General features: G+C 42.4%; 63 protein-coding genes, 1 rRNA gene and 1 pseudogene (1 of these 65 running past the window's edge). 20 read left to right on the top strand and 45 right to left on the bottom strand.

Features of this window, described 5'->3' with window-relative positions:
• From F885_RS02415 to F885_RS02570, 32 genes are all read right to left on the bottom strand, one after another.
• Positions 1-241 carry the 5' portion of a hotdog family protein gene (locus tag F885_RS02415; RefSeq protein ID WP_005322349.1) on the bottom strand. It extends 191 nt beyond the left edge of the window, so 241 of the gene's 432 nt are visible here — the first part of the coding sequence; it begins with the start codon at positions 239-241; its stop codon lies off the left edge, out of view.
• Positions 242-1435: a beta-ketoacyl-[acyl-carrier-protein] synthase family protein gene (locus F885_RS02420; RefSeq protein WP_005322347.1), complete on the bottom strand. Its 1194-nt coding sequence runs from the start codon at positions 1433-1435 to the stop codon at positions 242-244.
• Positions 1432-1986, bottom strand: a complete 555-nt coding sequence (locus F885_RS02425; protein WP_005322345.1) for a DUF3261 domain-containing protein — start codon at positions 1984-1986, stop codon at positions 1432-1434. Before F885_RS02425 ends, F885_RS02420 begins: the two co-directional genes overlap by 4 nt.
• Before the next feature lies 1 nt (position 1987).
• Complete coding sequence (locus F885_RS02430) at positions 1988-3283, bottom strand: NAD(P)/FAD-dependent oxidoreductase (RefSeq protein ID WP_005322344.1); 1296 nt, start codon at positions 3281-3283, stop codon at positions 1988-1990.
• Between the two features lie 25 nt (positions 3284-3308).
• Positions 3309-5621, bottom strand: a complete 2313-nt coding sequence (locus tag F885_RS02435) for an MMPL family transporter (RefSeq protein WP_005322342.1) — start codon at positions 5619-5621, stop codon at positions 3309-3311.
• Positions 5596-6228 (bottom strand): LolA family protein, encoded by a 633-nt coding sequence (locus F885_RS02440; RefSeq protein ID WP_032859854.1) that lies wholly within the window; start codon positions 6226-6228, stop codon positions 5596-5598. Before F885_RS02440 ends, F885_RS02435 begins: the two co-directional genes overlap by 26 nt.
• Before the next feature lie 37 nt (positions 6229-6265).
• Complete coding sequence (locus F885_RS02445; RefSeq protein ID WP_005322339.1) at positions 6266-6694, bottom strand: acyl-CoA thioesterase; 429 nt, start codon at positions 6692-6694, stop codon at positions 6266-6268.
• 9 nt (positions 6695-6703) lie between these two features.
• Positions 6704-8245: an HAL/PAL/TAL family ammonia-lyase gene (locus F885_RS02450; RefSeq protein WP_032859852.1), complete on the bottom strand. Its 1542-nt coding sequence runs from the start codon at positions 8243-8245 to the stop codon at positions 6704-6706.
• 25 nt (positions 8246-8270) lie between these two features.
• Positions 8271-9203 carry an LpxL/LpxP family acyltransferase gene (locus tag F885_RS02455; protein WP_005322331.1) on the bottom strand — a complete coding sequence of 311 codons (933 nt, stop codon included), beginning with the start codon at positions 9201-9203 and terminating at the stop codon, positions 8271-8273.
• Positions 9203-9943 carry a glycosyltransferase family 2 protein gene (locus F885_RS02460; RefSeq protein ID WP_005322330.1) on the bottom strand — a complete coding sequence of 247 codons (741 nt, stop codon included), beginning with the start codon at positions 9941-9943 and terminating at the stop codon, positions 9203-9205. The genes F885_RS02455 and F885_RS02460 overlap by 1 nt, the downstream gene beginning before the upstream one ends.
• 10 nt (positions 9944-9953) lie before the next feature.
• On the bottom strand, positions 9954-11627 hold the full coding sequence (locus F885_RS02465; RefSeq protein ID WP_005322329.1) for an ApeI family dehydratase: 1674 nt from the start codon (positions 11625-11627) through the stop codon (positions 9954-9956).
• 6 nt (positions 11628-11633) lie between these two features.
• Positions 11634-12185, bottom strand: a complete 552-nt coding sequence (locus tag F885_RS02470) for a COG4648 family protein (RefSeq protein ID WP_005322318.1) — start codon at positions 12183-12185, stop codon at positions 11634-11636.
• Positions 12182-12430 (bottom strand): acyl carrier protein, encoded by a 249-nt coding sequence (locus tag F885_RS02475; RefSeq protein WP_004802664.1) that lies wholly within the window; start codon positions 12428-12430, stop codon positions 12182-12184. The genes F885_RS02470 and F885_RS02475 overlap by 4 nt, the downstream gene beginning before the upstream one ends.
• Positions 12431-12441: 11 nt before the next feature.
• Positions 12442-12702, bottom strand: coding sequence for a phosphopantetheine-binding protein (locus F885_RS02480; RefSeq protein ID WP_005206340.1), 261 nt, complete (start codon positions 12700-12702; stop codon positions 12442-12444).
• Complete coding sequence (locus F885_RS02485; protein ID WP_085942831.1) at positions 12686-13507, bottom strand: lysophospholipid acyltransferase family protein; 822 nt, start codon at positions 13505-13507, stop codon at positions 12686-12688. Before F885_RS02485 ends, F885_RS02480 begins: the two co-directional genes overlap by 17 nt.
• Complete coding sequence (locus F885_RS02490; RefSeq protein ID WP_005322315.1) at positions 13492-14106, bottom strand: beta-ketoacyl synthase chain length factor; 615 nt, start codon at positions 14104-14106, stop codon at positions 13492-13494. The genes F885_RS02485 and F885_RS02490 overlap by 16 nt, the downstream gene beginning before the upstream one ends.
• Positions 14107-14356: 250 nt before the next feature.
• Positions 14357-15766 (bottom strand): ribosome biogenesis GTPase Der, encoded by a 1410-nt coding sequence (der, locus tag F885_RS02495; RefSeq protein ID WP_004802653.1) that lies wholly within the window; start codon positions 15764-15766, stop codon positions 14357-14359.
• A gap of 176 nt (positions 15767-15942) precedes the next feature.
• Positions 15943-17085, bottom strand: coding sequence for an outer membrane protein assembly factor BamB (gene bamB / locus F885_RS02500; protein WP_005322313.1), 1143 nt, complete (start codon positions 17083-17085; stop codon positions 15943-15945).
• The gene (locus tag F885_RS02505; RefSeq protein ID WP_004802650.1) at positions 17085-17783 is read right to left on the bottom strand and encodes a YfgM family protein; all 699 of its coding nucleotides are present in this window, start codon (positions 17781-17783) and stop codon (positions 17085-17087) included. Before F885_RS02505 ends, bamB begins: the two co-directional genes overlap by 1 nt.
• Before the next feature lie 29 nt (positions 17784-17812).
• Positions 17813-19105: a histidine--tRNA ligase gene (gene hisS, locus F885_RS02510; protein WP_004802648.1), complete on the bottom strand. Its 1293-nt coding sequence runs from the start codon at positions 19103-19105 to the stop codon at positions 17813-17815.
• Positions 19102-20217 carry a flavodoxin-dependent (E)-4-hydroxy-3-methylbut-2-enyl-diphosphate synthase gene (gene ispG, locus F885_RS02515; RefSeq protein ID WP_004802647.1) on the bottom strand — a complete coding sequence of 372 codons (1116 nt, stop codon included), beginning with the start codon at positions 20215-20217 and terminating at the stop codon, positions 19102-19104. Before ispG ends, hisS begins: the two co-directional genes overlap by 4 nt.
• A gap of 22 nt (positions 20218-20239) precedes the next feature.
• Positions 20240-21034, bottom strand: a complete 795-nt coding sequence (locus F885_RS02520) for a helix-turn-helix domain-containing protein (RefSeq protein ID WP_004802646.1) — start codon at positions 21032-21034, stop codon at positions 20240-20242.
• On the bottom strand, positions 21025-21831 hold the full coding sequence (gene pilW, locus F885_RS02525) for a type IV pilus biogenesis/stability protein PilW (protein WP_004652529.1): 807 nt from the start codon (positions 21829-21831) through the stop codon (positions 21025-21027). Before pilW ends, F885_RS02520 begins: the two co-directional genes overlap by 10 nt.
• A 17-nt stretch (positions 21832-21848) precedes the next feature.
• The gene (rlmN, locus tag F885_RS02530) at positions 21849-23084 is read right to left on the bottom strand and encodes a dual-specificity RNA methyltransferase RlmN (RefSeq protein ID WP_005206346.1); all 1236 of its coding nucleotides are present in this window, start codon (positions 23082-23084) and stop codon (positions 21849-21851) included.
• Between the two features lie 121 nt (positions 23085-23205).
• On the bottom strand, positions 23206-23637 hold the full coding sequence (gene ndk / locus F885_RS02535) for a nucleoside-diphosphate kinase (RefSeq protein ID WP_004652531.1): 432 nt from the start codon (positions 23635-23637) through the stop codon (positions 23206-23208).
• A 107-nt stretch (positions 23638-23744) separates the two neighbouring features.
• Positions 23745-23945, bottom strand: coding sequence for a Fe-S cluster assembly protein IscX (gene iscX, locus F885_RS02540; protein WP_004652532.1), 201 nt, complete (start codon positions 23943-23945; stop codon positions 23745-23747).
• 96 nt (positions 23946-24041) lie between these two features.
• Positions 24042-24593, bottom strand: coding sequence for a phosphatase PAP2 family protein (locus tag F885_RS02545; RefSeq protein ID WP_004802640.1), 552 nt, complete (start codon positions 24591-24593; stop codon positions 24042-24044).
• A 38-nt stretch (positions 24594-24631) separates the two neighbouring features.
• Positions 24632-25903 carry a glycosyltransferase family 4 protein gene (locus F885_RS02550; RefSeq protein ID WP_005322308.1) on the bottom strand — a complete coding sequence of 424 codons (1272 nt, stop codon included), beginning with the start codon at positions 25901-25903 and terminating at the stop codon, positions 24632-24634.
• Positions 25904-26059: 156 nt separating this feature from the next.
• Positions 26060-26899 (bottom strand): symmetrical bis(5'-nucleosyl)-tetraphosphatase, encoded by an 840-nt coding sequence (locus F885_RS02555; RefSeq protein ID WP_005322307.1) that lies wholly within the window; start codon positions 26897-26899, stop codon positions 26060-26062.
• The gene (rsmA, locus tag F885_RS02560) at positions 26899-27711 is read right to left on the bottom strand and encodes a 16S rRNA (adenine(1518)-N(6)/adenine(1519)-N(6))-dimethyltransferase RsmA (protein WP_004802636.1); all 813 of its coding nucleotides are present in this window, start codon (positions 27709-27711) and stop codon (positions 26899-26901) included. The genes F885_RS02555 and rsmA overlap by 1 nt, the downstream gene beginning before the upstream one ends.
• Before the next feature lie 31 nt (positions 27712-27742).
• Complete coding sequence (gene pdxA / locus F885_RS02565; RefSeq protein ID WP_005322305.1) at positions 27743-28711, bottom strand: 4-hydroxythreonine-4-phosphate dehydrogenase PdxA; 969 nt, start codon at positions 28709-28711, stop codon at positions 27743-27745.
• 77 nt (positions 28712-28788) lie between these two features.
• Positions 28789-29418 (bottom strand): hypothetical protein, encoded by a 630-nt coding sequence (locus F885_RS02570; protein WP_005322304.1) that lies wholly within the window; start codon positions 29416-29418, stop codon positions 28789-28791.
• A 267-nt stretch (positions 29419-29685) separates the two neighbouring features.
• On the opposite strand from F885_RS02570, the gene rplM reads away from it, so the two are divergent.
• A complete protein-coding gene (gene rplM, locus F885_RS02575; RefSeq protein WP_004802631.1) occupies positions 29686-30114 on the top strand; it encodes a 50S ribosomal protein L13 in 429 nt (142 codons plus the stop codon).
• A 12-nt stretch (positions 30115-30126) separates the two neighbouring features.
• Complete coding sequence (rpsI, locus tag F885_RS02580; RefSeq protein ID WP_004775642.1) at positions 30127-30513, top strand: 30S ribosomal protein S9; 387 nt, start codon at positions 30127-30129, stop codon at positions 30511-30513.
• Between the two features lie 64 nt (positions 30514-30577).
• On the opposite strand, the gene F885_RS02585 is transcribed toward rpsI, so the two are convergent.
• Positions 30578-30973, bottom strand: a complete 396-nt coding sequence (locus F885_RS02585; protein WP_004802628.1) for a putative periplasmic lipoprotein — start codon at positions 30971-30973, stop codon at positions 30578-30580.
• A 126-nt stretch (positions 30974-31099) separates the two neighbouring features.
• Here F885_RS02585 and F885_RS02590 point away from each other — a divergent pair, with 126 nt between their 5' ends.
• The 13 genes from F885_RS02590 to F885_RS02640 all read left to right on the top strand — a co-directional run bounded on the left by F885_RS02590 (position 31100) and on the right by F885_RS02640 (position 40779).
• Positions 31100-31759, top strand: a complete 660-nt coding sequence (locus F885_RS02590) for a glutathione S-transferase N-terminal domain-containing protein (protein WP_005322303.1) — start codon at positions 31100-31102, stop codon at positions 31757-31759.
• A gap of 14 nt (positions 31760-31773) precedes the next feature.
• Positions 31774-32199, top strand: a complete 426-nt coding sequence (locus tag F885_RS02595; RefSeq protein WP_005322302.1) for a ClpXP protease specificity-enhancing factor — start codon at positions 31774-31776, stop codon at positions 32197-32199.
• Between the two features lie 15 nt (positions 32200-32214).
• Positions 32215-32877 (top strand): hypothetical protein, encoded by a 663-nt coding sequence (locus F885_RS02600; protein WP_005322301.1) that lies wholly within the window; start codon positions 32215-32217, stop codon positions 32875-32877.
• Between the two features lie 387 nt (positions 32878-33264).
• The gene (locus tag F885_RS02605) at positions 33265-33624 is read left to right on the top strand and encodes a roadblock/LC7 domain-containing protein (protein ID WP_004802620.1); all 360 of its coding nucleotides are present in this window, start codon (positions 33265-33267) and stop codon (positions 33622-33624) included.
• Positions 33625-33778: 154 nt separating this feature from the next.
• Positions 33779-34747: a hypothetical protein gene (locus tag F885_RS02610; RefSeq protein WP_004802619.1), complete on the top strand. Its 969-nt coding sequence runs from the start codon at positions 33779-33781 to the stop codon at positions 34745-34747.
• An 8-nt stretch (positions 34748-34755) separates the two neighbouring features.
• A complete protein-coding gene (locus F885_RS02615; protein ID WP_004802616.1) occupies positions 34756-35298 on the top strand; it encodes a GTP-binding protein in 543 nt (180 codons plus the stop codon).
• Between the two features lie 22 nt (positions 35299-35320).
• Positions 35321-35740, top strand: coding sequence for a roadblock/LC7 domain-containing protein (locus F885_RS02620; RefSeq protein ID WP_004652554.1), 420 nt, complete (start codon positions 35321-35323; stop codon positions 35738-35740).
• 358 nt (positions 35741-36098) lie between these two features.
• Complete coding sequence (locus F885_RS02625; protein WP_005322299.1) at positions 36099-37442, top strand: sphingomyelin phosphodiesterase; 1344 nt, start codon at positions 36099-36101, stop codon at positions 37440-37442.
• Positions 37443-37454: 12 nt separating this feature from the next.
• Positions 37455-38384 (top strand): lipase secretion chaperone, encoded by a 930-nt coding sequence (locus F885_RS02630; protein WP_005322298.1) that lies wholly within the window; start codon positions 37455-37457, stop codon positions 38382-38384.
• A gap of 192 nt (positions 38385-38576) precedes the next feature.
• Positions 38577-38978, top strand: a complete 402-nt coding sequence (locus tag F885_RS21305; RefSeq protein ID WP_005322297.1) for a hypothetical protein — start codon at positions 38577-38579, stop codon at positions 38976-38978.
• A gap of 84 nt (positions 38979-39062) precedes the next feature.
• On the top strand, positions 39063-39356 hold the full coding sequence (locus F885_RS21300) for a helix-turn-helix domain-containing protein (protein ID WP_005322296.1): 294 nt from the start codon (positions 39063-39065) through the stop codon (positions 39354-39356).
• A gap of 74 nt (positions 39357-39430) precedes the next feature.
• Positions 39431-40279: a sterol desaturase family protein gene (locus F885_RS02635; protein WP_005322295.1), complete on the top strand. Its 849-nt coding sequence runs from the start codon at positions 39431-39433 to the stop codon at positions 40277-40279.
• Between the two features lie 26 nt (positions 40280-40305).
• Complete coding sequence (locus tag F885_RS02640) at positions 40306-40779, top strand: hypothetical protein (RefSeq protein WP_005322294.1); 474 nt, start codon at positions 40306-40308, stop codon at positions 40777-40779.
• Positions 40780-40810: 31 nt separating this feature from the next.
• On the opposite strand, the gene F885_RS02645 is transcribed toward F885_RS02640, so the two are convergent.
• The 5 genes from F885_RS02645 to F885_RS02665 form a co-directional block, all read right to left on the bottom strand.
• Complete coding sequence (locus tag F885_RS02645) at positions 40811-42769, bottom strand: acetyl/propionyl/methylcrotonyl-CoA carboxylase subunit alpha (RefSeq protein ID WP_005322293.1); 1959 nt, start codon at positions 42767-42769, stop codon at positions 40811-40813.
• 88 nt (positions 42770-42857) lie between these two features.
• Positions 42858-43688 (bottom strand): enoyl-CoA hydratase/isomerase family protein, encoded by an 831-nt coding sequence (locus tag F885_RS02650; protein ID WP_005322292.1) that lies wholly within the window; start codon positions 43686-43688, stop codon positions 42858-42860.
• A gap of 10 nt (positions 43689-43698) precedes the next feature.
• Positions 43699-44859 (bottom strand): acyl-CoA dehydrogenase family protein, encoded by a 1161-nt coding sequence (locus F885_RS02655; protein ID WP_005322291.1) that lies wholly within the window; start codon positions 44857-44859, stop codon positions 43699-43701.
• Between the two features lie 107 nt (positions 44860-44966).
• Complete coding sequence (locus tag F885_RS02660; RefSeq protein ID WP_005322290.1) at positions 44967-46580, bottom strand: acyl-CoA carboxylase subunit beta; 1614 nt, start codon at positions 46578-46580, stop codon at positions 44967-44969.
• Between the two features lie 2 nt (positions 46581-46582).
• Positions 46583-47458, bottom strand: coding sequence for an SDR family oxidoreductase (locus F885_RS02665; protein ID WP_005322289.1), 876 nt, complete (start codon positions 47456-47458; stop codon positions 46583-46585).
• A gap of 180 nt (positions 47459-47638) precedes the next feature.
• Between F885_RS02665 and F885_RS02670 the strand changes: the two genes are divergently transcribed.
• Positions 47639-49606, top strand: coding sequence for a DUF2075 domain-containing protein (locus F885_RS02670; RefSeq protein ID WP_005322288.1), 1968 nt, complete (start codon positions 47639-47641; stop codon positions 49604-49606).
• A gap of 66 nt (positions 49607-49672) precedes the next feature.
• On the opposite strand, the pseudogene F885_RS02675 reads toward F885_RS02670, so the two are convergent.
• Positions 49673-51474: pseudogene (locus F885_RS02675) on the bottom strand (acyclic terpene utilization AtuA family protein).
• Between the two features lie 195 nt (positions 51475-51669).
• Between F885_RS02675 and F885_RS02680 the strand changes: the two are divergent.
• From F885_RS02680 to F885_RS02695, 4 genes are all read left to right on the top strand, one after another.
• Positions 51670-52269: a TetR/AcrR family transcriptional regulator gene (locus F885_RS02680; protein WP_005322285.1), complete on the top strand. Its 600-nt coding sequence runs from the start codon at positions 51670-51672 to the stop codon at positions 52267-52269.
• The gene (locus F885_RS02685; RefSeq protein ID WP_005322284.1) at positions 52266-52775 is read left to right on the top strand and encodes a GNAT family N-acetyltransferase; all 510 of its coding nucleotides are present in this window, start codon (positions 52266-52268) and stop codon (positions 52773-52775) included. The genes F885_RS02680 and F885_RS02685 overlap by 4 nt, the downstream gene beginning before the upstream one ends.
• Before the next feature lie 119 nt (positions 52776-52894).
• Positions 52895-53512: a DUF6915 family protein gene (locus tag F885_RS02690; protein WP_005322283.1), complete on the top strand. Its 618-nt coding sequence runs from the start codon at positions 52895-52897 to the stop codon at positions 53510-53512.
• Between the two features lie 17 nt (positions 53513-53529).
• The gene (locus F885_RS02695; protein ID WP_005322282.1) at positions 53530-54267 is read left to right on the top strand and encodes a hypothetical protein; all 738 of its coding nucleotides are present in this window, start codon (positions 53530-53532) and stop codon (positions 54265-54267) included.
• Positions 54268-54327: 60 nt separating this feature from the next.
• Here the strand turns inward: F885_RS02695 and F885_RS02700 are convergent, their stop codons facing one another.
• The 6 genes from F885_RS02700 to rrf form a co-directional block, all read right to left on the bottom strand.
• On the bottom strand, positions 54328-55491 hold the full coding sequence (locus F885_RS02700; RefSeq protein ID WP_005322281.1) for an acyl-CoA dehydrogenase family protein: 1164 nt from the start codon (positions 55489-55491) through the stop codon (positions 54328-54330).
• Between the two features lie 134 nt (positions 55492-55625).
• Complete coding sequence (locus F885_RS02705; RefSeq protein WP_005322280.1) at positions 55626-56189, bottom strand: DUF4256 domain-containing protein; 564 nt, start codon at positions 56187-56189, stop codon at positions 55626-55628.
• Between the two features lie 22 nt (positions 56190-56211).
• Positions 56212-56559: a GFA family protein gene (locus F885_RS02710; protein WP_005322279.1), complete on the bottom strand. Its 348-nt coding sequence runs from the start codon at positions 56557-56559 to the stop codon at positions 56212-56214.
• 65 nt (positions 56560-56624) lie between these two features.
• Entirely contained in the window at positions 56625-57020 is a 396-nt protein-coding gene (locus F885_RS02715; RefSeq protein ID WP_005322278.1) for a hypothetical protein, read from the bottom strand.
• An 83-nt stretch (positions 57021-57103) separates the two neighbouring features.
• Positions 57104-57496 carry a putative signal transducing protein gene (locus F885_RS02720; protein WP_005322277.1) on the bottom strand — a complete coding sequence of 131 codons (393 nt, stop codon included), beginning with the start codon at positions 57494-57496 and terminating at the stop codon, positions 57104-57106.
• Positions 57497-57588: 92 nt separating this feature from the next.
• Positions 57589-57671: ribosomal RNA gene (gene rrf / locus F885_RS21455) — 5S ribosomal RNA — on the bottom strand; the annotation flags it as partial.

The raw sequence follows: 57671 nt of genomic DNA, 5'->3' as shown, positions 1-57671 counted from the left end.
ACAAAAACCCCACTTTTGGTGCTTGCTGTAATTGTTGCCCCATCCAACCTGAATAGGCACTAATGGTTTGCGCCATAATTTCAATACTTGTCCACGTCGGTAAACCCACTGCTTCACAGAACATTAATTCAGGACGAATGGTCAATTCGGCAATCGCATAACCGTCTTTGACTTCGAGCAAATGATCAATAAAGATCATAGGTTGTTGATGTGGAATATATTCAATCGCATCTAATTTCATTTAGTGCTGTACCCCAAATAACAAGCTGATATTGCTGCCACCAAAGGCAAAAGAATTACTCAATACATAGCGAATGTTCTCTGTCTGCCGAGCATCTGTGACATAGTTTTGATCCGCCAGCTCAGGATCAAGCTCAACCTGTTGATGCAAAGGCAAGCCGCTTTGATCTTTTAATAGTTGGGTACAGATAAAAGCTTCTATCGCACCCGCCGCTCCCAAACAATGTCCAGTTTTATGCTTGGTGCTACTTAAGGACACATTCAAGCCTTGAAAGACTTGTCGAACAGCTTTGATTTCCATCGCATCATTTTGCGGTGTGGCAGTTCCATGCAAATTGATATATCCCACCTCTTGCGCTGTTATCGCTGCACTGTCCAAGGCGCGCTGCATCGCGGTCGCTGCACCTAGACCTTCAGGATGCGGCGCAGAAATATGCCATGCATCCATCGATTCACCCACACCATATAACATGATCGGTGCGGAGGCTTTGGTCAGTAAAAATAAAGCCGCGGCTTCGCCAATATTAATACCATCACGATTGATACCGCAGGGTTGGCAAATATCTGCCGATAAACTTTCCAAACTGTTAAAACCATTTAAGGTCAGTTGGCATAAGGTATCCACCCCACCGACCAATACGGCATCAGCTAAGTCCGCCTGAATTAAACGTTGCCCTGCGGCAAAGGCTTTGGCGCTGGAAGAACAGGCTGTCGAAATGGTATAAGCAGCGCCCTGCCAGTCTAGATAATGTTGCAGAGCTTTTGCCAGACAACCCATTTCTTGCGGTTGATGCATAATTTCAATGGCAGCATTACCATCAAAATACTGTTTCAGTAACAGCTCACTGTCGGATATTCCCGAAGTCGAGGTACCCATTACAATACTTAAACGAGTTGGATCAATGCTGGCAATCTGCTGTTGAAGTTCTGTCTCAATTTTTTGCAGCGCAGTCAAAGCAAAGCGCAGATTCCGCGAGTCAAATCGACTTAGCGATTCAGGCACAGTCTCAATCAATGCCTCTGCATAGCGTCCAACCCAAACAGCGCGATCCGCTAAAAAACCTGCTTCCCGTGTCAGGGTATTGTCAGGAGTCGCTAAACCTTCACGGATGTGCTGAATATCCTGACCTAATGCGGATAACCCGACACTGAGGGGAATACCGACTGCTTGCAACTGAGATAAAGATTGACTCATGGCTGCACTCCTTGCTCAGATTGATCGCCATTCAAGGTATTTTCAATCGGGCTCAAGGTCATGCGATACGGTACCTGTAGATTATCAAGCTCAATGCTATTGTCTTGAGTTTGAATTGCTAGTACAGCCTTTTCAGCAATAAAAACTTGCTGTTGCGTTGCAGATTGTTGTACCTGAACAGACTGTTGTCCTAACTGAGCAAAATGAGGATAGGTCGCAAATAACAGATCTCGAACCACAAACTCAAAAGGCAGTAAACGCATCTGATCAATGCGTTGCTGTACTTTGACCTGCTGGCCATCAAACTGTAATTGGAACAAAGGCTGTCCGGTTAAACCCAAAGCAAGCAGACTGAGTTGCTGACCTTGCTGCTGTTGATACAGTAAGAAGCTAAAGCTTTTATTCTTCCACTGCACTTCAACTTGATCTTGTCGTTGATATTGCTGTGCTGGCCAATGACTGCTTTTTAGTCCCTGTGCATGGGGCGTCAGTTGACAGCCACTCAACAGCAACATGCTACAGCATAATATGTTGATCCAGATCCGTTGCATATTAAACCTCTAAGGCTTTCTCTTGCGCGACGCCTTCACGGCAGTACTCGGCCAAGGTGCTTAAACGGCGTTTGGCATTTTTATGAATCGGATTTTGATCATCCCATGCATAACCAGCCAGTAATGATGAAACCATCCGACGAATGTTGTCATTTTGATTACTTGCGAATACCACATCCTGAAACTCGCCTTCGTACCAAGACTCGACATAAGCACGAAACACTTTAATCCCTTTACGCAGCGGTAATTCGTACTCCTGCATCCAATCCACCTGTTCACCTTGCAACACTCGATCAACTAAAGGAATTGCCAGACTGGAAGATTTTAATGCAATGGTCACTCCCGATGAAAATACAGGGTCGAGAAACTCTCCTGCATTGCCGAGCAAGGCATAATTCCGACCAGCCAAATGTTTGACGTTTGCCGAATAACCAACCAAGGTACGTACAGGCGTATCAAATTTCGCCTGTGCTAAGACCTCAGATAACGCAGCATCATCAGCTAGAATCCGTTTCAATAACAAATCTGGTTCATTCTGAGCGGCATCTTCAACCTGATAATGATCAAAGAAATCCTGCTCTGCCACCACACCAAAGGAAGCACGACCATCGGCAAAAGGAATCAGCCAATACCAAGCACGACGGTCTTTTTCATGTACGGTAATTAAAATTTTGTCACGGTCAAAATCAGCACGATCACCAACCCCATCTTCAATATGGGTAAACAAGGCACGACGCACTGGGAAATTGGATGGGCTTTCTAAATCTAGAAACTTCGGTAAGATACGGCCAAAACCACTGGCATCCAATAAAAACTTGGCTTGAATCTGATAGTGCTGCTGTGCCTCATCTAGCACGGTTAAAACAGGGTGTTCCACCTCAACATTGATCGCAACAACTTCATGTCCAAAACGAATATCTGCACCATATTGCTGTGCTTGTTGAGCCAGTAAGTGATCGAAATCAGCTCTGCGAACTTGCCAAGTGGTACCAGGCCCCGCGCTAAATTTTTCAGTGAAATCATAATGGCTACGTTTTTCACCACACAAAAATGCCGCGCCATTTTTAAACTGGAATGCGCGGGATTGAACATGTTCCCGTACAGTTTCTAATAAGCCCGCTTCTTCTAGAAACACCATGCACTGCGGTAATAAAGACTCACCAATCGAAAAGCGTGGAAAATATTGTTTTTCAATCACCGTGACCGCATAGCCTTTTTGACGAAGCAAGGCTGCGGCTGAACTGCCAGAAGGTCCAGCACCAATAATTACCACATCGGCTGTTTGTATCATCTTCATTATTGCCCCTAAAAATTAGATTTTTTTAATGCTCTTCTAAATTCACAATATGGTGCTGATCAGCTGGTGTAAGCAAAGTCGCATAAACAAATGAAAAAATCACACCCAATAAAACGGTTAGACCAAAACAATGAATCGCATAAGTATGACTCAATGATAAGAGTCCAAAGCCCAATAAGGTCGACATCATACACAAAAACAGCGCCATACCAACCACCTGAGGATGGTCATGTCCATGCCGATAGAAAATCGCATAATCCACACCAATCCCGATAATCAGGAAGGTACCCATAATACTAAACAGGTTAATTTCCACACCTAGCCATGCCTGTACCGCAAAGGTACTGATAAGCGCTAAAGTCACAGGCAAAACCAGCGGCATAATCGAACGCTTGCCATAGACCAAGCCCAAACCCAGCGCCAGTCCCAATAAGGCGTAGATCAATAAATGCTGCGCTTGCTGACGATGCTGTGCAAACGCACTAGACAGCGTACTGACAGGTTGTTGGAAATCAATCTGTGCGGATTCCAATTGCTGTAATCGCTGCGCCTGTTTAACCCCACGAACCATGACCAGACGCTCGGTAGGACTGAGCTGTAAAAATGCTAAAGGATGTTGTTGAAATACCTTTTCTGTGAGTAAAGGTTGCTGCTGCAATTGTTGTTGCCATTGCAGTAGATCCGCAAAATTCAACCCCATGCTTTCCGCATACTTTTTCAGTGCGGTTGCAGGAATCTGCTGAAGTAGCTGCACATTTTGTTGCTGCTGGGCCAAAGGAGGAATCCATTGTCCCAAAGCTTGAAAACCGTCAATCTGCCCCTGAGTTTGCAATTGCTGCAATTGATCAATCAATTGTGCTTCCTGCTGCTCAAGCTCAGCACTGGAGTGTGCACGCACAACAAAATAATCACTGCTTTGCTGCTGGGCAAACAAGGAACGAATATATTGATCTTCCTGTTTCAGCTTGGCATCCATACTTTGCAAGTTTCGAATATCATCATTGGATTGCAGAGCAAATAGGCTGCCTCCTCCAATCAGCAAGATACTCAAAATAAAGCCATAGCGTAGTTTTTGATGTTGCTGAAACCATTGTCTGGCCATTCCAATCCAAGCTAAGCGTCGAATTGCAGCTTGTGCATTCAGCGGAGCTAAGCGCGGTAGGAGCAATACACTGGTGATCCAAGCAGCGACCAAACCGACAATTGAAAATACCGCAATTTGCCTAAAGGCAGGAAACGGCGTAAAGCTCAGAAAAATATAGGCCACAACCGTGGTCATTAAGCCCATAAATAAGCTTGGCAGCAACGGTCTAAGAATCCTAAATCCATCCAGTTTACGATGCTGCGATTGCATTGCCATAAAATAGAAAGAGAAATCGACACACACCCCAATCAGGCTGGCGCCAAAAACCAAGGTCATCAGATGGATTTCACCAAACACCAGATGTGTCACCGCAAATGCCAATAAGCTCCCCGTCGACACTGCGATAAATTCAGTAATGAGCGGTCGGAATGAACGGAAGCCAAACCAGACCAACAGGATTAAGCCCAAGGTCGAACCGAGGCCAATGGTTGAGATTTCCTGCTTGGCCGACTGGGTTCCATAATTAGAAAATAAAATGGTCCCCGTCCAATGCGATTGAACCTGCAATTTGTTCAGCTCAGGCTGCAACTGTTCAATCCAAGCGCTGACCTGTTCCTGATAATCAATGTTATAAGGACTCTGTTTTAATTGCAGAACCAATAAGCGTGAGGTCTTTTGCTCATCATGAATGGTTGCAAAACCATCTTCCAGCTCAACATTGCTTGAAAGCTGATTGGCTACACTCAACATATAGCGTGGAAACAGCAATAAAGGGTCTTGCTGTAGTGAGGTCGCGGTAATCGGCATCCCGACACTCATTAACTGCATCAGGCTTTGTTCGGTCAGTGCCTCATAATCCTGCTGTTGCAAAAACTGTCGGTCTTGTTGATTCAGCAAACCTGCCCGATGTTGATATAGCTGTTTGGAAAACTGTGCTAAATCCAACTGTGGTCGAAGCGGTTGCCACAGGTCACTGTGTAGTAACTTCTGTTGAAACAACTGAGTGGCTTGCGCTAAGGCCTGTTGATCCTGACTTTCTAAAACAACAAAGACTTTTTCATTGAGCTGATCACTCATATATTGCTGTGTTTTAGCAAGCTCAGGATTTTTTTGCGTTTCAGGCAGCAAAGCAAAAATATTGGTCTGGATATGGATCTCTTTTTTGACCCATGCCACTGCCAGCGCAAGTCCAACAATGGTTAAAAGAACTAACCAGATGGCAGTAAATTTATTTTGCCAATTGGAAAAGCGCATCTTCAGCAGCCGTCAGTTGATTCGGTTGAGTGGTTTGATTACGGAATAAAATCGTGGTGCTATTATTGGCCTGTTCTTGAATCACAATCTTATTCACATACTGTTGTCCTTGCGCATCAATTCTCAGGAACAACTTTTTAAATAGCGCTGATTTAGGTGTTAACGCGATATTCCATCCTGTCGGGCTGTAATTGGCGGATAACACATTAAAATTCTTCGCCAAGGCTTTATCATCCCCCGACATCAGTTGCAAAAACAAGGTCGCAACCGAACTATAAGGTGATTGGTCAATTTGGATCTGACTATAGGTTCGTTGTGTTTTCTGGATGAGTTTCTTTTGGGTTACGATCAAATCTGCTTGCACAGGTCGTTTAATTTGCCAAAGCACGCCATTAGATTTGGCAAAGGTCAGTGTGCCATTGGAAACAAAAGTCTTGTTTAAACTTGCCAACTTTTTTTGCTGTTCAAAATCGGCGCGGATGAGTTCACTTTTAGCAAGCTGATTAAAAATTGTCGAGACCTGATCCGCATGTGCCGATACGGAAACACTCAAGCTGAACAATACACTAGCAACACTGAGTAATAACCAGCAAGCACGCTGTTGCATCAATGCAACAAGGCGATTGAGATTCAGGAAACTAGAATTAACCATGCGGGTGCTCCTTAAACGCATCCCATGCATTTAAACAATCCAATAAAATTTGCGGTGACTGGAAACACATTTCTCGGGTCTCCATATTCACAGCCACTTGCGAGGTATAGCCTTTGGTTAAACGTCGTCCAGTGTTTGCATCAAGAATCAGATACTCAATTTTTAAACGGTTTTCCCATTCTTTTAAAATCGCACGAACTTTAATTTTCTGTTCAAACTCAATCCCCTGCACATAACGCACATGGCTTTCAATCACAGGCCACGCATAGCCCGATGCTCTCATCTGGTTATAGTTATAATTAAACTGTTCCAATAACTTACAACGCGCAATTTCGAAATACTTTAAATAATGCCCATGCCAGACCACATTCATGGTATCCACATCATGAAACGGGATTTCAATGATTATATCTGCCTGCATCTGTCGCTCCTAGACCTGTTGCTGGAATTGATTGAACAATTCAAAGTTGTCGAAACGATCAATAATCTGTTGTAGTTCAGTTTGTAAAGGACGATCTTCTTGCAGTAGTGCAAAACTTTGTAAGGTCCACTCGACAAAGGCCTTTAAAGGCGGGCTTAATTGAGATTCAACACCTTTCAAATGCACGGCCTGTACACTGGCACAGCACAAGGCCGCCAAAACCTGCTGAGTCAAGGTAATCACACGAGTTGCATCCCGTGCGGCAATGGTCCCCATACTGACTTTATCCTGATTATGACATTCAGTAGAACGAGAGAAAATAGACGCCGCTAAAGTATGCTTCAATGCTTCGGCAGTCCAAGCTGACACCCCGATTTGTACGGCTTTAAAACCATGATTCAGTGGTAAGCGGTCTGCACCAGAGCCTGTCAGATTACGCGGCAATCCATGATTCATTTTATGATCAACCAGTTGTGCAATTTGGCGATCCATCAGATCCGCAATATTGGCAATCATGATCTTTAAACTGTCCATGGCCTGTGCAATATGCCCACCATAGAAATGCCCGCCATGCAGCACCCGTAAATTCACAGGATCAATCAGCGGATTATCATTGCTGGAATTTAATTCATTTTCGATAAATTGACGCAACCATGTTTTTGAATCTTCAAACACACCAATAATATGCGGCGCACAGCGTAAAGAATAACGATCTTGTAAACGTGGACTTTGGTGTGCTGTCTGCACTTCACTGTTCAGCCATTCGCGTAATTGCTGGGCAATCTGTTGCTGACCCTGATGCGGTTTTTGGGCAAACAAGACTTCATCAAAATGACTTGGATTACCTTCTAGTGCCAGTACATTTAAAGCGGTAATCAAAGTACTTGCCAATGCCACCTGCTCTGCTTTTTTATAGTTTAAGCAGGCAATCGCCGTCATCACCGCGGTACCATTCATCAGTGCCAAGCCTTCTTTCGGGCGTAACACCAAAGCGTCCAAGCCTTGTTCAGCATAGACTTGTGCAATCGGCACAATCTTACCTTCCGCATAGACATCACGCTCCCCTACCAAAGCACCTGCAATATAGGACAGAGGCGTCAGATCACCACTTGCCCCGACAGAACCTTCCGATGGAATCACTGGAATAATGTTTTCATTCAGCATCCAGACCAGACGTTCCAGCAAGGCCAAAGACACCCCTGAATAACCACGTGCCAAAGAACAAAGACGAGTCACCACCACCGCACGGGCAGTGATCAAATCCAAATTTTCACCGAGACCGCAGCCATGAAAACGAGACAGATGCAAAGGCAGTTCATTGACCTGATGCATCGGAATTTCAACCAGACATGAATCCCCATAGCCTGTGGTAACACCGTAGATCACGCCTTCATCCAGCAACAGCTGATCTAGAAAATCTGCACCACGCTGAATCAATTCACGCCAAGCTGTTGCTGTCGGTAAAGCCACTTGACGCTGTTGTCGAGCAACCGCGACCACATCTTCAATACTGAGTGGCTGCTCGCCGACAATCAGAACCGGCTTGAGCATTGCTTCACTTTGACTTGCATTCACGTTATTTTGTCCAAAACTGATAAAAATTAAACCATTGATACGGTGCCCGTAAGCAATGTTGTTCTAATACGGCGACATAGGATTGGGTGATCTGTTGCATGCTGCTTAATCGGGTTTTTCGAGGTAAATCCACTTGCTCGGCAATCGCATGAATATGCACCTGAAACTTCTGCTGGGTGCGATAACAAAAGACCGCCAGCACAGGAACTTTCAGTAAATTGGCCAAAATCCATGCCCCTTGTGGTAATGCAGCCTCATGTCCCAAAAACTGGATGCTTTGCACTCGATCTGACTGCACAGGAATCCGATCCGCCGCCACGATCACCCACTCCCCCTGCTCCATCTTTTCCTGTAACAGCATCGCAGTTTCAATGCCGAGTTCATCTACGGCAATTAAATTGACATCAGCCTTATCATTAATTTTTTTTAAAAACTGATTAAATTGTGAGGCATGCTTTTGATACACCAGTACATTAATTTTTTGTGGGTGCTCTGACTTTAGCGCCCTCAGTAACTCAATATTGCCAAAGTGCGACACCACAATAATCGCACCTTTTTGGTAATGTTGCTGGAAGTGCTGATGCCCAAACAATTGCAGTTTTTGCTCGGGAATATGCCCTAACCAGCCCTCAATCTTATCCAGAATACACTCACCAAACTGCATGAAATGCGTATAGCTATTGGTCCAGTTCGGCATTGCTGCAAACGGCGACTGAGACCCTGCAAATTGATGCAAACGCTGTAAATATTGTAAAGAAGCCTGTCGAGCTGTCACCGCAAACAGCCAATACCACATAATAATAAAATACAGTACCACACGGCATAGCCAACGTCCGCCACAGCGATAAAATCCAAGCATCAGCATCAGCGGCAACAGTCCGCCTCGTTCCTTTATCTGATGCCATGTGTCCTGCGAAGTTTGCGGTATCGTCATCAGTCCGCCTTAAACTTATGCCAAATCAGTTTTGGAAAGCGCAGCAGCATCCCTGCAAATAATCGAGCATGTGCCTGACTTAAACCCAGATTATCACGCCACACATTAAAATGTGACACACCATGTTCAGGATAAATTACCCGTGTAGGCACATTCACAAAAGGGGTATCTTCCCATTTTAAGCGGACCAAAATTTCACTATCAAAGCCCATTCGAGGTTGGAATTGAGCAGCATTGAGTACAGCTATGGTTTTCGCCAAGGGATAGACTCGGAAACCGCACATACTGTCTTTAATTTCGAAAGACAAGCTGTTTAACCAGACCCAGAAATGCGTGACATAACGTCCATACAGACGCTTTTTCGGCACTGAATCATCAAAGATCGGCAGACCAATCACCATTGCTTGGGGATGTTGCTGCGACTGTTCGATAAATTTCGGCACATCTTCCCAGCAATGCTGACCATCCGCATCTAGTTGCAGTGCATGTGTCATTCCTAACTGGAAAGCATGTTGCAGCCCAGTCATGACCGCTTGGCCCTTGCCTTGGTTGGTCTGATGTTCCACTAGATCAACCAATGGATGCTGTTGTGCCAGTTGATGCAGAATCGCCGTACATTCGGCATCACTGCCATCATTGACGAGAATAATCGGACATTGAAATTGTTCCAGATACTCAACAAGATCAACAAGATAGTGCGGATGGTTATACACAGGAATAACAATGCCATAGTTCAACATCAGCGGACTCCTAAACCTGTTCAAGCGCAAACAATAAACGCCCTGAAGCCAAGACCTGTTGCTCAGAGGTGATTTCAAAGCTGATTTTATGTAATTTACGACTTAATTTTAATTGCACCACCGCATAAGGACGAATCAGGTTTTGAAACTTCAATTGCTCAAACCCCTGACACCACTGTAAATCAGACCAACTATTCTTCGCAAACTGTTGAATAAAGCCAATCTGTCCAACACCTGGATAAATCGGCTGAGTTGGGAAATGTCCCTTAAAACATTCCAGTTCAGCAGGAAACTCAAGGCTGAAATACTGCTCATCCTGTTGTTGCCATTGCGATAATACGACAGGCTGTAACATTGGGCTAAATAATGCTTTTAAATAGTTTTTATCGCGTTTTGACTGGGTATTTTGTGGAATCTGGCTCAAAAAACGCCACTGTCGAGGAATGGCAATGCTTTCCAGCTGATACTGTAGCTGCTGCTTCAACTGCTTGACAAAAGCGGGTTTACCTATCGTCATTAATTGCTGTTGAGCCTCGGCACTGAGCACCACAATCGCTGCCAGAATTTGCCGATGCTGATGTTCAAGTAAGAGTGTGTGGCTTTGCTCTACTTCCAGCAAGGTATTCAAACTGTGCTCAATCGCATCCAGACTCAAGCGCTTTTCTTCCAACTTGATAATACGGTCCAAGCGACCTAAAAGTTTGAATTGCTTATGGTCGATATTGATCCACTCCGCAGCATCGCCCGTGATAATCCAGCCGGACTCACCTGCATGGTTACTTCGCACCATGAGTTGGGTATTTGCAGCAATCTGAATCTCAACATTATTAAAAGCTGTCCATGCCGCATCATCATATTGACGATGTGCAATGCCTCCGGTTTCTGAGCTCCCGAGTACTTCAACAATCGGAACATTCAAATGTGGTCGGACACCTGCATCTAATTTGCCACCCGAACTGAACACCAGTTCACACTGCTGCAAGACCAGATCCTGCGTCCAGCGTTTCAATAAAGCTGGACTGGAAATCAAGTAGTTGCTCCACCCTTGTTGGGCTAAACGCTGTTGAGCTTGGATGACATCTTCTGGAAACGCCAATTGCGGATTAAAAAAATGACGTCCTGTTGCGAGTGGTAAAAGCAGTTTGAACAGTAAGCCATAAATATGCTGGTGACTGACTGTCGCAATGGCCACGCTTTTCTGCTTGAACTGAAAACTACTGGCTAAGCCAACCACTTCATTGAGCAGTTGCTTCAAAGTACGTTCAATCTTTTTCGGTTCACCAGTTGAACCTGAGGTAAAGAATATGATCTCAGCCTGATTTAAAAAATCATCATCTTGTATACGAATCAGTTGCGCAAAGCTTTCGTCTACATTCACAGTCGCAGCAACAGGCTGACGGCTCAGAAAGTAAATCTGTTGCTGGGCCAATTGTTGTTCTAAATCTCGAACACGATTGGGAGGTAAAATGATTTTTTTATTGGCCAATAAGCCTGCAAAAAATAATAGCAAAAACTGGTAACTATCTGGTTCCCACAATGCCCAAGTCTCTTGGCTCAATCCCCTGATTGCAGCGGCTTGTTCAGCGACGTCTTGCCAAAAATCGGCATAAGAAATTGTTGTTAATTCAGAGCTAATACACAACGCATTCGCTGAATCAGCATCATTATAAAAAGAAATAGGCATAATATTTTAAGGGGTCGTTTGATTTAAACGTTGATGTCTTTTTCGCAAGATGTACTCACCGAGAAATAAGATTCCCATCAATAGGTAAGACACAAAGCCATTATAAATGATCCAATACGTCATGGGTGCAAATACTGTTATCAGTGCAATCATGGCATTTATTGCAAAGAAGAAGCACCAAACCACAGTGACTTTCCGTGTCCATACTACGCCAGAGGCTGGCAGATCAGGCTCAATCAGACGCGCAAAACGCTCAATCATGGACGGTGGTCGATACAGTGTCAGTGCAAAAATGATCAACGCACCAAGACTCATACCCACAGGATAAAGCTTGAGCCAAGCATGATCTTTTAAAATCAGGCTCAGTCCACCACAAATAATGGCTAAGCCTGTCAGCGGTAACAGCAAATCTTTTTTGGCGCTCAGCAAGCGACTCACGCCCAAAATGATCAGTAACACACTGACCCAGATGAACTGTCCATGCGACAGGCTCCATCCAACAATAAAGGGGTACAACACAAAAAAAGTGATCAATACCCCTCTAATGAGATGTCTCATTCAGCGGTCATGTTCTGAATGACAGCAACAACATCCTGTACGGTTCTGACCGCTTTAAAGTCTTCTGGCTTGACTTGCTTGCCGGTCAGTTCTTTAATTTTCACCACCAGATCGACAGCATCAATGCTGTCTACATCGAGATCTTCATATAAATTGGAATCAAGTTGGATATCATCAGGTTCAATTTCGAATAAATCCTGCATCCACTCTCTTAACTTTGCCAGCACCTGTTCTTGAGTTAACATCGATCTACTCCTTAACCTGCTTGCTGCGCTTCAACCAAAGCCACTAAACTTTGAACTGATTTGAAATGTTGTTTGGTTTCATCTGATTCTGCATTCAAATGGATGTTATAGCGTTTTTTCAATGCCAAGCCCAACTCGAGCGCATCAATTGAGTCTAAGCCCAAACCCTCACCAAACAATGGTGCTTCAGTTTCAATATCACTGATGCCAATATCCTCAAGCGCGAGAACATCAATAATCATTTGCTTTAATTCATCAGCAAGATTGCTCATTTTTCGATAACTCATTATTAAAAATTTGATAAAAACCTTGATTCAACTGACGCACCTGTTTCGGTGATACGTCTGAATCAGCCAAGATATCTTGGACTTCAATTGCATCCAGTACCTTAATCTCGATATGAAAAGGTTGTGCGGGCACATGATACCATTTTTCATTTTTGGTTAAGGTCGAGGGTGTACATCTAATCAAAACTGGACGTACCGGCACATTGGCACGAATCGCAATATTTGCAGCGCCGCGTTGGAACTCATTCAGACATTCGCCTTTTTCGGTTCGCGTTCCTTCAGGAAAAATCAGTAATGAAGCTGCACCTTGCTGTTTTAATCGAAGCACACAGTCTTCAATAAACTGCTGCGAACCCGCATTTAAAATATAACCCGCACTCCGCACTGGACCACGAGTAAACGGATTTGACCAAAGCGATTGCTTCACCACACAATTGGCCTGCTGCATCAATCCAATCATCACCACCACATCAATCAAGGTCGGGTGATTGGCAATCACCAACTCTTGGCGGCTATGTTGCAGTTTTTCCAGTCCCTCGACTGAGTAGGTCATGACGCCAAGTTTGACCATCATTTCAGTAAAGCCCTTAAAGCTGTAATGAATTACCTGCTGCGCGCGCTGCTGACGTACAACTGGATTTCGGCTGCTTAAATGAACCAAGGGAGCCACAATCGTTGCAATCCCAACTCCACCCGCACCAAAACTAGCAAAGCTGAAACCTGTCGCTGCAACACGCCAAGCATAATTGGCTTTCTGTTTAATCTGATTCAGCTTTAACATTTTTTCCATCTCAACACCGATTGGCCTACTTCTGCAGCCTGCCAAAACTGGTAAAAAGTTAAACTTTCTAATGATTCAGAACCACTGAGCTGTAGAACTTCCAGATTGGGATTTTCTAAACTCACGACGGTCGCCAAAGCAAATGTAGAGAACTCAATCGCATCAGCATAAACACTCGGTAAAGCTTGATCATATGCCACCACCAACACACGTTGTGCGGTAGTTGTTGACTTTAAAATTGCATAAGCCTCAATCAATGCTTCCGTCCATTCACAGCTTAAACTTGTCGAGGGCGTCGCATCCTGACATAGAATCGAATACAAGCCTGCAATTGCATTATGAACTGAGGTTGAAAATTGTGTTGGTGATGGTGTTTGTTGTTGTAATACGTCTTGGAGAATATCCAAGGTTTTTTGTTCGTCCCCGTATCGGGAAGCCCAGACAATATAATCAACATGTTGACCATTTAAGCTTGTCAAAGCACTGCTTAATGCCATTTTTGCCAATGCAGATAGACGGCGACGCTGCATGGCTGGAATAGCGTCCAACGCAGCATAGTTTTGCTGTGCATCAATCAACTGAGGCTGCGTTAGATGGAGTTTCAACATGCAATGCACAATCCAATATGGTTTAAAAAATAATCAATTTGTAGAAATTTTGCGGTGGCATTATAGCACTGGTGCGAAATTTAACAAAAAATAATTTTTATTATATTTCAATAACTTATATTATTTATTTTAAATAAAACCCAAAGCTAAGCCAAACTAAACAAAAATATGCATTGTTTATATTAACTAATAAAATAATAGCAGCAAAAAAGCCCAAAGCAAACTTTGGGCTTTTATCATCAAAACCAGCTTAACGTTTGAATTTCTTTTCCGCTTTCTTGAACTTCTGAACATAACGACGTTTACGTGCCGCTACACGCTCATCGACTTGAGATTTACGCCCCTCAAATGGGTTATCCGATGTTTTGAAATCTACACGAACCGGCGTTCCTTCCAGTTTATAAACTTTACGGAACACGTTCTCAAGATAACGACGATAATCCGCAGGTGTTTTGTCTACCTTGTTACCATGAATCACGATGGTTGGTGGGTTCTGTCCACCCATATGGGCATAACGCATTTTGATTCGTTTACCACCAATCATTGGTGGTTGGTGCGCTTCAGTCGCATCATTCAAAATCTGAGTCAGTTTCGCAGGAGAAACTTTTAAATGTGATGAGTCATAAGCACGATGGATGGTTGGGTACATTTCACCTACGCCAGTGCCATGCAATGCCGAAATTAAATGAACTTTGGCCCAAGGAATAAAGTCAAAACGACGGTCTACATCCAACTTACATTGCTTGCGATCATACTCGGTCATGTTGTCCCATTTGTTGATCGCAATCACCATGGCACGGCCAGCTTCAAGCGCATAACCGATCAAATGTAAATCTTGTTCGACCACCCCTTCACGGGCATCTAGTACCACCACAATCACATGCGCATCTTTAATCGCTTGTAAAGTTTTCACGATTGAGAATTTCTCAATCATTTCCTCTACTTTACCTTTACGGCGTACACCTGCTGTATCGATCAAGGTATATTGACGACCATCGCGCTCATAAGGAATATAAATCGAGTCACGTGTTGTACCCGGTTGGTCAAATGCAACAACACGGTCTTCACCCAACAGGCGGTTAACCAAGGTTGATTTACCTACGTTAGGACGACCAATAATGGCTAAGCGTAAACCTGTAGCTTTGTCATGTTCTTCTGGATTCTCATCTTCTGGAACCTCAGCCAAGACATCTTCGAGCATCTGTTGTACGCCACGTCCATGACTCGCCGCAACCTGTAATGGCTCACCCATACCAAGCTTATAAAACTCAACCAGAGCAGCTTCAGCATGTACACCATCTACTTTGTTGGCAACCAGATATACTTTCTTACCTAGCGTACGAAGTTCACGAGCGATTTGCTCATCTGACGCCAAAAGGCCAGCACGCGCATCCACAACAAACACAATGATGTCTGCTTCATGGATGGCCGTTTTCGACTGCTCTGCCATGTAAGAGTCGATACCACCTTCGTTCTCACCAATACCACCCGTATCGACAACAATGAACGATTTATTCTGATAAACCGCATCGCCGTATTTGCGGTCACGAGTTAAACCAGCGAAGTCAGCAACCAAAGCATCACGACTTTTGGTGATTTGGTTAAATAGCGTTGATTTTCCGACGTTTGGACGACCAATGAGCGCAATAACGGGTTTCATAGATTAACCTTAATTCAGACGAGCCATCGTTGATGACATCGTATCAGAAACAGTATGGAAGATTTTGGTGATCAAGTAATCACAATAAAAATTCGGGGTTTTGTTTAAACAAATACCCCGATCATTCTTTTATTAGCAATAGCTAATTGAGCATTTTACCACAAGCTAAGACAAAATTAACGATTCTGCCAAATGGTTAATGCACCTTTTCGTGTTGCGACATAAAGCTGATTGTCAATCACACGTAATGAGCGAACTTCACCACTGGTTTTTGCACGACCAATTAGCTTACCTGAGGCTGGATTAATCAGATGAATCACACCATCCAAATCACCCACAACAAGGTTTTGTCCTAGCATCACAGGATTGCTGAGCTTACGATTCAACAATTCTTCATTTTGCCAAACCAACTCACCTGTTGCCAAGTTATATGCATTCAACTTGCCATCTGTGGTCGCAACGAAAACTTTATCATCCGCAACTTCAGCGCTATTGGTACTGCTCGCATCTTCGCTCCACACCACACGTTGTGTCGCAAGATCAGTCACGGTCACTTGACCTTGGAAGCTCGTCGTCACCAGATATTGACCTGAAACCACTGGATCACCCACAACATCCACTAGTCGCTGAATGTCAGAACGACCTTCACTGATCGCCACACGACGTTGGAAACGCGGTACACCACTGATGATATCCAAAGCATAGATATAGGCATTGGCAGAACCAATTAACACAGTACGCTCATCTAAGCGAACAGGTGCTGGTTGACCACGCAAACTAAACTGAACATTCGGTAGCTTATACGCCCAAACCTGTTGTCCTGTCGCTGCATCATGCGCAAATACCGTACCATCATTGGCAATCGTAATCACACGACCTGACTGGATCAGAGACGGAGATAAAATGGCACCTGACAATTTTGCGGTCCACTTCTGTTCACCTGTGGCTTGGTCTAAAGCAAATAACTGACCTTTACGATTACCACTCACCACAATTCCCTCACCTGCTTCTACACCAGCAGTGAGTTCTTGTTTGGTAATTTTACTTTTCCAAAGACGCTGTTTACCTTTGTATGCAGAAACTTGACCATCTGGGTCAATCGCAAAAATCACACCATTGTCTGTATCCAACTGCAAACGTAAAGCCTCAGCAGCATCGGTAGACGAGACACTTTGTGAAAACACAAGGTTTAAATTTTGTTCTTGCGTGATTTTTGGCAATGGATTCGGTTTTGCTTCTTTTACTTTATTGCTTGAACAACCAACGAGTAAAGCTGAAGCAATTGCAATTGCCAAAGGTAATTTTAGTTTATTCTGCATTAAGACTCATCCACTTTGGTATCTAAGATCGGGCGCTCAAACTCAGGATCATCTACTAAAACGCCAACACTTTCGAGTTTAATTTGTAAAAGCTGACGTTCTTGTTTACGCTCGAGTAGGTTATCCCATGCACTTTGATATGCTTTACGCGCAGATTCATTGTCTTTTTTCGCAACAAAAATATCACCGCGAAGTTCATCAGCAGTCGCCTTAAACGCAGGATCAGTCACGCTCGTTAAGGTTTTTAACGCTTCATCGTATTTGCTTTGCGCCAATTGCGCATCCGCTAAACGTAATTTAACAATTTGAACTAAACCAGCATCTTTAACTTTTGAAGTTTCAACTTTCTTCAAGGCTTTTTCAGCAGCAGCATAATCTTGCTTGTCATAAGCAAGTTTCGCCATGATAAATTGTGTTTGAATCGCTTGTGCAGAATCCGCATCATCTTTCACAATTTTATCCGCCGCTTCAGATAAGCTGGCAAAGGCATTTGGTTGACCTGATGCTGCTTTCGCCTCATCCATCAATTTCTGTACCTTTGCTGTTTGGTTCTGGGCTTCAGCAAGGTTTTTCTTTTGCCAATATTCCCATCCGAAAAAGGCAATCAAGGCAATGAGAATTCCGCTAATCATTGCAGAACCATATTTTTTGGCAAACGACTTTAACTGGTCGAGTTGTTCATCATCACTTAAACTCATGTGATTGTCCTTTTCCTAAATTGTGCAATTTATTGTTTAAATTTTTCGATAAAAAATGGCGTCAGTTCAGTTAAAGCCACTTGTGCCTGTTCAGCCGTTGCAAGCTCTTTCACCAATAACTGCTGAGATTCCCACTCACGCTCACCCAAGATCACTGCATAGGTTGCACCTGATTGATCGGCCTTTTTCATTTGGCTTTTCATGCTACCTTGAGATCCAGTTTTTAAGCGGATTGAACTGTTCGCTGCTTCTAACTGGTCACGGATTTGTTCAGCCAAGACCAAGGCTTTAGCTTGATACGCCGGCTCAGCCAATAAAAACACTTCACAATCACGGACATCTTTGGTTTGCGCAACTTGCTCGACCAATAACAACAAACGCTCCATCCCCATGGCAAAACCAACCGCTGGTACAGACTGATCTGCTTTACCTTTGAGCTGTCCAACCAAGCCATCGTAGCGACCACCAGCACAAACCGTCCCTTGTGAACCCAACATGGTGGTGGTCCATTCAAATACCGTTTTGTTGTAGTAATCCAAACCACGGACGAGCTTTTGGTTAATCACAAACTCAACACCAGCATCCGTTAAGTATTGCTGTAATTGCTGAAAGTGATTAATTGAATCTTCTTTTAAGAAATCATGCAACTTCGGTGCATTTTCCAAAATCTTTTGCGTTGATTCAATTTTAGAATCCAAAATACGCAATGGATTCGTCGTTAAACGACGTTGCGAATCCTCATCCAACGCATCTTTATGCTGGTTTAAGAACTCAACCAAAGCCGCACGATATTCTGCACGTTCATCACTTTCACCTAAAGTATTTAACTCTAAGCGAACATTCGCAGCCACACCCATACGTTTCCATAAACGTGCGGTCATTAAAATGATTTCAGCATCAATATCCGGCGTTGCGACACCAAAAGTTTCCACACCAAATTGATGGAATTGGCGATAACGACCTTTTTGTGGTTTTTCATAGCGGAACATCGGTCCGAGATACCATACACGCGGTGTCGCACCACGCAGTAAGTTATGCTCTAACATCGCACGCACACAACCTGCCGTTCCTTCAGGACGCAAGGTCAGTGATTCTGGCGGTGTACCTTTGTCGAAAAAGGTATACATTTCTTTTTCAACAATATCAGTCGCATCACCAATGGCACGCTTGAATAGACCTGTTTGCTCAACGATTGGCAAACGGATTTGTTGATAACCATATGCATCCATTAACGATGCAAGTTGCTGTTCCAGACTTCTCCAAGCCGCAGTTTGCGTTGGAAGGGTGTCATTAAAACCTTTGATAGCGACGATTGAACTCATGATGAACTACGAATAATGACTTTAGATTTTGCTTCTTCAAGCTCTTGAACACGTTGACGAACCATTGTTTCAATTTCATCAACCAGCTGATTTGTATCAATTAAATGGCTCTTTTCACCATTTCGATAGACCAGTGAACGAGGTGATGCACCGACAATCCCGATATCCGCTTCTTTGGCTTCACCAGGACCATTCACTTTACACCCGATCACAGACAAATCCATCGGGGTACGAATATCTTCTAAACGCTCTTCCAAGGCCTGCATCACTTGAATCACATTGAATTCCTGACGCGAACAACTTGGACAAGCAATAAAGTTAATGCCATTTGAGCGTAAGCCCAACGACTTTAAAATATCAAAACCGATTTTAATTTCATCTTCTGGTTCAGCAGCCAGCGAGATGCGCATGGTATCGCCAATGCCTTCCATCAATAATCCGCCCAAGGCAATTGCGGATTTGACTGTACCAGTACGGTAAATGCCAGCCTCAGTGACACCAAGGTGTAACGGATTATCGATCTGTTGAGACAGCAAGCGATAAGCATCCATGGTCAGGAACACATTCGATGCTTTGACACTGACTTTAAACTCATGGAAATCCAAACGGTCGAGAATGTCGATATGACGCATTGCCGATTCAAGTAAGGCCTGCCCTGTTGGCTCGCCATATTTCACTTGTAAGTCTTTTTCCAGAGACCCAGCATTGACCCCAATACGAATCGAAATGCCATGGTGTTTTGCTGCAGCGACCACTTCACGCACTTTCTGATCCGAACCGATATTACCCGGATTGATCCGTAAACAGTCTGCGCCATAATCCGCAACCGCTAAAGCAATACGATGATCAAAATGAATATCTGCCACCAAAGGTACAGAAACGCGCTTACGAATCGCGCCAAACGCCTCTGCTGCTTCCATCGACGGTACTGAAACACGCATGATATCTGCACCTGCATCTGCACAGCGCTGGATTTGCGCCACAGTTGCATCCACATCACAGGTTTCAGTATTGGTCATACTTTGAACACTGATCGGGGCATCACCACCGACATACACTGAACCAACACGGATTTTTCGTGTTGGACGGCGTTTAATTGGATTCACAATCATCGTATAGCTCTACTCTTTGGCATTAACGAGACAAACGGAATTCTGCTTTTCCATTGACTGTATATGGAGACAAGGAAATTTGCTCCTGATTTAAAGTCAATGCGACTGCGGTCGCGTCATCTAAACGAATTTGAAATGGCGATTCACCACTTAAAGTCAAAGTCGATGCTTGACGACCTGTTGCCAATACTTTACCTGTTGCATCGACAATATGCACAGAAGTTGGTCGGTTAAAATTCAAGACCAATTGGTCACCAGATGTTGCAGTCGTGGTATTCCCCATCGGCAAAATCTGAACATCCGAATTTTTGATCTTCGGTACATCATCTTCATCTTTATGGCTTGATGTCCAATTCTGCACCGCCATAACCGCCAACCATGCTAAAACTGCAACAGCCGCGACGATTGCAATACGTTTTAACCAGATACGGTTACGCACGCTTTTCGAACCTGATAATTTCCCCATAATTTTAATCGGAGAATTATTCAAGGCATGGCTAGCTTTCAGTCCAGTATCATTAACATAGATTTCATCAAAACGCTGAATGATCGCACTAGCATCTGCATTTAAATGCTTTGCATAAGCTCGATAATAACCTTTGATAAAAGTTGCTTCAGGTAATGATTTATAATCATCTTGCTCCAATGCTGTCAATGTTTTGACAGGCATATTCAATACGTTTGCAATCTCTTCAATTTCTTTCTTTTGTGCAATACGAATTTGACGCAAATACTCACCAGGTCGTTGAATATTTCCTAAGGTTGACGATGGCGAGGTTGAGCCAGTTGGCTGATGTGAATTTGGATTTATTTCCATACGGCCTCAGTACTGTACTGTAATTGCAAATAACGTTGATATTCTGGACTATCAGGAAATAGCGCACGTAGCTGATTGACTAACACTTGCATTCCTAATTGATCCGCATTCGCTCGAGCAATGCGTAGACCAATCCAAAGTGCCCGAGCACCTTGGTTTTTCTGTCCCACGTTACGAACATATTGTTCGTATAGTTGCGATGCATCTCTATTATTTTGTTGCAAATAGAAAATTTCCGCCAACTCTAACATTGAAATGGTTGCATTTCGATTCGCTTGTAGCGCTTGTTTGAATGATTTTTCAGCATTCGCAACATCGCCCAATTTCAAATAGATTCGTCCTAGGTTTTCCAACGACTGAAAACGCTGTTCATACCCTAAGGTTGCACCCGCACGAGTAAATTGCTCAATGGCGTCATTATAGCGTTGCTGTTGATACAAATATGTACCGTAATTATTACGCGCTTGAGCATTATCAGGTTCTGAGGAAATTGCACGCTTAAAATAAGCTTCTGCTTTTTCCATATTGGTCTTGCTACCTTCTTGTTGCAGCAGAATTCCCATCATCATATTGGCATTGGCATCACGTGAATCAACCTTTAGAGCTTGGTCAAGCGAACGCTTGGCTGCATCTAAATCACGATTGCGAATATATTCTGCTGCAAGTTGGGTACGGACTTGCACTGCTTTTTCTGGATCTTTTTTTAATGTTGAAGATGTTGATTGACATGCTGTTAGGCCAAGTAAAGTAAACACAACAGCTGTCGCAATAATCGTTTTTGGTCGAGTGGTATTCAACGCCTTTTCCCCAAGTATTATCCTTGTGTGCGCAAAATTTCTTGTTGTTGCGCCACTTTCTTTTTCCATTGTTCAGCACGACGAGTACGGTCAGCAACCTGTCCTACCAATTGTCCACACGCAGCATCAATATCATCACCACGTGTCTGACGAATCGTACACACAAATCCAGCATCCGACAAAGTTTTTTGGAAGGCAATAATTCGGTTACGACTCGAGCGACCATACGGCGCATGCGGGAACGGATTAAATGGAATAAGATTGATCTTACTCGGTAAATTTTTTAACAGTTTTAATAATTGTTGTGCGTGCTCAGGCTTATCATTGACGCCATCGAGCATCACATATTCGATGGTGACATGACGACGTGAGCTTTCATTGCCATCTTTAGCGAGATAACGTTGGCAAGCCGCAATTAACTGTTGTAATGGATATTTTTTATTAATCGGTACCAGTTCATTACGCAACTCATCATTTGGTGCATGTAAGGAAATTGCCAAAGCAACATCGATATCTTGCGCCAGTTGATCAATTTTCGGTACGACACCTGACGTCGATAAGGTCACACGGCGTTTCGACATACCATATGCAAAATCATCTAGCATAAGCTGCATAGAACTGAGTACAGCATCATAATTGAGTAAAGGCTCGCCCATACCCATCATCACCACATTGGTCACGGTACGTTCACGTTCAGCCACAGGCACCTCTTCCATATAGGAATAGTTCGCCATCCATAACTGACCAATGATTTCAGCTGGGGTTAAATCACGTTGAAAACCTTGCTTACCCGTCGAACAGAATGAACAATCCAATGCACAGCCCACTTGTGATGAAATACACAAGGTCTTACGTGCACCTGTTTTATCTTCCGCAGGAATCAATACGGTTTCAACCAAAGAACCTTCACCATCTCCTACACGGAACACCCACTTACGGGTTCCATCTTTCGAATAGTTACGATGCACCACATCAGGCGCTTTAATTTCACAAATCTTTTCGAGTTTCTCTCGTAATTTGCCTGAGATATTGCTCATCTCAGCAAAATCAGTCACAAAATATTGATGAATCCATTTCATGACCTGACCCGCACGAAATTTCTTTTCGCCTAAGTCTTCGAAGAATTTTTCTAATTCAGCTCGAGACATGCCAAGTAAATTTACTTTTTTCTCGGCAGCATGAACGACAGGCGTAGAAACAGACTGTTGTTTTTCATCTAAATTTTCTGATGAAACGACCACTGCAGAACTCATGTATATTTACCTAAACAATATCGACGCTAAAAAATGCTGTGCATTATTCGCACAACACAAGCTATAAGAAATAAAAAACCAGATAAGTAGTATACCACTTATCTGGTCTGAATACTTTGGATTAACGAGTGCGTGGGCAAATCTCGTTATCAGCAAAGAAGTAAGCGATTTCACGCTCAGCAGAAGCAACTGAGTCAGAACCGTGAGCAGCGTTTTCGTCGATGCTTACAGCGAAGTCAGCGCGGATTGTGCCAGGAGCAGCTTCTTTAGGGTTTGTAGCGCCTAAAATTTCGCGGTGAGCAAGAACTGCATTTTCACCTTCAAGAACTGAAACAACCACTGGACCAGAAGTCATGAATGCAACTAAGTCAGCAAAGAAACCACGTTCTTTGTGCTCAGCATAGAAACCTTCAGCATCAGCTTGAGAAAGGTGTTTCATTTTAGTTGCAACAATTTTCAAACCTGATTTTTCGAAACGAGCAAAGATGTCGCCGATGTGGTTTTTAGATACTGCATCTGGTTTTACGATAGATAAAGTACGTTCAATCGCCATGATTGACTCCTATTATGGTTTAAACTAAAAAATTTGCCGCATTATACCGATGTCATCGCTAATAATCAGCTTGAATATGCAAAACTTAAGCGTTTTCTGACGAATTTTTAACGAACTTCATCTAGCCATGCCATTTGAATGGCTTCAAGCAAACCTTCAGTTGACTTATTTGGGTCATCACTAAAGTCAGGCAAAGCACAAACCCATGCATGTAAATCGGTAAAACGAATCCATTGTGGATCTACATCTGGGTGTGCTTCGGTGAGTTCAATCGCAATATCAATCGTATCTGTCCAACGTAAGCCCATATGACAACCTAAATAAATGAGTGTAATTGAGCGTACTTTAACAAATCATACAAATTAAGAGATAGTGTTCTGTCGCTAAATTCGAGATAAAACGCCCTACAAAGCGATATTGGCAGTTGGCGCGAACAAGATAATACCACTGGCAACCGATGCACCAATCATCGCACCCACAATCACATCACTTGGATAATGCAGACCGAGTACCATGCGAGATAAGGCAACCAAAATGGTGAATGGCAGCATTAACAGCAATAGTAGAGGTTGAATATAACCTAAAGTGATGGTCACCATGACCGCATGTAAAGTGTGACCCGATGGAAAACTAAAATGATCGAGCGGTCGCTCACCCAACACAATCACCTGATGCACCTGATAGGGTCTTGGGCGTGTGGTTTTATTTTTTAAAAACTTATAGATTAAGGTTCCAACAGAACCTGCTGCAATCACATACAATATTTGCAGACCGTATGCCAGACCTTGCATTGCCCATACAGACAACAACATGACATACCAAAATGGCCCATCCCCCAAACGACTGATCGTTTTAAAAAATAAAGCGATCCGTTGTGACTGAGAGAGATGATTGAGGTAAACACAGCCCTTTAAATCTAAATCGAGTATTTTTATTTTTGCATTTTGAAGATTCATACGATTTCTCCTCTTTTTGAGAGTAGCTTAAGTCGCGGTCATGGGAGACTCCTCACGACTTGATACAATGCTTGTTCTAATTGTTGTACTGGAAACTGCCAGCTACTTTGCTGCACACTTTCACTGGCCAATAAGCCCATTTGTCGTAATTGCGGCAAGGCAGGTAATTGGCAAATCGATTGAATGAGATGATCTGTTTGCCCCAATGGACTCAACCAACCGGTGACATTCGGTTGTACATGCTGATGGGCGCAGACATAATCATAAGCTACCACCGCTAAGCCGCTGGCAATCGCTTCTAAGACCACATTACCAAAAGTATCGGCTTGGCTGGCAAAGGCAAACACATCAGCACTGGCATACGCGGCTGAGAGTTCACGACCACTCAAACTGCCCATAAAGATAATGTCATCCGATTGTGCCATCTTGCCTAGACGGGCACGATCAGGGCCATCACCGACAATCACAAATTTGCTATTTTTGCCTTGTAGCGCCTGTAATGCATGAAAGCTTTTAATCAGCACATCGACTTCTTTTTCGGGTGATAAACGCCCGACATACAACATCACTCGGGTATCGGCATCGACACCCCATTGTTGGCGCAGTTGTTGTGAACGATGTTTGGCCGAGAATTTTTCAGTATCCACACCACGCCCGACCACCACCAATGGGCAAGTCACACCGAAGCCACGTAAAGCTTGTTCGGTATATTGACTCGGTACACAGGTCACATCGGTACTGTTATGGAACCACGTTAAATAGCGCTGAATCGGCTTAACCAAGAAAGCCAAGTCAAAGAAACGGCTAAAATCATGAAAGGCTGAATGGAAACCACTGGAGACGGCTATTTTTCTTGATTTAGCTGCTTGTAAGGCAGTCAAACCCAAAGGCCCCTCAGTCACAATATGCACCACATCTGGAGCAAACTTTTCAAAGGCTTTGGACACTTTAATATATTGCGGCCAACCAAACTGAATACTTGGATATTTCGGAATCGGTTGCGACATCACCAGACATTCTTGTTCAGGGTGAAATTCGGTACAGACTGCTTTTTGGGTTGGTCGTACCAATAAAATTTTATGTCCGAGTCGCTGTAACCCTTGGCATAATTGCATCATCGATAAAGCCACACCATTGATTTCTGGTGGCCATGTTTCGGTTACAATGGCGATTCGGAGACGAGGACGAACCAGATCACGAAGCTCAGACAATTCATCTTGTTTATTTTTGGGTTGTTTCCTTTTAAAGTAAAATTTAAAATTTTCAGGAAACTCTTGCTTGAATAGAGATGTCGCGTATGTACTCTGCATATCGCCATCCATTTGTGTCGTTATTTTCATGCTTTCAGCTTAAAAGCATTTTTTGACACTTTAATGATCAGTCTATGACAATTTTTTGACAGTCTTAAAATAAAAAATGCCCGATTTTAGTATAAAAATGGGCATTTAAAAGAGATTACGGACTGATCAAGCTAAGGGATTATCCACCGCAAACATGTGTTGATCTTCCAAACGGAACGCCATTAATTGCTGACCCCAAACACAGCCACCATCGACATTTTGAATTTGAGTGTTAATGGTCTTGCCCTGCAAAGCCGCCCAATGTCCAAAAATCAACTGATGGGTCTGTGCTGCCTGACTTTCAAACTCAAACCATGGTTGGAAACCCTCAGGCATCGGTGCATCGAGTGCATCTTTAAAATCAAATTCTAAACGGCCTGTTGCATCAGTTAACCGCATTCGAGTGAGATAATTGGTAATACAGCGTAAGCGTGCCATACCTGTGAGTTCATCTGACCATAGATCAGGTTGTGAACCATACATCTCGGCAAGAAAGCCATCCAAAACCGAGAGATCATCATGACCCACTACCTGCTGGACTTCTTGTGCCAATGCCACCGTTTGTTCGGCATTCCAAATACACGGTACACCTGCATGGGTAATCAAGGTCTGCGCATTTGGAGATAGGCTTAACGGCTGTTTACGCAACCAGTCGATCAACTCATCACCATCAATAGCATCAATCACTTCTTGAGTATGATCTTTGTCTTTGGCCTTTTTAAAACCACGGGCGCAGGCGATCAAGGTTAAGTCATGATTACCTAATACCGTTGCAGCAGCACCACGATCCGCCAGTTTTTTAATAAAGCGTAATGCGCCCACTGAGTTTTCACCACGTGCAACCAGATCACCCGCAAACCATAAAAAGTCTTGATCTGGATCAAAGCGGATTTCTTTTAGCAACGCTTTCAGTGCTTCAAAACAGCCTTGTACATCACCAATGACATAGTTATAGCGCTTAGACATCAAGCCACCATCTGATCAGAAAGTGCAACAAAGTCAGCTAGACTCAAGGTTTCTGGACGTGCCATCGGATCAACGCCTGCTTTCTCAAAACCATCTTCCACCAACATGCCTTTTAAGCTATTGCGTAAGGTCTTACGGCGCTGGGTAAATACATGACCCACTAATCGCGCTAAAGCTTTCTCATTTTTTGCCACAATCGGTTTAGTTGCATATGGCTCTAAACGGAAAACGGCTGAAGTTACCTTCGGTGGCGGATTGAATGAGCCCGGTGGCACTTCAAACAAGAAGGTTGGTTTACAGTAATACTGAATCATCACCGATAAACGACCATATTCTTTGGTGTTTGGTGTTGCCGTAATACGATCAACCACTTCCTTTTGCAGCATGAAATGCATGTCTTTGACTTTGTCACCGAACTCCAAGAGATGGAACAACAAAGGTGTTGAAATATTATAGGGTAAGTTCCCCACCACGCGCAGCGGACGGCCGTCTTGAAACAGTTGTGTGAAGTCGTATTTCAACGCATCGGCTTCAATAATGGTCAAACGCTCAGGATGTGGCACACGCCCTGGTAAACCCGCAGCCAAATCGCGATCCAGCTCAACTACGGTCAACGCATCACATTCGCCAATTAAAGGTGAAGTCAATGCCGCCAAACCTGGTCCGATTTCGACAATATTTTCGCCCGCACGCGGATTCACTGAGCGTACAATTTTGGCAATCACACGTTGATCATGTAAGAAGTTTTGACCAAAACGTTTTCGGGCCTGATGCCCTTCATCTTTAGGGTTCAGGGCATTAATTTGATACATAATAATTCCAACGTGAATAATTTCTTGCCCATCACTGACGGGCTAAATCAAGTGCTAAATCCACTGCGACATGTAAGCTTGATGCTTTCGCCTGTCCAGTGCCTGCAAGAGAAAGTGCTGTGCCATGATCGACCGAAGTCCGAATAAATGGCAAGCCTAATGTAATGTTAACTGCTTCACCAAAGCCTTGTGATTTTAACACAGGTAGACCTTGATCGTGATACATCGCCAGAACAGCATCGGCATCTTTTAGATTTTCTGGGGTAAATAAGGTATCCGCAGGTAAACTGAGACTCATGCTAATCCCCTGTGCGCGATAGTTTTCTAACACAGGATTAATCACTTCGATTTCTTCTCGACCCAAATAGCCATCTTCACCGGCATGCGGATTCAGACCACAGACCAAAATACGTGGTGCAGCGATTTTAAATTTTGTTTTTAAATCATGAATCAAAATATCAATCACTTGCTGCAAACGCTCTGTGGTAATGGCATCAGGCACATCACGCAAGGCTAAGTGTGTCGTCGCTAAGGCAACTCTTAATGTTTTCGTTGCCAGCATCATCACCACACGATCAATACTTGCAAACTCTTGGTAATATTCAGTATGTCCGCTAAATGCGATGCCCGCGTCATTAATAATTGATTTTTGTACAGGTGCTGTAGCCACACCCACACTCTGTCCAGACATCGCACAATCGGCTGAACGACGTAATTGTTCCAATACATAAGCCGCATTGGCTGAATCCAATTGTCCCAACACAACAGGCTTAGCTAAAGGCACATGTTCAACAAAAAGTTGTCCCCGCAAACTAGATTCAGTCTGTCCTTGATAAGCAATCAGTTCAACATCAAGACCTAAAAGATTGGCGCGTTGCTGCAACATTTGCATATCAGCCAAAATAACAATGGGCCGTTCATCTACACGCTCTGCCAAACTCAGACAGATGTCTGGGCCAATTCCTGCAGGTTCGCCTGAAGTGACATATAAAGGGAGCATAGGTATCGCCAATCTTTTTGATTACCTCTAGTGTAACCAAAATCTAAAACGAGCTATAGCCCTTCATTTTTTATAATTTACTTTACTTCGGGATTTGTTGTCGCTTTGGGTAAGTTTTGTGGCACTAGATTCGAAGGTACAAACTCGACCTTGCGTGTCCACGGATTAATCTTGGGCTGTACTTTCTTCTCAGCCTGTACGATCACTGCTTCTTCTTTTTTCTCAGGGACTGCTACAGCACTCGCGGATTTATCTGCCAATGGATTGCTAACAGTTTCTTTCTTTTCAGCCACTTGTACAACTTGAGTCTCTTTCTTCTCCACAGGAGTTGGTGCAACCACTGCACTGACTGGGCGTATATATGGTGCTGCGATTGATCCTTGTTTGACAACCGTTTGTGTGGTTGGTTGCTGAACAGGCTGTACCGTTGTATTGGTCGCTTGCCCTTGTAAATTCATCTGATCGACAGGAATCTCAATCGCTTTCATTTCTGCAGTCACAGCCATCGAAGGGTCAACATGATCGTTGCCACGACTTTCCAGCACCTCAAGCTTACGACTGGTGCCCTCTTTGGGCTGAAATTCTGAATAATTGGTGACGCTGGTCTGATCTACCCATTTATAAAGTCGTCGTGCATTGGTTTGTGTTGAACAAACGCCAATTAATAGTGTGACTACAACAATTTTTGTAGAAAACGACAACTTCATCAAATTCCCCGAGAGAAGAGGTAAATACTTCTATTTATTTCAAATAATTGGAATAAAAATGATAGGGTAAATCCAGCCCCCTCACAAGACAAATAATGTGCTATTTCATTCAGTGTGCGTTAATTCCCAAACCAGTCACATTGCAGCAAATTCTGGCATTTTCGGCTAATTTTTCTTGTGTGCTTTTATAAACTCATGTAGAATTCGGTCTCCTTTTGTTTGGACAGATTTCACCGTCCAAACCAACTATAATAGGTAGTGGTTTAAATGAAAACTCTCAGCGCTAAGCCAGCTGAAGTTCAACACGACTGGTATGTTGTTGATGCTTCTGGCAAAACTTTAGGTCGCCTTGCGACTGAAATCGCTCGTCGTTTACGCGGTAAGCACAAAACTTCTTATACTCCTCACGTTGACACAGGCGACTACATCGTTGTGATCAATGCTGAACACGTTCAAGTGACTGGTAAAAAAGCGCTTGATAAGAAATATTATCGCCATACTGGTTTCCCTGGTGGTATCCGTGAGACTAACTTCGAGAAGTTAATTGCTCACAAACCTGAAGCAGTTTTAGAAAAAGCTGTTAAAGGTATGTTACCAAAAGGTCCTCTTGGTTATGCAATGATCAAAAAAATGAAAGTGTACGCTGGTACTGAGCATCCTCATACTGCTCAACAGCCACAAGTTTTGGACATCTAAGGGATACAGCACATGGCTACTAATTATGGTACAGGTCGCCGTAAGACCGCAACTGCACGTGTTTTCTTATCAGCTGGTACAGGTAAACTCGTAATTAACAACCGTACACTTGAGCAATATTTCGGTCGTGAAACTGCTCGTATGGTTGTGCGTCAGCCTTTAGAGCTTTTAGAAGTTACTGAAAAATTTGACCTTTACATCACTGTTAAAGGTGGTGGTATCGGTGGTCAAGCAGGCGCTATCCGTCACGGTATTACTCGTGCATTGATCGCTGCTGACGAAAACTTAAAACCTGCTCTTCGTCAAGCTGGTTTCGTTACTCGTGATGCTCGTGAAGTTGAACGTAAGAAACTTGGTTTACGTAAAGCTCGTAAACGTCCTCAATTCTCTAAACGTTAATCGTTTTACGAATTGGACAAAAAACCTCGGAATTTTCCGAGGTTTTTTTATTGCCTGCTTTTCGTCATTTCTTTTTAGAACAATCCATCATCGCATCACCAGTGCCATCAGCAGAAGCGAACTCAGTGATCTTACAGCCATTCTGTGTATAGGTCTTACTCACTTTAGAAAATTGATGATCTTTCGGGATTGGTGCATTACACGGTTGACCCGTTTTTTCATGAACCATCTGGACTGGACCATCATTATAAAGAGTGACCTGACACCCCTTGACCACATACTGTTTTTTGATCCCACCATATTGTTGCCCACTATCATCAGCCGCATCAGCAATAACCGCATCGGCAGCGGCCCCACTCTCTACTGATGAGACATTGTCCTGCTCAGATCCTGTAGGTGAGCTCGCACAACCAGCCAGTAACAACGCTCCACACAAAACAATCAGGTAATCTCGCTTCATTCTATTTTCCCTCTTTGAACTTATTGAATCATAAATCTATTCTGTAACATGCATATTGTTCAGCTTTAAGTGATTTCCAACGTTAATTTTAGTATTCTAAACAGTCAACCATAATTTTTTGGACTTATGTCTTTAGAAAATCCCCCACCCCCTGTCCAAGGCATTACGCTTTATAGTCATGCAGATGATTTCCGCTCACACTGGATTCGTTTTTTACTTGCTGAAAAACAAATCAAATACCAACTGATTATTACTGATCATGAGGATGAGGATTTAGCCGATCTCAATCCCTACAATCAACTTCCAATGTTGATTGAGCAAAACCTAAAGCTATTTTCAGCCAATGTCATTGCTGAATATTTAGATGATCGCTATCGTCAAAATAAACTCTATGCCGATGCCCCGATGGCGCGTGCCGAGCAACGCCAATACATTTGGCGCTTTGAACAAGATTGGTTCAAGCTTGCCGATCATATGCTAAGACATACGGACACGATAGACCCACAGCAAAAGCAAAAAGCACAGAAGGAACTTCGGGACACCCTCATTTCTCTCACTCCTCTGTTTCAGCATTTTCCATTTTTTATGTCGGAAACTTTTTCAATTTTAGATTGTATGCTCGCTCCAATCTTCCTAAGGCTAAAAAGTATGGGGGTTGAACTCCCTGCACAGCACTGTCGACCTATATTCTTGTATTGCCATCGTATCTTTAGCCGACCATCGTTCATTAAATCAATGACAGCTCAAGAAAAAAACAGCTACAATGAATTGATTTCTACGATTTAATAAGTTTTTCAATTATGTCTGAGCAAATAACTTTTACACCTACACGCCCATATCTTGCTCGTGCCATTTATGAATGGATTTGCGATAACCAACTGACACCATATTTATTGGTGGATGCGACGCAACCCCATACTGATGTTCCCTTACAATTTGTGAAGGATGGTCAAATTGTCTTAAATCTTGCTCCACACGCCATTCATCAGCTACATATGAGTAATGAAGCGATTACCTTCTCTGCTCGCTTCGGTGGCGTTGCAAAAGAAATTTATGTGCCGATTCGTGCTGTATTAGGTATTTACGCAAGAGAAAATGGTCAAGGCTTGTTTTTTGATGCTTCTGAATATGCAGAAACCGAAGACTCTACAGCGACATCAATCGATGAAACAAAGCAAGAAACTGAACCAACGAAAAAGAAACCTTCACTAAGAATTTTAGATTAAGCGAGGATCGTCACGATGGCATTTGATTTAGTTCAATATTTTTCTGAACAAATAAAAATTCAAAAACCACAACTTTTTGGTCAATATTCTCTTAAAGAAAAACAAACATATATTGATGAAGTAAACGTGTTAGCACTCGGACAATTGATTAGTCTATGGAAACAGAATCCACAGAAACTCTATCAAGAAGTCCATACTGCGGATCCTCTTTACATTCAAGAGGTTGCTCGCCATCTCACCACCTCAGCTCATAATCAATCGGCACTTAAAGCAACCGAATTGGAAAAAAGCCTGTCAGATGTACTGGCCTTACAATTAACTGAATTGAAACAGCTTGATCAGACTGGTAGCTTTGGGCAAACAGGGCTAACAGAACTTTTATTGGGTCAGATTGAGCATCTATCTGGACAAGCAGAAGACTGGGTTTGGTCAACCAATCAACTGACCGAATTACTCGGCTCGAAGCCAGTTATTCAGCAAGAAGTATCACTTGAAGCGACGATGCAAGAATTCAATCAAATGGTTCATCAAGCACAACCCGTTGCGCATGATGATGAGCCTACGATCGAAGTCGAAATTCCAGAAACTCCAACTTGGGCCTATATTGTTTCGCCTTTCGTGGCATTGGTCATTCTGATCTTTTTGTATTGTTCATATTGCCAATTGGTTTTCGTTTAAACTCACCATTTAAATGATAAAGAAAGCACGATTGCTTTCTTTATCATAGACTTATTATTAATTTAATTTTATTTAAAAAATCAATGTACCTATATTAATAAAAAATAATTTACATTTATTTACAATCAAAGCAGGTATTTAAAACCCGATATTAATGTGAATAAAATCACACTAAAAATAAAATCCAATCCTTAATTAGTATTTTTATTTGTTTGTTTGACAAAAATTGTCAATTATTAGCAAATCGGTCAATTCAATTATTTTAAAGTATGATTGATTTAATAAAAGAGTTTCCTATAATGAGATTAACTACTTTTGAAAACTAATCAAAAACAGAAGTGGCGAATATAACTTCATAAACAAAGATGTATTAGTAGAGATAAAATCATGGCTAAAATTTCATTAGAAAGCTTAACAAATATTGATGGGTTCGTTGCAGCAGCATTAGTAGATACAGAGAGTGGTTTGGCGCTAGCAACTCAAGGTGGGGGTTCAATCGACTTAGAATTGGCAGCTGCGGGTAATACCGAAGTTATTCGAGCAAAACGCCGTGTAGCTAACTCACTAAAACTGAACGATGACATCGAAGATATTCTGATCACACTGGGCAAGGCATACCACTTAATCCGTCCATTAGAAAGCAATGGCAACTTATTCCTTTATCTCGTATTAGACCGCAGTAAATCGAACCTTGCGATGGCTCGCCACGAATTAAAAACATTTGAAAAAGAATTAGACTTTGCTTAATTCTAAATTTCAAAATACTTAATATATTAGACTTCTTGTATATTTAATATTTTCATCATAAGAAAATATAAATATGCAAGCGGTCTATTATTAGTCTTTAGTATTAGACTAATTTTGTGCAGTCCAATATTTTATAAAATATTAAAGTGATACTATGAATGGACATTGCATTAATATCGCAATTTCAGGTATAAGTTTAAAAGTTTCAGATGAGTTAAAAATAGAACTTAGAAAAACAATACCTCATGAATTTGGCATTAATTGGATCAATATTGCCGATCCCAATATCGACTTATTATTAATAAATGAAAATTTTTTTGAAACCGAAGGTATTCAACGTATTTTAGAACAAAAACAACTTCCCTGCTTAAAAATTTCAAAAGGAGAAGGCTCACAACATATAGAAGAACACAATACGCTTTACTTGCCTTTTCAGCATACTGATGCATTAAAAAACTGGATTCATCTTCGCCTTTTAAGTTATATCACCCATCAACAGGCGCAACAACCGAAGATCGAATCAACCTCTACACATAATGCCATCAATGAAAAGTATTTAACCGACATGTTAAATCCTGAAAATGCCCGTCTACATTTGTTTGATGATCACGGTACTTTGGCCATTATTGATACGCGGAGTCAAATTGCATGGCTAGAACCAACCCGCACCCACACGCAAACTAACCATAGTTTTAAATATGAATTTGCGACCACCTCAAACTTCACTAAAGTTTCTCGCAAAGTTGAATATAACCTGCAAGATTGGTTATGGAACCTGTTCTGGCATTCACTCGAGTTTCAGCGTTTAGCGCCAAATGAAAATGAATACTACAAAATTGAATATTGGCCACAGCCAGCTCAAGGCACTGACCGTAAAACCACTTTATTGCTTTCTGCTTGCTTTATACAAGGAGCCCAACTCTATCAAGTTGCAACACAATTAAAACTTCCTATTCAAACGGTTCAACAATTTATCGCTGCCTGCATTATTTCTGACAATGGCGGCATTATCCCTGCTTCAGAAAGTCATTACCTACGAATTGAAAAGACTGAACAAACAATTGAACAACAAGGCTTTTTAAATAAATTTTTCGGCAAGATCAGACGCCGCTTTGGGCTTTAAGGATTGATATGATTCTCCAACAATATAAAATTGTATTTGCAGGAAGCATGGGCGCAGGTAAAACCGAAGCAATCAAATCGCTTTCAGAAATTCCTGTCCTCGCGACCGAAGCATTCAATACAGATAGTCAGGCCCATAATAAAATGCAAACTACGGTGGGTATTGATTATGGTGAGATTACTTTAGATGACGGTGTAAAAGTAGGCTTATATGGCACCCCAGGCCAATCACGCTTTGATTTTATTTGGCCTGTGATTTGCCAAGGCGCTTTGGGCGTTATTTTATTGGTTGACCACAACAGTAAAGTACCGATCGAAGAACTTGAAGGGTATTTGGATACCTTTAAGGACTATACCCAAAATATTTCAATCGGCATCACCCACGTGGATGAAAACAAGGGGCAACCAACCACGATTTATCGCGAGTGGTTAATTCAAAATGACTACCAATATCCCTTATTTTTTATTGATGCCCGTAAACAAGAACATATTTTGCTGATGATTGAATCTCTCATAGCAGCATTAGAAGTCAATTTAAAAGCAACAAACTAATTACTTTATAAAGAGAAGAATTATGTTCAGTATTCCTAGTCAGCAACGTACAGCACCCAAAGAGCTGATTCAGTTTGCTAAAGCGCAGGCCAACGATATTTTAACCAATATCCGAGGCGTCGATTATATTATGCTCTGCTCTACGGATGGCTTTGAGCTTGCCTCCATTTACAAGAAGAACCCTTATAACAGCACTAAACTGGCAGCTGTCAGTAGTTCAATCTTGGCAATGGTCACCGCTTTTCTCAATGAAATCCAACTGACAGGCTGCCAAAGTATTACCTTGGATGCTGAAAATGGTAAGGCCATTCTGACCTCAATCCCTGCCCCTCATCATCCCATGGTCATGGTGACTTTAAGTAATAAAGATGTCTTGTTAGGACAACTGCTCTATAGTTTGAAACAAACCAGCAGTGCAATCGTCGACGCTGACCAAGCTTAATTTTTCTCATCATAAAATCTGACAGGCATCGCAAGCTTGTCAGATTTTGTTCATTTATAGCCCCTATCATAAATAGATTACTTTTCAATTTTCTTTTTTGAATCATTACTTTTCCTATATTTCACTAAATAACTATCCCAATCTGTTTAAAAATCCCTATTTCAGCCAAAAATATGGAATAAAATATTGTTTTTTAAAACATCAGATGAGCGGTTAGAAATTTAAATGATTTAGCAATATTTTTTCATTATTATAATTTTCGAACAAATAACAATCATAAAATTTTCACAAATGAATAATTTCAACAATGAAAGATTGTATTTGTTCAAACATTATTAAGCACTATGGAGAGATAAAGATGAAGCTGAAGAGCTTAAAACTAGGCGCAGGGGTCGCGCTCTTAATCAGTGGTTTTTCTACCCAACAGACCTTGGCTGATTCCTACGTGTTTGTGACCAATACCACGCCACAAACCGTATCAATACAAGTCAATCAAACTGGGGCAAGCTTACAGCAAGGCAATGAATGGGCACAGGAAGCGACTCAACTTGCACCCTACGAGACCAAACGGGTGTTACGTATCAACCGTTATACTGGGATCAAATCTGGTAAAACCTATAACTTTGATACCGTTCTCAGCAGTGGCAATTCACAAGTCACTTTAAAACAAACCATGACGGGAACTTGGTCGGGTAGTAATATTAAACATGGTATTCAAACGACGACTACAACATCACCTTGGTATTCAGATCGTGATGTACATCGTATTAGCACAACTTATGCTGGTTTATCAGCACAAGCAGCAGTAAAAGCTGAGTACACGGGGGGCTATGATGATTTCCACTACACCATTCATCAAAACACACTTCAAGAGCCTGTTTCAGCCAGTGCCGATGAGCTCAAGGTTCTGACTTACAATATTTATGCCCTGCCGATGGTGGCGAGTAAAATCAGCGAACGCTTGGCTGAATTACCAAATCATTTAAACGGTTACGATGTGATTATGATGCAAGAAGCCTTTGCTTCATCGCGTACAGGCATGTTGAATCAACTGGCACAACAGTACCCATATCAAACTCATATTCCAGTCGGTTCTGGTTATAACTTATTTGATAGTGGTTTGGTGATTGTGAGCCGTTATCCAATCGTCAAAACTGCACAATTGATTTATCCAGACTGTACAGGAACTGATTGTTTTGCGGATAAAGGTGTGTTGTATGCGGAAATCATTAAGAATGGTAAGGCGTATCATGTGACCTCTACGCATACCGCTTCTTTTGATACCGATGCAGCACGCGCATTGCGTCAGGTTCAATTCAAACAAATTCGCCAATTGGTAAATCAACAAAATATCCCAAGTTTTGATGCGGTACTCATGGGCGGTGATTTCAATGTCAATAAACTGTTATGGCCGCAAGATTATCAAGACATGTTAACCAATCTGAATGCGACCGCAGCACCAAGCACAGGTTATACTGAATCTACCTTTGACCCACGCGTGAATAAGTTGGCTGGAGCAGCAGGTTCAGGTGGTGCAACAGTCGAATATCTAGACTATGTCGTGGCATCAAATAATCACCGTCAACCGACTCAGTCTCGTAACGATGTGCGTATCTTACGTACCACAGCGGACCCACTGTATATGACTTGGGATCTTTCAGATCACTTCCCTGTGATGGGGCAATTTAATTACGGCCCATAAACGGAATTCGGTATGAATAAAAGACTATTGCTAACAATGCTTATTGTTGTCGTGGTCTTGGTTGGGATTGTAGTTTGGAAGAGCACTGCCTCTTCCGCTGCAATTCAGCAAACCAAATCCACCGCATCATCTCAAGATTCATCAACACAGGTGAGTAATGAAGGCATGCCAAACAAAACCAAGGACGAAGTTTTTCAAGAGTCACTTTTAAAACAATTAAAAACACTACAACAGCAACCTGGCAATATCACCGAGTTTCTCAATGATTTTAAAGCCAACTGCCCTATATCCGACTGTAATGCAGCTTTAGCAAAAGCTTTAGCTCATTATCCAGATCAAAACTTTGCACATTTGGTGGAAAATCTAATAAAACGTATGCCGCAATATGAACAACGCATGCAGAATACCGTGTTATCGACGTCGTTATCGCCAAAAGAACGCTTTGATGCTTTATGGAAGCTCAGAGAACAAACCTTGGGACAAGCCGAAGCGATGCTGGGTTTTGGGCAAGAGCGTGGCTATGCAGATTATCGGTTTGCCTACAATGATTTGGCGCAGAATCAGAAACTTAGTGCTGAACAACGCTTAAAAGCATTTGAGCAGCTACAAAAACAGTACCCTGATGCAGCTCAACAAGAAAATAAAATGGGGCTTTATGAACAAGCGCTCGGTTTAATCAATCAAGGACAACATAGCCCTGCTGAAACGCAACGCTTAAAGCAGATGTTACAACAACGCTATCTCACCGAACAGCAACGCCAAGATGTACAGCAGCGTGAACAACGTGAAGTTCAACAACAGCAACAAGTCAATCAATATCAGCAGGCTGTGCAACAATTGCAGCAAGAGATGGAGCCATTAAAAACGCAACTGCCAAATGAAGAATGGCAAAAGCAATATCAAAGCCGCCTAGAAAGTCTACGTCTAAAAATGTTCTCTTAACAAACGGAACTCGACAGAGGTCGGCTTAAATTCATAGCTCACCTCTGATCAATAATCGGCCGACCATGTAGACAGACAATGTGTCGGCATTAAATAAGAATGATCCTTTTTAAATCACTCATTCCTTATTTGATAAAGAACATGCATTCCCTCTAAATAAACCATTCAATTACTTCAAGATCATGATGTGGCATGAACAGCTTAAAAACTGATAACGCTGGTTGGAGTGGTCAAGCAGCAATTGCTTTGGGGATTGGCGCTTTTCTTGGACAATCAGGAAATAATCACCCTCACCACCACTATGCACATCAAATCACCATGTCCTTGAATGCAGATCAACCCGTGCAAGTGATTGCTGATGGTCAACTTTATCGAGCACCGACTTTATTCATTCCCGCCAAGCTAAAGCATCAACTCATAACCGGCGACTATCTGTCGCTTTACATTGATACCTGTCATGCACTCACAACCAGATTCAATCTAGAGTTTCATCCATCTACCCAAGCAGGTGAAGTATCAATTGATCTACAACAACTGTTGCAACACAGCTTTCACTCACAGATACCGCTCAATCATGGCTTAGCCCATTTCTAAAAAAATACACAGCTAAGCAATTCGGCTCCCCATCGTAATCCACAGAAGCTTGAATACATTCTAACGTTGCTTTATCAGGGTGTTTTGCAATCCAATATCCCTGATCGTCAATATTTAGCACAAATCGCAGGTTTATCTGAAAGTCGTTTTTCGCACTGGTTTCGCGAACAAGTAGGACTGCCCTTGCGCAGCTATCGCAAATGGTTACGTCTCATGTATGGATTAACTCAAATGCAAAATGGACGCGCATTAACGGATACCGCTCATCAAGCTGATTTTGCTGATCAGGCGCATTTCACACGAACTTGTATCGAATTACTGGGGGTCCGACCCTCAGAACTGAGCCAGATGCAGGGGCAAATTTTCTTTATTGAATAAATAGCTGTTTTGTTCAATTCAGTCCTGCAATCGCACAGGCATAGTGACTGTTCATTGTTTTGGAACAATACACCATGCCGAAGTTAATTCAGTACCTCATTCACTATAGCAGTTATCCCCTAATTATGGGGCTGAGTCTGTTTTTTTTATTGCCCGTTGCCGCGGGTGAGCTTAGCTATTGGCCTTATGTGCCCTGCATTGCAGCCATTGCGATTGGACTGGTTGCTCTGCTTGAACAGATTCAACCTTATGAGCAAACCTGGCTAACCGATCATGAAGATACAGGCGTTGATATCCTGCATGCCAGTTTTAGTATCGTCATGATTTTCATTACTGCTGAATGCATTACCTTATTTCGAAAGCTAATTGATATTGCTAGCTTTTGGCCAAGCACTCTACCGATCTGGCTACAATTACTCATTGTGGGTCTAGTCATCGACTTTGGCTTATGGCAGATGCATTGGCTAAGTCATAAAAAACGTTTCCTATGGAAATTGCATGCCCTTCATCATAGCGCTGAACGATTATATTGGCTGAATGGTGAACGTCGTCATCCATTAAGTGCCATTCTGCTCGCTGCGCCTGGAATTATCTGTATTACCTTAATCGGTGCACCCGCCAATCTGATTGGGACGTGGATGGGATTAACCGCAATTCATTTGGCTTTCCAGCATGCCAATCTGGATTATTCTGTAGGTGTTTTTAGACATTTACTGGGGGTTGCCGAAGTCCATCGCTGGCACCATAAATATGGTTTTGGTCGTAAAAATTTTGGTGAATTCTGGATGATCTGGGATCATCTGTTTGGGACGTATTACTATGAAAGCAAACCTGTGAAAGCTGGGCAAGTCGGGTTAAAGACTGCGCTACCGAAGACTTATCTCAAACAAATACGTTGGCCATTTGCTAGAAAAAACCAATGAGATACATAAATTAAAGGAAATCAGCGATGCATTACCCACAATATCAACAAGATCTCAACACCGCACTTGAATCAGAAATACTGGGTGAACTGATCTTTTTAAATGCAGCCAAACATACACGCTCAATTGAGCAACAACAAAAATGGCAAACGCTGGCCAAACTGGAAACCCAAACCCTGCACAAGTTACAGCAGTTCTTAAGTCAACAAGGTCAAACAGCCAAAATTCGTTTGCATGTTAAGTTACAGGCCAAGGCATCAGGCATTGCGATGGCTAAATTACCTTGGAAACTGGCCATGCACTTACTTAAGCAAGGTACACAACCGTTTATGGTCACTTTTGAGCGGATGCAGCAACACGCAGATGCCAACACACAAGACTTTCTCCAGTATTTGTTGGCGCATGAACAAGCCTTGGCTGAATTTGCAACACAAGAGTTACAAGGAAATTCAAAGCATTCTTTAGATGCTGTATTGCACTTATTAAAAAGCGAGGTATAACACCTCGCTTTTTCGCTCTATTTGATTATGCTCAAGTCGTGCTGAGGTTCAACAATAATTGACGTTTTTTCACTTGTTGCCCGACTTGACCAATCAATTCATCCACCACACCATCGACATCGGATTTGATTTGTTGCTGAATCTTCATCGCCTCAAGCACCAATAAGGTTTGTCCTTTTGTTACTGAATCTCCGACATTGACCAGCAAACTCACAATCGCACCGTCCATTGGTGCACGAATTTTGCCATCACCCACCACCTCAGCCGCTTCTGGTGCTGCATAGGTGGTATTTTCAATCAATAGATTGCCATTAGCTGCATCCAAATAGAGTTGATCCTGATCAATAACATAGGCGAGCTTACGTCGAACGCCTTCACAACTATAAACAATCTGTACATCACTGATGCTTACAATCTTGATCGTTGCTTGTTGATCACATAACGTAACTTTGACCTGCTGCTGATCATTTTGCACATGCAACAAAATCTGCTGATCGGCATATTTCAGTTTCAGTGGAAACGGCATAGCAACACCCGTTTGCCAAGCCACTTGCTGCTGATTTTGCTGAGTAAACAGTGCTGCTGCCACGGCTAAAGTCTCAAGCGGCAAAGCTTGTTGATGCAGACTGATATCCTCTTGGAAGTGTTGCTGAATAAATGCGGTGTTGGTATCTCCCGCCACAATGACCGGATGACGCAACAAATTGACAAGGAACTGCTTATTGCTATTCACACCAAGTAATACACAATCATCAACCGCCTTGGCAAGCAGGCGAATCGCATCCTGACGGGTCTTGCCATAGGCAATTACTTTGGCCACCATCGGATCATAAAAGGGACTAATTTCACCGTGTTCAAGCATGCCATGATCAATACGGACATTCGGTAGAGTGCCATCGGCACCCGCTGCTTGCCAACGCAGTACTTTGCCGGTTTGTGGCAGGAAGTCCTGACGTGGATCTTCTGCATATAAACGGACTTCGATCGCATGTCCGTTTAAGGTCAACTCATGTTGTTGTAAAGGCAGGGTTTCGCCGTTGGCAACACGCAATTGCCATTCCACCAAATCCAATCCTGTGACCATTTCAGTGACTGGATGTTCGACTTGCAAACGCGTATTCATTTCCAAGAAATAGAACTCACCCGATTGATCCAGCAGAAACTCCACCGTACCTGCACCGACATAATCACACGCCTGTGCTGCAGCAACAGCTGCTTCACCCATTTTCTGACGTAGTTCAGGTGTCATCACTGGACAAGGTGCTTCTTCAACCACCTTTTGATGACGGCGTTGAATCGAACAATCCCGTTCAAATAAATATACATAATGACCATGCATATCCCCAAACACCTGAATCTCGACATGCCTTGGAGCAATCACCGCTTTCTCTAAGATCAGCTCACCCGAACCAAAGGCATTTTCTGCTTCCGAACGTGCTGTTTTTAATGCTTCCAATACATCAGCAGCATGTTGGACCAGACGCATGCCTCGCCCACCACCGCCTGCCGAAGCTTTGACCATTAAAGGATAGCCAATCTTCTCAGCTTGTTGGGCTAGATAATCAAGGTCTTGCTGATCGCCTTCATAACCAGGCACACAAGGTACACCTGCTTGTATCATGGCAATTTTAGAAAGACGTTTACTGCCCATCAGCTCAATGGCGGCAGCGGTTGGCCCAATGAAAGTGATGCCATGATCAAGACAAGCCTGAGCAAAATCGGTATTTTCAGACAAAAAACCATAACCCGGATGTACCGCATCCACACCTGTCTTTTTGCAGGCTGCAATAATATTGGCAATGGATAAATAAGATTCTGAAACTTTAGATGCACCGATATAAACCGCTTCATCCGCCAGCTGAACATGACGGGCATTGGCATCCGCATCTGAATACACCGCAACCGTTTGATAGCCCATTGCTTTAGCTGTTTGCATCACACGAACAGCAATTTCACCACGGTTTGCCACTAAGACTTTTGAAAAACTCATTGTTTCATCTCTATTATTAAATCCCTCTCAATCCGCCTATTAACGGAGGAAGTCCCTCTTGTTTAATAAAGAGGATTTGGAGGAAATTTTAGTCAAACCAATTTGGATTACGTTTTTGAATAAAAGCCATGGTGCCTTCTTGTCCTTCTGCGCCACCGACAGCCTGAGCAAACTGTTGTGCGGCGTCATCCAGAAGCTGCTCTAAAGGCTCATTCAATGTCCGATGCAATAAAGCTTTGGTGGTACGGGAAGCCAATGGTGCAGCACGTTTGATCTGCTGAATTATCTCTGTAAGCTGTTGTTCAATCTCAACATGATCTTGTGCAACTTGATGAACAACACCTAAATCTACAGCCGTCTTGCCGTCAAAACGTAAACCCAATAACGCCAAACGACGGGCTTGGGTCAGACCAATCCGCTTCACTACAAAAGGCGCAATCTGTGCAGGCAAAATACCTAAGCCTGTTTCAGGTAGACCAAACTGTGCAGTATCACGGCTGATGGCAATATCTGAAACACAAGCCAGACCAAAACCACCACCGAGTACAGCACCTTCCAAAACCACCACAACGGTTTGCGGTGCTTGATCTACTTGTTCAATCATGGCACCAAAACGACGGTTAAAATCCACATAAGGCTGTAAGCTACCGCTATTGGCAGCTTCAACTCGTAATCCCGCCATATCCTTGATATCGCCACCTGCACAGAAATGCCCACCTTGACCACGTAAAATCACAGCGCGAATGGATACATCATCGGCAATCTGGCTAAACACCTGTTGAATGGCAGTGACCATCTTTAAACTCATGGCATTACGGCTTTCAGGACGATTTAGCCATAGCGTTAAAATGCCACCTTGCTGCTCTAACCGAATGCTGTCATCTAACGCTAAGCCTGCAAGAGAAGTTGCAACTGTCATGCTTCTGCTCCTAGTTTTTCTGTTTCTTCGGCAAAATATCAGTGAGCTTACAAATGATTCCGAGCATGATTTCATCTGCGCCACCGCCAATCGAACCTAAGCGACCATCACGGAACAGTTGCGATGCAGGGTTATCCCACATAAAGCCATTACCGCCCCAATATTGCAGGCAGCTGTCTGCCACTTCACGGCTTAATCGTCCTGCTTTCAGCTTCGCCATTGAAGCCATTAACGTGACATCTTCACCCGCAATATGCTGTTCACAGGCTTGAAGCGTTAAGGCTTTTAATGCTGCAACTTCTGTCATCAGTTCAGCAAAACGGAAATGTACATACTGGTTATTAATTAAAGGCTGACCAAAAGTGGTTCGTTCTCTGGTGTAGTCAATAGTTTGCTGAATGACCTTTTCCATCCCCCCCACCGCATTGATACAGGCCCACATACGCTCCTCTTGGAACTGCATCATTTGCATCATGAAGCCCATGCCTTCCACCCCAACCAAGTTACGTTGTGGTACACGTACATTGTCGAAATAGACCTGTGCCGTGGTGGTGGAGCGCATCCCCAATTTATTTAAGGGTTCTGAAAAGCTGATCCCTGCCGTTTTTGCAGGAACAATAATCATGGATTTATTGACGTGTGGCTTATCGTCAGAAGTATTGGCCAATAGACAAAAGAAATCGGCTTGCAGTGAATTGGTAATCCACATCTTGCTGCCATTAATCACATAGTCATCACCATCTTTTTTTGCAGTGGTTTTGATGGCTGCCACGTCAGAACCCGCATGCACTTCCGAGACTGCAATCGACGCGACATATTCACCACGAATCGCAGGGTTTAGAAATTCATCGCGCAGTTCTTTGCTACCAAAGCGTGCCAATGCTGGGGTTGCCATATCAGTTTGCACACCAATCGCCAGTGGCACACCACCACAAGCAGCTCGACCTAACTCTTCTGCCACCACAAGGTTGTACGAATAGTCGAGTCCTAAACCGCCATTTTCTTCAGGCTTACAAATCCCCAATAAACCCAAGTCTCCCATTTTCTTAAATACGTCATGAATCGGAAAACGGCCCGCCTCTTCCCATTCAGGAATAAAAGGATTTAGCTCATTTTCAACAAACTGGCGTGTGGTACGGCGTAAAGCATCATGTTCTGCGGTAAATTTCATTGTTTTTGTTCCTTAAAAATTATTTTCCCCCTCCCTAACCCTCTCCCCTTGGGGGAGAGGAAATCCCTTCTCCCTCAGGGAGAAGGCCAGGATGAGGGTGTTAAAAATTAAAATCTCGACACACCAAAACGTGTTGGATTTAACTCACGTTGTTGTGCTTCATAAATGGTTTGTAATAAAAATATCAATACTTTACGGGTATCTCTTGGGTCGATGATGCCATCGTCATGCAGCATTGCGGTATTGAATAAAGCAGTCGACTGTTGTTCCAATTTCATCGCTGTACTTTGTTCCAAGAAATCCAGCATCTGCGGATTCGGTTCAATCCCCGAGGCTTTTTGCTTGCCCTCAGCCACGATACGCAAGACTTTGCCTGCTTGTGCCGCGCCCATCACTGCTACATGTGAGTTTGGCCATGCAAAGATAAATTGCGGGGACAAACTGCGACCACACATCGCATAGTTACCCGCGCCATAAGAGCCTGCCACCACAATCGAAATCTTGGGTACTGTCGCATTGGCAACTGCTTGGATCAGCTTGGAACCATGTTTAATAATCCCGTTCTGCTCTGCATCGGTTCCGACCATAAAACCAGTGGTGTTATGCAGGAATAAAAGTGGTCGTTGGGTCTGCTCACACAGATGAATAAACTGAGCTGCTTTGGCTGCCCCTTGAGGTGTAATCGGACCATTATTGGTAATAATGCCAATATGCAGTCCACCCACTTTGGCCCAACCACATACGGTTAAAGCATCATATTCTTGTTTAAATTCTAGAAAATCTGAATCATCGATGATCCGTGCAATGATATCTTTCATATCAAAAGGTTGCTTTGGATCTTGCGGAACAATGCCTAACAGCTCTTCAGCAGCATAACGTGGTTCTTTATAATTTTGATTGGATTGTGCAGTTTGCTCTTTCCAATTGAGATGCTCGAAAATCTCTCGGGCTAAGCGAATCCCATCTGCATCATTTTCAGCTAAATATTCCGCCACACCTGAGACTTGGGTATGCATTTCTGCCCCACCCAGTTCTTCCGCAGTCGCCACTTCCCCTGTTGCTGCCAATAACAAGGGTGGACCAGCCAACAACATTTCTGTTTGTTTGCGCACTGCAATCACATAATCAGACAAACCGGGTTGATAAGCACCACCCGCAGTTGCGTTGCCATGCACCACCGCAACTTGTGGAATCCCTGCTGCGGATAAACGTGCCTGATTGGCAAAAGTCATACCGCCATAGGTAAATACTTCCGCAGCATAGTTCAAGTTTGCGCCACCACTTTCAGTCAAGGTCACCATCGGCAACTTTTGCTCTAAGGCGATCTTTTGCAGGCGTAGGGTTTTATGCACCCCCATTGGTGACATGGTGCCACCTTTGATCGCACTATTACTGGCGGAAACCAGCGCACGCACGCCACTGACAAAACCGATGCCTGCAATCACACCACCGCCTGCTTCGGAACCATCTTTATCGTCATGCATGTTGTAGCCAACTAGACCACATAGCTCGACAAAAGGTGAATCCGCATCTAACAGTAAACGAATACGTTCATGCGGCAAGATTTTGCCTTTCTTATCGAACTTAGGTTTTGCTGCATAGGACTTATCAATACTTTTTTGCTGCACCGCACGCACTTCAGCCAACTGCGCTAATAATACCTCTCGATTTTGCTGGTATTGTTCACTACCTACTGCAATCTCAGATTGGAGAATACTCATCTTTATTCTCCATCTGTTTTGAATATGTCAGGAATAAAAGCACGATGGAAACCATTAAAGGCGTCATTATTGGTCGCATCTGCCAATGGATACATACGTGTACCTTGTGAAGCAGCCCCATCAATACGCAGGGTGACACCAGATACAAAAGCAGCAGCATCTGAAAGTAGATAACAAATCGCTGAAGAGATTTCTGATTCTGTGCCCATACGTTTTAACGGCACATTGCTCGCTAAACTTGGAATAATGACTTTGGCAAAATCACCACTATAGTTATCCATCCCCGAAGAAATAATCCAACCTGGCGCAACGGCATTAACACGTACCCCAGATTTCCCCCATTCTACTGAAGCAGTTTTGGTCAGGTTATCAACACCCGAACGTGCTGCACCTGAATGGCCCATCCCCGGCATTCCGCCCCACATATCCGCAGTCATATTAACAATGCTACCACCATGCTTTGCCATCCACTGGTTATAGGCTTCACGCATCAAGTAAAAGGTAGAATGTAGGTTATTACGGACCACGGCATCAAAACCATTGGCAGAAATATTCTCTAATGCAGAAGGAAATTGTCCCCCCGCGTTATTGACTAAACCATCGAGCTTGCCAAATTTTTCCAGCACCTCAGCAATCATATTTCTGACTTGCTCTTCATCACGGTTATCACAGACGATGAAATGGACTTTGCCTCCATCTTCCAGAATTTCTTGGCTGACTTTTTCTAGTTTTTCAACTTTACGTCCTGTGATGACCACTTGTGCGCCTAAAGAAGCCAACTCATGTGCAGTACAACGGCCAATACCAGAACCACCACCCGTGACGATCACCACTTTGTCAGTAAATGCATCTGTCCTGAAAATTGATTGATAAGCCATGTTTTATGATCCATTCATCTATTATTTTTAACTGAACACACACTACCAAGCAAGTGCTTGGTTTGTAAAGTACCAAGATGCCTTTCTTATTCAAATTTAAATGTCATTTTTTGCTAAAATATTATTTCTAGTGCTAACATGCTGTTCAATTTAAGATTTTTTAAACTTTAAAAACTCACAATGAATACAAGCTATTATCAAAGTTCGATAGATTTTTTTTTAAATGAAAATAAAAATGCAATTTTTGGACAACTTGCACGTCATCATCAACATGATTTAGAAGATTTACAAAAAAATGCTTGGCTTGAACAAATTGATTTTCTAAAACAGGAACTTAAAGAGTTCTGTGGTCATTTATATTTTGAGTTCTCTATCCCTAGAATGGGAAAACGAGTAGATAATATCTTAATTATAAATAATTTAATCTTTGTAATAGAGTTCAAAGTAGGCGACAAAAGTTATTCAAGCTATGCTCAGAATCAGACAATTGACTATTGCTTAGATTTACAAAATTTTCATGAAGGAAGTCATAATAAAACGATTATCCCGATCCTTATCGCGACGAATGCCCCAAGTACGACCTCTCAGATTGATAGCTCTCTAGATCTGACCGGTTGTATCCTATGTAATAAAGAAAACTTTAAAGCCACGCTGATCAAAATTCTAGACCACATAAAAATTGAAGAAAGTCTAAATATTGAGACTTGGGAAAATAGCATATATAAACCTACGCCAACGATTATTGAAGCAGCTCAAGCTTTATATAAAGGCCATAGTGTTGAAGAAATTTCAAGAAGTGATGCTGGTGCAATTAACCTCTCCAACACCTCCATTTTAATAAATGAAATTATCGAAGACTCCAAAGCTCAGCATAGGAAATCAATCTGCTTTTTAACAGGTGTTCCTGGGGCAGGAAAAACGCTTGCAGGTCTAAACATCGCGAACGAACGACTAAAAGCAGATGAATCAGAACACTCAGTATTTCTATCTGGTAATGGCCCGTTAGTTGATGTCTTGAGAGAAGCATTGACTAGAGATTCAGTAGAATCTGCTAAAAGGAGTGGTCAGAGAATTTTACGTACAGAAGCTGAAAGGAAAGCAAAGGCTTTTATCCAAAATATTCATCATTTTAGAGATGACAATTTAAGAACGCCTCATGCCCCTATTGAAAAGGTTGTCGTTTTCGATGAAGCACAAAGAGCTTGGCAAAAAGAACAAGTCTCCAAGTTCATGCAACAGAAAAAAGGAATCACAAACTTTGACATGTCTGAACCCGAATATTTAATCAGTGTAATGGATCGACATGAAGATTGGTGTGCAATTATATGTTTAATCGGAGGTGGACAAGAAATCAATACAGGTGAAGCCGGCGTTTCAGAATGGATTGAGTCGCTAAAAACAAAATACCAATCTTGGGATATTTATTATTCAGATAAGATTTTGGCTGAACCTAATACCTATCTAAATAATTTAGATTTATCAAACTGGTTAAAACAACATGGACATAAAAAAACTGATCTTCATTTATCCACCTCTGTTCGATCATTTCGAAGTGAAAAAGTTGCATCCTTAATCCAATCCATTTTAGACAATCAAAATGGTCAAGCCGCTCAAACTTACCAAGACATCAAACATAATTATCCAATTAAAATCACGAGAGATTTAGGCAAGGCAAAAGCCTGGTTAAGACATCAAGCTAGAGGTACGGAAAGAATTGGACTAATCGCAAGTTCAGGTGCTAAAAGACTAAAAGCAGAAGGTATCTATGTTAAGAATGATATATCTCCAACTGATTGGTTTTTAAATCATCAGGATGATACCCGGTCATCTTATTACTTAGAGGATATTGCGACTGAGTTCGATATCCAAGGACTTGAAATCGACTATACCTGCGTAACTTGGGATATTAACCTCTATTATGATCAAGGTTGGCAATTTCAAAGCTTTAAAGGCTCAAAGTGGCAGAATATTAATAAAGACTCAACTAAAAGTTACCTTCTCAATGCTTATAGAGTTCTATTAACCCGAGCCCGACAAGGTATGGTTATTTTTATTCCTGCTGTAGATGGAAAAGATCCAACAAGACCTCAAAAATACTATGACTCAATCTATAACTATCTGCTCTCTTGTGGGTTAGACATAATATAAAAATTATTGGAGTTTCGCTTGTACTACTTTACGACAAACGAGACTCCAACATCAGGTAAATGCAGCTCAAGATATTAGTTTTCTAGGCACTTTCACTGGCATATCTAATAATTGCTGTGCAAAAGCTTTACCTTGTGGATCAATCCGTAAGCTGGCAATCCCACCACCGCCCAATGCATTTTCCAACATGAAATTCAGTGCATGCATGGCAGGCAGTTCATAACGAATCACTTTTGATTTTTCAGGATCTAAAACATGCTGCATATACGCTGCAACATTGGCCTCAGTCAGTGCCGCACGAATCCACGGTAAATATTCAGCCTTGCGCGCGATCACCCCAATATTGCTGTGATTACCCTTATCGCCACTGCGTGCATGTGCAACTTCAACTAAAGGAACTTCAACCTCATCGCCTTGATATACGGCTACGTCACCAACAGGATGCTGCACATAATCCAGTGCAGACTGTCCAACGGGGATCTGAACGGGATAACGCTGTCCTGCAAAGTCGACTTCGACTTTTAATTGATCTTTATCAATCAAGAATGAAAATAATTTCACCACGGCTGATGCTTTAGGTCGGCCACCAACAATTCCTGCCAATGCAGGTGCCATCCCTGTTGAAGCTTGGGCAATTTCTGAGGCAAAGAACATACAAGCTTCTTTAAATAGGTGCTTGACTGCGATTTTGACTACCACTTCACGGCTGTCTTTGATTCGAGCATGCGCGCCATAAGTGCTTTCAATGCCAAGAATCTCAACTGACTTTTCAATAAAAGGAGGAACTGAACGCAGTGCCAAAACGCGTTCACATTTGTTGATAATGGCATCGGCAATCACTTGAGCTTTTTCTGGCGCTTCACGACCTGCAATCAAAAAACTGACCAAGACACGATAACCATCAGCATAGGTGGCACTGACTTTATATTGCTGGGTCGGTGCACGACCTGTGGCACCCGTCACTCTGACTCGATGTTCGCCCACCTGCTCTAAATGGACTTGGCTAAAATCAGCACTCACATCAGGTAAAAGATAGGCTTGCGGATTGCCAATTTCATAGACAATCTGCTCTGCTACAGTTGCAGTTGAAACGAGGCCACCTGTCCCTTTCGGCTTGGTTACGATAAATGAAGCATCAGCACTGACCTCTACGATTGGAAAGCCCATATTGTCAAAGCCTTGAACGAGACGCCAATCGGTAAAGTTTCCACCTGTACACTGTGCACCGCATTCAATCACATGTCCTGCCAATGAACCTTGCGCCAGCTTGTCATAATCCTCCAGTGACCATTTGTATTCATGCAATAATGGGGCAAGCACAACTGCTGAATCGACCACACGGCCTGTAATCACAATATCTGCACCTAAGTCGAGCGCATCACGGATCGCAACAGCGCCAAGGTAGGCATTACTACTAGCAACATGTGCAGGTAAGGCTTCAGCATTAAACATTTCCTGAACATTTTGGTTGAGTAATTCAGCATGCTTCGGCAATACATCATCACCCAAAACCACTGCAACTTTTAAATTTAGTCCTTTTTCATCAATGATTTTCTGTAAGGCATCACGGCAAGCCAGAGGATTTACCCCGCCCGCATTACTAATGACTTTTATTTTTTTTCAGCAATTTTATTGATCAGTGGTGACATCACTCGACTAACAAAATCCAGCGCATAACCATGACTTGGATCAATCATCATCGCCTTGGCCATAATCGACATGGTGATTTCTGATAGATAATCAAAGACTAGATAATCAATATCACTCAAATGCACCAACTGAAATGCAGCAGTGTTGGTATCGCCCCAGAAGCCTGATGCACACCCAATTTTAACTACCCTCTGGTCATCCTGTTTGACAGTTGTCATGCGCTTTCTCATTGTTATTGCTAAAAACGCCTTAACATTACCAAGCAAGTGCTTGGTTTGTAAAGTGCATAATGCTATGCTGTATTGGCAAAAATAGACAAACTCAAGCAAATGCTTGTTATAAAAAGATAAGACAATGCATCAAATGAATTTTGTTACAATAGACTTTAGATTAAACGGGATAGATGGATAGGCATGATCGCAACCTCAATTGAGCAAATACCCAAGATTGTTTGTTTTGATGACAGTCCACGTGGACGTTTACTGCAAGGTGCTGCCTATCTGTTTTATAAGCAAGGTTATGACAAAACCACTGTTCGTCAGCTCGGTGAATTTATTGGCATTCAATCGGGCAGCTTATTTCACCACTTCAAAAGTAAAGATGAGATTCTAGCGACAGTGATGGAACAAACCATTATCTATAACTTCGCTCGTTTAAAAGAAGCTTCTGAACGCTCCAATGATCCTGAGCAACAGTTACGTCATTTAATTAAATCTGAATTGCTGTCGATTGCAGGTGATACGGGTGCAGCTATGGCGGTATTGGTACACGAATGGTTTGCCCTTTCTAAAGAAAAACAAGATTACCTTCTGAAAATGCGTAATGAATATGAGCAAGTGTGGTTGGATGTGATTGAAAAATTACGTGCTCAAGGCAAAGTGAAACACGATGCTTTTATTTGGCGTCGTTTGCTCGGTGGCTCGATTTCTTGGACAGTGACTTGGTATAGACCAGAAGGTAAAGTCAAAATTGATGAGTTGACTGAAATGGTTTGGGAAATGGCGGTGAAATGAGTGCTATCTATTTGCGTAAGCCTCAACTCAGCGATTTAGCTGAAATCAAACTTACCTACCAAAAGAGTATTCAACTGCATCAACCTTGGACTTATCCACCAACAGACTTTCAACAATATCTCGCACAAGAACATCGTTATTTTGTCTGCTTGAAAGAAAATCATGCCATTGTTGGCACCTTTAATATCTCCAATATCGTTCGAGGTTACTTTCATTCTGCTTACTTGGGTTATGAAGCCTTTTCTCCTTATGCAGGACATGGCTACATGCGACAAGGGCTGCAATTGGTTTTACAAGAAGCATTTCAAACACTGAATCTACATCGACTAGAAGCCAATATCCAACCAGACAATCTGCTCTCTATTCGCCTTGTTGCAAATGCAGGTTTTATAAAAGAAGGGTTTTCTCGCCAATACCTGTGTGTTGGTGGAAAAGAATGGAAAGATCATGAGCGTTGGGCAATTTTAAATGCCGATTGGACCGATAAAAAATATCAGGCATTTTAAAAAATTGATTCTAATTTAAGCACGACACAGCTTATCGCTCACGTCTATTTATCTATATTCGTTGTATCAGAAAGCTGCTATTGTTCTTAAACATCAAATGATTATAAGAATTCGTGAAAATGAATCCAGTACAACATGCCAATATTTCGGTGAAACGTCGTGGGGGCGAGCTTGAAGATTATATTGATATTCATGCTCTAATCGACAGCACCAAAATGTTGTGTACCGACAATCGCCATCGTATCTTGCATACCTTTTGGGGTGTTCAGGAAGTCATTATCCCAATCTTTGGACATCACTTTGAAAATAGTGCAGGAAATAGCATTGAAGTGAAAGACCTGTGTGAAAAAGATCACCTATTGGTTGATTTCCATCACCGCTTTATTCCAACTTTAGGTGATTTTGTTGCAGCGATGCAGGATATCCCTACAGATGGGTTAGCAAAACGCCTAGAGAAATTTCATGCTGATGTGATTGACGACCCAAAAGTATCAGCAACACTACTCTCTCCCTTATCGGTGACAGGACAATTAAAGTCGTTACTGATCACCCACAATAGTTGGTTTATCAATACCATTCTTCCGATGATGGGAAAAGGTAAAGCCAGATTGATTGATTTTGATATTCGTCCCGATTTCTTTTTCAACCCGATGCGTTTTGAACTCTGGATGGACAATGGCATGGCTGTGCCGCCTAGTGCAGCTAAGCTGCAAGAATTAAAAACTAAAATTGCTTAACTTAAGGGGAAATAAAAATGAGCAATATCCAATACGTGATTCGTCAAAATGACTTTGCCTATAATGACGAATGGCATCTCACCAACTGCGTTTCAACTGGGGCAATCAAACAGATTTATACAGATAAAGCTGAAGCAGAAAAGGCCTATAAAACCTTAGTTGTTGAGGGCTTATATTATGATGAACTCTGTAACTATGACATCGGCAATGGCGAAGTAGATGATGAAATCTACGAAAAACTTGAAGCTTTGGTATTAGAAAAAACGGGCAAAAAGTTTGATATCGAAGATGGTGAAATTCCAAAATTGAATGAAGACGATGCGTTCGAATTTGCCCAAATTTCAGGTATCGTCTGGTATCAACTCTTAGAAATCGATGCGACACAACCTTGCTATGTGCTCTGGATCAATTCAGAAGAAGACTATTTCTCTGGCTATGAGACTGGCAGCATTATCTCTAGTCAAGATGAGAACTTTAGCGATGTTATGTGGGAATCCAATATTTATGCGATGGACTATGAGTTCGAAGCCTTGATGAACAAACCACTTTCAGAGTTAAGTGATAGTCCATTATTATTGAAACAGTTTATCGAGCAAACTGCGGATATTCGTTACGATGCCGAAAAAGATAGTATTGAAGGTATTGCTCTCGACAACATAAAATTTATTGATATCAAAGCACTGAACTCATTTCTGAAACAACCTATCTTTGAAATCCGTCAAATTTCTTTAGAAAAGCTGGCTGAACTAGAATAAATTTTAAACCGGAAAAAGTGCGGTGTTTTGACCGCACTTTGAATGATGTTTGAAACAGTTTTAATAGCCCAACTGTTTACTAATTAAATCCTTCATAATTTCTTCTGCACCACCGCCAATCATATTCACCTTCACTTCACGATATATACGTTCAGACTTAGTACCACGCATAAAGCCCATGCCTCCAAGTGTTTGTACCGCAGCATCGGCACAGAATTGCATAGTTTGAGTGGCAACATTCTTCAGCATACAAATCTGGGCAATCAGTTCACTACCCTGCAATTCAGGTTTGCCTAAACGATAAGCGGTATCCTCGAGTAAAGCACGAGTGGCAGTCAGTCGCGTGGCCATATCCACTAACTTATGACGCATCACCTGATGATCAACCAGACGCTTACCAAAGGTTTGGCGTTGTTGTGCCCAATCCAATGCCTCTTCATAGCAAGTCAAGGCAAAGCCATAACTACTGGCCGCAAGGAAAAAACGCTCCATATTGAAGTTATTCATAATCACCAAAAAGCCCATATTTTCAGGGCCTAACAAATTGCTGACTGGTACTTTGACGTTATCAAAATGCAAATGCGCGGTATCTGATGCCCACCACCCCATTTTGTCCAGTTTCGTTTTGCTGATCCCTTCACTATGTGCATCAATCAACAGCATGGATATACCATTTGCACCTTTGGCATTTGGATCAGTACGCACTGCCACTGAATAATAATCAGCTCGCATCCCCGAAGTGATAAAGGTCTTTTCACCGCTCACCAGAAAATAATCACCTTCACGTACAGCTTTAGTTTTGAGCGAAGCCACATCTGAACCACCGCCTGGCTCAGTAATTGCCAGTGCCGAGATTTTTTCACCTGACAAAATCTGAGGGAGTACCTGAGCTTTAACTTCTTCGTTGGCAAAATGCTGGATTGGTGGTGCACCAATGGTATGTGACAGTAAAGAAGCCGCTAAGCCACCCGAAGCACATTTTGCGAGCTCAATCGAAGATAACAAGGTATAAAATGCATCTGTTCCCGCAATCCCACCATACTGCTCTTCAAAACCTAACCCCAACAAACCAATATCTGCGGCTTTTTTATAGAGCTCTCGCGGAAAGGTTTCACTTTCATCCCATTCATTGATAAAAGGTGAAATTTCTTTTTCAACAAAACGTCGAATACTCTTGGCAAATTCAAGATGCTGCTCGTTATAGTACAAAGGATTAAAGTGCATATTCTGCTTCCTAGCAATTATTAATCATTGTTTATTGAATAAGCACTAAAGTAGCAAAACCAGAAAAACCAAGCAAGCGCTTGGCAAAATTAAAGATTAAAAAAACATGCCAAAAGTACGATCGAATCACAAAACTATATTTCTAATCGACCACGAAATCCACGGGTCGCATAATAAGATTGCGCACCATTATGATAGGTAAAAACACGACCATAACGGCTATCACAAAAAATTGCACCGCCCAATTTGCGCACATCTTCTGGCGTTTTTACCCAACTTGAGGTTTTTAAATCAAAATGTTCAACCAACTGTAATTGTTTATATTGTTCTTCTGTGAGCAATTCAATTCCCATAGCTTCGGCCACATCGACCGCATTATTTTCGGGCTTATGTTCTTTACGTGCATCTAAAGCAGCGCGATCATAACAAAGACTCCTACGCCCTTTTGGTGTTTCTACGGCACAATCATAAAAGATGATCTCATTTGGTTCAGAATCAAGTGAAACGATATCTGGTTCCCCGCCAGTCTGTTCCATTTGATTCAGTACCCATAGCTTTTCAGGAAGTTGTTTTAATTGCTCCTCAATATTGACCCAATTCAAACCGTGATGCCGATGCATATTGGCTTCAAAACGCTTTTTTAGTATCTCGAACAACATAATCGTCTGTTCAGCATTTAACTGTTTTTTCTTGGTCATTTTTATTCTCTAAATTTGAGTGTTAAACCGAACGGCCATCAAAATGATTGATTTTGATGCTTTCCAAATCTAAATTTTCGATACATCTGATATTAATGGCATACATCTGATTCCCTTGCGGATCAATGCCTGTTGCATAAGGATGAATACCACAGATCTTACAAAAATGATGGTCAATCACATGCTTATTAAATTGGTAACGAGCTAAAGTATTTTCTTGAGCTGAAACATCAACTTTATCTGTCGGTAAGAACCACAATAAAGAACCTTTTCTTTGGCAGATCGAGCAGTTACATGACATTGCTTCAGTCAAATCACCTTGTGCAACAAAAGTGATTTTTCCACAATGACAACTTCCTTGATATTCCATCTTATTTTCCTTTTTATTCTGTTCTCCCCTATTAGACAAAGCTGTTGAAATGATGTCCACTTAATTTAGTTATTTCTTTGGTGATAAGAAAATGCAAGTTGATGCCGCCATTGATATTCCAATCGAGCCAAAGCACCAACAAAGACCGCCTCCCCAGCAATGTGGATTACGGCAAAGATTGTCATTTCCTGCCAGAATCGCCAAAGCATAACCAAACAAACCAAGCCCCAGATGCTATTTGCAATCACCAAGATGTTGATGAGGAACAGTGCGCGTTTTTTATAATTGGCGAGTGTAAATGAATAACATGCGTATAAGAGATTCACGCAACCCACAAAAACAATAATCCCTTTGGGTAAATGATAAAGTTGACTTAACCATTGTGCAGCAAGCAATACGATCAGCCCAGCAAATGCAGCCGCAGTGCAATCTACCCATAAAATATTTTTCTGAATATTCATAACTTCAATGCTCTTTTTATTTTAATTTGAGCATATACAGATCATTGGTGATTTAAAACATCTTGCTGATTTGCTATACGGCATTAACTCCAAAAATGTTGGCACTGCCGACACTTCGTTCCATTTTTATACGAAAAGAGTGGAAAACCAAGCAATAGGAAAACCACATAAGCAGGGCGTTTACCTTCTGTATAAGGTTGTATATCAGTACTGCCACACTTAGGACAGCTTTCACTTGCTCCAAATTGTTGTTCTAATTCTTGGCTAAAATCTTGAGCAAGTAATGCTTTAGCTTCTTCTGCATAGCTTTCAGGAACTAACAGTCGCACACCACCTAAAGCATTGGAGTAAAGCCAATCCATATTAATAGTATGTTCATTTTCAATACATGCTGGAATTTCAGCTGCTTCTAACTGAGTTTTAGCAATTTGAGCTTCATAGGGAAATGAAAAGCTTTGTACTACGATCCAAGTCATATCAGAAAGCCCGTAAAACAACCAGTATATAAAATTCCACACAATAAAAAACACCCCCTCTGCGATAGCGGAGGGGGTGTTTCTAATTTAAAAGCTGGCGATGACTTACTCTCACATGGCAAGTGCCACACTACCATCAGCGCTAAGAGGTTTCACTTCTGAGTTCGGGAAGGGA

It is taken from the genome of Acinetobacter higginsii, from assembly GCF_000369845.1.
GTDB lineage: Bacteria > Pseudomonadota > Gammaproteobacteria > Pseudomonadales > Moraxellaceae > Acinetobacter > Acinetobacter higginsii.
This window is presented reverse-complemented; position numbering and strand designations above follow the sequence as displayed.

Bases quoted from the DNA above. Each gene is read 5' to 3' on its own strand.
- rsmA (WP_004802636.1), bottom strand. From the start codon at position 27,711: ATGTATCAAATTAATGCCCTGAACCCTAAAGATGAAGGGCATCAGGCC.
- F885_RS02640 (WP_005322294.1), top strand. From the start codon at position 40,306: ATGCATTACCCACAATATCAACAAGATCTCAACACCGCACTTGAATCA.
- F885_RS02490 (WP_005322315.1), bottom strand. From the start codon at position 14,106: ATGTTGAAACTCCATCTAACGCAGCCTCAGTTGATTGATGCACAGCAA.
- ispG (WP_004802647.1), bottom strand. From the start codon at position 20,217: ATGATTGTGAATCCAATTAAACGCCGTCCAACACGAAAAATCCGTGTT.
- F885_RS02635 (WP_005322295.1), top strand. From the start codon at position 39,431: ATGCCGAAGTTAATTCAGTACCTCATTCACTATAGCAGTTATCCCCTA.
- F885_RS02690 (WP_005322283.1), top strand. From the start codon at position 52,895: ATGAATCCAGTACAACATGCCAATATTTCGGTGAAACGTCGTGGGGGC.
- F885_RS02620 (WP_004652554.1), top strand. From the start codon at position 35,321: ATGTTCAGTATTCCTAGTCAGCAACGTACAGCACCCAAAGAGCTGATT.
- F885_RS02505 (WP_004802650.1), bottom strand. From the start codon at position 17,783: ATGAGTTTAAGTGATGATGAACAACTCGACCAGTTAAAGTCGTTTGCC.
- F885_RS02610 (WP_004802619.1), top strand. From the start codon at position 33,779: ATGAATGGACATTGCATTAATATCGCAATTTCAGGTATAAGTTTAAAA.
- F885_RS21305 (WP_005322297.1), top strand. From the start codon at position 38,577: ATGAACAGCTTAAAAACTGATAACGCTGGTTGGAGTGGTCAAGCAGCA.
- ndk (WP_004652531.1), bottom strand. From the start codon at position 23,637: ATGGCGATTGAACGTACTTTATCTATCGTAAAACCAGATGCAGTATCT.
- F885_RS02585 (WP_004802628.1), bottom strand. From the start codon at position 30,973: ATGAAGCGAGATTACCTGATTGTTTTGTGTGGAGCGTTGTTACTGGCT.
- F885_RS02590 (WP_005322303.1), top strand. From the start codon at position 31,100: ATGTCTTTAGAAAATCCCCCACCCCCTGTCCAAGGCATTACGCTTTAT.
- F885_RS02685 (WP_005322284.1), top strand. From the start codon at position 52,266: ATGAGTGCTATCTATTTGCGTAAGCCTCAACTCAGCGATTTAGCTGAA.
- F885_RS02550 (WP_005322308.1), bottom strand. From the start codon at position 25,903: ATGCAGAGTACATACGCGACATCTCTATTCAAGCAAGAGTTTCCTGAA.
- F885_RS02465 (WP_005322329.1), bottom strand. From the start codon at position 11,627: ATGCCTATTTCTTTTTATAATGATGCTGATTCAGCGAATGCGTTGTGT.
- F885_RS02455 (WP_005322331.1), bottom strand. From the start codon at position 9,203: ATGACGATACCGCAAACTTCGCAGGACACATGGCATCAGATAAAGGAA.
- F885_RS02645 (WP_005322293.1), bottom strand. From the start codon at position 42,769: ATGAGTTTTTCAAAAGTCTTAGTGGCAAACCGTGGTGAAATTGCTGTT.
- rlmN (WP_005206346.1), bottom strand. From the start codon at position 23,084: ATGAGTTCTGCAGTGGTCGTTTCATCAGAAAATTTAGATGAAAAACAA.
- F885_RS02460 (WP_005322330.1), bottom strand. From the start codon at position 9,943: ATGTTGAACTATGGCATTGTTATTCCTGTGTATAACCATCCGCACTAT.
- hisS (WP_004802648.1), bottom strand. From the start codon at position 19,105: ATGAGTTCAATCGTCGCTATCAAAGGTTTTAATGACACCCTTCCAACG.
- F885_RS02470 (WP_005322318.1), bottom strand. From the start codon at position 12,185: ATGAGACATCTCATTAGAGGGGTATTGATCACTTTTTTTGTGTTGTAC.
- F885_RS02695 (WP_005322282.1), top strand. From the start codon at position 53,530: ATGAGCAATATCCAATACGTGATTCGTCAAAATGACTTTGCCTATAAT.
- F885_RS02705 (WP_005322280.1), bottom strand. From the start codon at position 56,189: ATGACCAAGAAAAAACAGTTAAATGCTGAACAGACGATTATGTTGTTC.
- F885_RS02450 (WP_032859852.1), bottom strand. From the start codon at position 8,245: ATGCTCAAGCCGGTTCTGATTGTCGGCGAGCAGCCACTCAGTATTGAA.
- iscX (WP_004652532.1), bottom strand. From the start codon at position 23,945: ATGGGCTTACGTTGGACAGATACGATTGATATTGCGATTGAACTCACC.
- F885_RS02715 (WP_005322278.1), bottom strand. From the start codon at position 57,020: ATGAATATTCAGAAAAATATTTTATGGGTAGATTGCACTGCGGCTGCA.
- F885_RS02485 (WP_085942831.1), bottom strand. From the start codon at position 13,507: ATGGAAAAAATGTTAAAGCTGAATCAGATTAAACAGAAAGCCAATTAT.
- F885_RS02720 (WP_005322277.1), bottom strand. From the start codon at position 57,496: ATGACTTGGATCGTAGTACAAAGCTTTTCATTTCCCTATGAAGCTCAA.
- F885_RS02630 (WP_005322298.1), top strand. From the start codon at position 37,455: ATGAATAAAAGACTATTGCTAACAATGCTTATTGTTGTCGTGGTCTTG.
- der (WP_004802653.1), bottom strand. From the start codon at position 15,766: ATGAAACCCGTTATTGCGCTCATTGGTCGTCCAAACGTCGGAAAATCA.
- F885_RS02655 (WP_005322291.1), bottom strand. From the start codon at position 44,859: ATGAAATTTACCGCAGAACATGATGCTTTACGCCGTACCACACGCCAG.
- F885_RS02430 (WP_005322344.1), bottom strand. From the start codon at position 3,283: ATGAAGATGATACAAACAGCCGATGTGGTAATTATTGGTGCTGGACCT.
- F885_RS02420 (WP_005322347.1), bottom strand. From the start codon at position 1,435: ATGAGTCAATCTTTATCTCAGTTGCAAGCAGTCGGTATTCCCCTCAGT.
- F885_RS02650 (WP_005322292.1), bottom strand. From the start codon at position 43,688: ATGACAGTTGCAACTTCTCTTGCAGGCTTAGCGTTAGATGACAGCATT.
- F885_RS02445 (WP_005322339.1), bottom strand. From the start codon at position 6,694: ATGCAGGCAGATATAATCATTGAAATCCCGTTTCATGATGTGGATACC.
- F885_RS02600 (WP_005322301.1), top strand. From the start codon at position 32,215: ATGGCATTTGATTTAGTTCAATATTTTTCTGAACAAATAAAAATTCAA.
- F885_RS02595 (WP_005322302.1), top strand. From the start codon at position 31,774: ATGTCTGAGCAAATAACTTTTACACCTACACGCCCATATCTTGCTCGT.
- F885_RS02700 (WP_005322281.1), bottom strand. From the start codon at position 55,491: ATGCACTTTAATCCTTTGTACTATAACGAGCAGCATCTTGAATTTGCC.
- F885_RS02625 (WP_005322299.1), top strand. From the start codon at position 36,099: ATGAAGCTGAAGAGCTTAAAACTAGGCGCAGGGGTCGCGCTCTTAATC.
- rplM (WP_004802631.1), top strand. From the start codon at position 29,686: ATGAAAACTCTCAGCGCTAAGCCAGCTGAAGTTCAACACGACTGGTAT.
- F885_RS02660 (WP_005322290.1), bottom strand. From the start codon at position 46,580: ATGAGTATTCTCCAATCTGAGATTGCAGTAGGTAGTGAACAATACCAG.
- F885_RS02545 (WP_004802640.1), bottom strand. From the start codon at position 24,593: ATGAATCTTCAAAATGCAAAAATAAAAATACTCGATTTAGATTTAAAG.
- F885_RS02435 (WP_005322342.1), bottom strand. From the start codon at position 5,621: ATGCGCTTTTCCAATTGGCAAAATAAATTTACTGCCATCTGGTTAGTT.
- F885_RS02520 (WP_004802646.1), bottom strand. From the start codon at position 21,034: ATGGAAATAAATCCAAATTCACATCAGCCAACTGGCTCAACCTCGCCA.
- F885_RS02680 (WP_005322285.1), top strand. From the start codon at position 51,670: ATGATCGCAACCTCAATTGAGCAAATACCCAAGATTGTTTGTTTTGAT.
- F885_RS02670 (WP_005322288.1), top strand. From the start codon at position 47,639: ATGAATACAAGCTATTATCAAAGTTCGATAGATTTTTTTTTAAATGAA.
- bamB (WP_005322313.1), bottom strand. From the start codon at position 17,085: ATGCAGAATAAACTAAAATTACCTTTGGCAATTGCAATTGCTTCAGCT.
- F885_RS02475 (WP_004802664.1), bottom strand. From the start codon at position 12,430: ATGTTAACTCAAGAACAGGTGCTGGCAAAGTTAAGAGAGTGGATGCAG.
- F885_RS02665 (WP_005322289.1), bottom strand. From the start codon at position 47,458: ATGGCTTATCAATCAATTTTCAGGACAGATGCATTTACTGACAAAGTG.
- F885_RS02555 (WP_005322307.1), bottom strand. From the start codon at position 26,899: ATGTCTAAGCGCTATAACTATGTCATTGGTGATGTACAAGGCTGTTTT.
- pdxA (WP_005322305.1), bottom strand. From the start codon at position 28,711: ATGCTCCCTTTATATGTCACTTCAGGCGAACCTGCAGGAATTGGCCCA.
- F885_RS02570 (WP_005322304.1), bottom strand. From the start codon at position 29,418: ATGAAGTTGTCGTTTTCTACAAAAATTGTTGTAGTCACACTATTAATT.
- F885_RS02480 (WP_005206340.1), bottom strand. From the start codon at position 12,702: ATGAGCAATCTTGCTGATGAATTAAAGCAAATGATTATTGATGTTCTC.
- F885_RS02615 (WP_004802616.1), top strand. From the start codon at position 34,756: ATGATTCTCCAACAATATAAAATTGTATTTGCAGGAAGCATGGGCGCA.
- F885_RS02425 (WP_005322345.1), bottom strand. From the start codon at position 1,986: ATGCAACGGATCTGGATCAACATATTATGCTGTAGCATGTTGCTGTTG.
- rpsI (WP_004775642.1), top strand. From the start codon at position 30,127: ATGGCTACTAATTATGGTACAGGTCGCCGTAAGACCGCAACTGCACGT.
- F885_RS02710 (WP_005322279.1), bottom strand. From the start codon at position 56,559: ATGGAATATCAAGGAAGTTGTCATTGTGGAAAAATCACTTTTGTTGCA.
- F885_RS02605 (WP_004802620.1), top strand. From the start codon at position 33,265: ATGGCTAAAATTTCATTAGAAAGCTTAACAAATATTGATGGGTTCGTT.
- F885_RS02440 (WP_032859854.1), bottom strand. From the start codon at position 6,228: ATGCAACAGCGTGCTTGCTGGTTATTACTCAGTGTTGCTAGTGTATTG.